The following is a 57,671-nucleotide window of genomic DNA, read 5'->3' on the forward strand; positions in this document are numbered from 1 at the left end:
TTATTAAAAAGAAAGAATTGGAGAAATACATGACGGAGCGATAAAATTTTTAATGTAATCGTATTCACAAAACGTAAAAGGAGCGCATCAGAATGAAGAAAAGTGAAGAAAATAAGCCGTTAGGATCCAGACAGCTATTTCATATGAAGAAAACTAGTTTAGAAGGCAAGGTCAACGATTATTATCAGAATACCCATGATGCTTCGAATGTCATAGAATACTTAGTGGCTATTCTAGTTCGCAATGCGCTGATTTACGAGGATTTTGTGGGAATTTGTCAATCATTGGTGGAGGAAATATTTTTAACAGCTGAGCCGACTGAGACATTGCGCCGTTACAGTTTACTATTTAAACCATATTTCAAAAAAAGTGGTGATTGGGATAGGGTCATAAATAGGCTATTTGCAAATACAAAAGAGTACTATCGTTTGACAGAAAAAATGCGTGTCAATGCGAAATATCTATATGCCGAATCAAAACCTCAAGCAGACAGCGCAGCGCCTAGCTTCAATCTTGTGTCTATTTTTAAAGATAGCAGTGGAAGGAAACATACATGGATCTTGAAGGACGCCAATCCTGACAGGACGGATGAAGAAGTACAAGGGTTACTAAAACTGTTAACGACCTTGACGATCTTCACGGGTAAAAAAGCGCGAAAATTTGCGGAATTTATGACCTTCGATTATTTTGAAAATGTTCGTCATTTTGAAGAGCCTCAAGAAGAACAGCAGGAAATTTCTAATAAAAAATTCGATGAGGCGGGCAAAGAAATAGTGGAGATCATGCTGCCGCATGGGGTTGATCCTAGAAATATGAGTGAAAATGAGATAGTTGTTTTAGTTAAGGCCTATTTACCTGAAGGAAAAACATTTAATGATATTCATGTGCTGTTTACTGAGCTTCCCGCTGATCCGGCGGAGGATAATAAAGAGCAACCAGAATCCTTATTAGCAGCTTCGGAACCGATTCTAAAAGAGGCTCCAATAGCCAATGCACAAACCGCTATTGCCGATCCGCCAAAAAACGAATCAGTAAAAAAACGCTCGAAGAATATTGGTCATTTCAGTGGAAGCCAATTATTGGCGATGGACTTGATTAATAAGCGGAAGGAAAAAATGGCACAAACTACAGGTTCCGCGACGAACAGCACGAAAAAGAAGAAAAAAGGAACCAATGGAGGCCGGCGAAGAAAGAAGAAGGGGAATAATAAGAAATAGTCTTTTTGTTTAGCATGGAAAGGTTTATTTGTTGTGCAATTTAACGCTTCAAAAAAAATGGTTCAACAAAGAATTGACCTATCTCTCGATCGTTTCATTAAGAATTTTGTCACTGTCTTCGTTGGTCCAAAATGCCATCAAGACTAATTCAACCAATGAGACAAACAGTCCAATTGGCGGATAGAAATAAATGCCGACTGCTGTAGCAAATACGACCAACGGGAAATAAAAACTTCCCATATAGCGATAAGGTCCCATCTTTCGAATTTTTCGACTGATTTCGGGGTCGTTTTCCTGATGAAAATGTTCAAAAGCTTTGCTTAACCACAAGTAGGAAAAACTCCATATCGTAAAAATCAGTAGATAAAAGTATTCTGGCGCATGATAAATCATGAATTCACCAGCCCAAGCAGTAGCGACCGGAATCAATGCCATGGTAAAAAGCCAAACATTATTTATCCAATATATTTTTTTCGTCACACATTTCGTCATGCTGAACATGTACTGTAGGTTGTGACAGGGTTGTTTGCTTTCCATCTGGTAAAGTGTCAATTATTTCTTCAACAAAATTATCCTTATAATAATAAATGGTGCCCTCAACATCGTTGTCTTTTTCCAAAAATTTTGCATAATCTGAAAACTCATAAAGCAGCACTTTCGGTTCTTCAGGTTTTTTGTTATTCGTTATAAGAAAAATGACGACGACTAGTGCAAGAATAATTTTCTTAAAGGCACTATTCTTTTTCGTCTCATTCGTCATCGTATCCACCAATTTATCATCTTCATTAATCAATTGATCAACTGTAATGTCGTACAGCTCGCTCAAAGATACGAGGATACTGAGATCTGGATAAGTCCGATTGATTTCCCAACTGGAGATCGTGGAACGAGAGACATTTAGAATAGCCGCTAATTCCTCCTACGTATAGCCATGGGCAGTCCGCAGATCTTTCAATTTATGTCCGATTTTCACAGAAACCTCCACCTTTCAAATCACAGCTCCTTGAGTACACTATCAGTCTATCTGATTTTTGATCTGGTATAAAGATACTTTTTGTAACAGCTGTCATTTAGCGGTTCGTGACAATATGTAGCAGTAATAATAACTAATTAAGAAGACTTTCGATCCTTGTGTTCAAGAGATCAAAGGTCTTATTTGCTTATCCAGTTTTTAATTATGAAGGATATAAAATTTACTGGCGTTGAAATCATAAGCTAATGCAGAAAAAAATTGAATTGGAGCGTTTGAAAAAAATCCTATCACTTTGAAGAGTAAAGAAAAGATCCGAAGCATTTTTCTAAAGCGATGCTGAAGGGATATACTGACTGATAAAACTGATTGGTGAAGTAACGGAAGACGGGCTTTCTTTTGATCGTTTAGTTTATGTAAATGCTAATGAAAATTTCTGGCAAGAATTCAAATTACAGTGTAATTAATTTAAAATTAGGCTTTTATCATTTAGCGACATCTGTTATAATTGTCATCACATCTTAAAGCATATTGCAACATTTCCTTTCTACTAATTGTAGGTAATGGTAAAAGTCTTGAAGGTGTGAAAACTAATTTTCATAAAAGGAAAAAGGAGAGAATAAGTATGACGATTTACAATTTTTCTGCAGGTCCCGCGGTACTACCAAAAGCTGTGTTGGAGATCGCACAGTCCGAAATGCTTGATTACAAAAACAGCGGCATGTCGGTGATGGAGCTGAGTCATCGTTCCTCCTTATTTGAAGAGATCATTCAAGATGCCGAAAGCTTATTAAGAGACCTAATGGCGATTCCAGACAACTACAAAGTCTTGTTCTTACAAGGTGGTGCGAGCTTGCAATTCACTATGCTGCCGTTGAATTTGGCACAAGGGAAAAAAGCGTTGTATGTTAATACGGGTTCGTGGTCGAAAAAAGCCATCGGCGCAGCGAAAGCACTCGATAATGTCGAAGTGGAAGTGATTGCTTCAAGTGAAGATCAGAACTTTACCTATATTCCAGAATTGCCAGAAACTGTTGATCAAGATGCCGCTTACGTGCATATTACAACGAACAATACGATAGAAGGAACAGCTTTTGCAAAGATTCCGACCTTTGGCAAAGTCCCAGTAGTTGCGGACATGTCATCGAATATTTTAGCCAACGATTATAAAGTAGAAGACTTTGGTGTGATTTATGCTGGAGCACAGAAAAACATTGGTCCGGCTGGACTTACGGTTGTGATCATTCGTGAAGACTTGCTCAATCAAGAAGCGATCTTTTCACCAATGCTGGATTACGCATTACAGGCGAAAAACAGCTCTCTTTATAATACCCCTCCGACTTATGCTATATATATTGCGAAGCTCGTTTTTGAATGGGTGAAGGAACAAGGGGGCGTTGCTGGAATTACTGAAAAGGATCAGCAAAAAGCGCAACTATTATATGACGCAATCGAAAAATCGGATCTATTTACAAGCCCAGTGGAGAAAGATAGCCGTTCTATTACCAATGTTCCGTTTGTTACAGGGGATGAGGATTTGGACAAAGCCTTCAATAAAGCCGCTTTAGCTCAAGGGTTTGAAAACTTAAAAGGTCATCGTTCTGTTGGCGGGATGCGGGCGAGTATCTACAATGCCTTCCCAGTCGAAGGAGTCGAAGCTTTAGTCGCATTTATGGCGCAGTTTGAAAAGGAAAATGGAGGGAAATAGATGTTTCAGATTAAGACATTCAACGCGATTGCTCCTGAAGGAATGGCGCGTTTTGATAAAAAGAACTACCGCATCAATGAAAGCGAAGAGCCAGACGGCATTATTTTGCGCAGTCAAAAGTTACATGACTATGATTTCCCCGAGTCAGTTTTAGGGGTTGCTCGCGCAGGTGCAGGAACGAATAATATTCCAGTTAAAGAGTGCACGGAAAAAGGAATCGTTGTTTTCAATACTCCCGGTGCCAATGCAAATGCCGTCAAGGAATTAGTCATCGCGAGTCTGTTATTAGCAGTTCGCCCAATGGTTCAAGGGATCAGCTGGGTTCAAACATTAAAAGGTGACAATGTTGATGAACAAGCGGAAGCCCAAAAAGCGCAATTTGCCGGAACAGAGTTAGAAGGCAAGAAGCTTGGAGTCATTGGTTTGGGATCAATCGGCGCGATGGTGGCGAATGACGCCTACCGTTTAGGCATGGAAGTTACCGGCTATGATCCGTATGTTTCAGTTGATACAGCTTGGAGTATCTCTCGTCGGGTAAAACGTGCGAAGGATTTGAAGGAAGTCTTGACAAATTGTGATTTCGTAACGATCCATGTACCGTTGACAGACAATACACGTTACTTGATCGGTGATGAAGAATTGATTTACATGAAGAATACTGCTCACCTGCTGAACTTCGCTCGCGGCGAGATCGTCGATACTGACGCAGTGGTGAAAGCAGTCAATGAAGAACGCATCGCTGGTTTTACAACGGATTTTGCGGAAGAAAAACTGCTCCACAATGATAAAATCACCGTATTGCCGCATTTAGGCGCATCAACAGAAGAGGCGGAAGTAAACTGTGCCAAGATGGCGGCTCGCGGCTTGAAGCGCTTCTTGGAAACAGGCGTTATCAAACGTTCGGTTAATTTCCCTAACGTGGAAATGGCTTTTGATTCTCCGTATCGTATTACGATCATCAATCGCAATGTACCGAACATGCTGGGATTGATCGCGTCTGAGATCGCATCATTAGACGTCAATATCGACAACATGGTGAATCGCGGGAAAGATGATCACGCCTATAATTTAGTAGATGTTTCTGAGACGGACCCTGAAAAAATTGCGGCAATCGTTGAAAAATTGGAACAAAATGAAGGCATCATCCGCGTCCGTGCGATCAAGCGGGATGAGGAGAGTGAATTTTAATGGTTCAAGTTCATCCATTCAAAGGAATTCGCCCGGCGGAAGAATTGGCCGATAAAGTTGCGGCACTGCCTTACGATGTCGTGAATTCACAGGAAGCAAAAGAGATGGCTGCTGATAATCCCTACAGCTATTTCCATATTGATAAAGCCGAAATTGATTTACCTGCTGATCTTTCACCTTATGATGAAAAGGTCTATCAAAAAGCTGCCGATAATCTAGCAGCGTTTCTAGAGAAAGGCTGGTTGTTCAAAGAATCGGATGCCTATTTCTACCTCTATGAATTGGTGATGGATGGCCGCAGTCAGACTGGTATCGTGGCTTGTACTTCGATTCAAGATTACATTGATGAAAAGATCAAGAAGCATGAATTTACTCGTCATGAAAAAGAGATCGACCGGATGAACCATATTCGTACTTGTGATGCGAATACTAGTCCGATTTTCTTGAGCTATCGTCCCCAGACTGAGATCCAAACGATCATCAAAAAATGGCAGAAAGAAAATAAACCGGTTTATGATTTCGACAGCTACCACGATGTGACGCATCGTGTTTGGGTGATTGATCAGGCCGACACGATCAAAAAATTAGCCGAATTATTTACAGAAGTAGACGCATTATATATCGCTGACGGCCATCATCGGACGGAATCGGCAGTGAAAATCGGTTTGGAAAAACGTCAATCAGGCGAGCAAAATCCTGAAACGGAACAGTTCTTATCAATCATCTTCCCAGAAGACGAATTAGCAATCTGGGAATACAATCGGGTGTTGAAAGAAACACCGCCAGCTGATTTTATGGAGCGTTTGGCAGAAAATTATCAAGTGACTAAAACAGGCGTTAAGAAACCTGAAAAAGCCGGTGAATGTCAACTTTACGACGGTGCAGCGTGGTATACATTAAGCGTCAAGCCTGAGAAGGTACCGAATGATCCTGTAGAAAAATTGGATGTTGCTCTGTTGCAAAAATATGTCTTGGAAGACATTTTCGGAATCAACGATATTCGGACAGACAAACGCATCGACTTTGTCGGCGGGATTCGCGGAACGGAAGAGTTGGAAAAACTTGTCGATTCTGGTGAGTGGAAATTGGCGTTTTCGATGTATCCAACGCAAATGACTGATTTGCTGGATGTGGCAGATGCCAAGAAGATTATGCCGCCGAAATCGACGTGGTTTGAACCGAAGCTGTTGAGCGGATTGTTCCTACATGATTTAGAAACGAAATAACCATCAAACTCTCGAAAACTATTTCGAGAGTTTTTTAATTTTATAATATTATTCTATTGACTATAATGTGTGACGCACAGTATAATAAGTGTGAAGAGGTGATCATATGCCAGATAAGGATATCGTTCAGAACTATGTGACGGAATTAAAAAGAGGAAATTTAGTTTTGGCTGTATTAGGCAGCTTGAGTACGCCTCATTATGGTTATGCGCTGCTGCAGACATTGCAGGATAAAGGGATGGAGATTGAGGCTAACACACTGTATCCTTTGCTCCGACGCTTAGAGAAGCAGGAGCTGCTGGAAAGTGACTGGGACACAACAGAAAGCAGGCCGCGAAAATACTATACAATCAGTAAAACAGGAACAAAGGTTAGGGAAAAGTTGTTTGAAGAATGGAAGGATATGCAGAAAAGCCTGATTGGCATCTATTCGGAGGGGTGAAAAATGGAAAATATAATCGAACGTTATATAGCAGCAGTTGTCCTGCAACTGCCGGAAAATGAAAGAGCGGAAGTCGCGAAAGAATTACGCAGCAACATTTATGATATGTTATCAGATCGACCGAGTGATGCTGAAATTGAAAATGTTCTGCGCTCAATGGGATCGCCAACAGAACTTGCGGAGCAGTATAGGCAGAATCCACGCTATCTTATTTCACCAAAGGTCTACGATGAGTATGTTCGCTTGTTGAAATTATTAGTACCGATAGTTGGGATTATTACAGTAATAGTGGGGGCTGTTTCTGGTGTTTTTGAGACTCTGCAACAGAGTGGACCACAAGTTGGTCGAGTGCTGCAAGTAATGTTCCAATCTGGGATACAGAGCGGTGTGTCTGGGGTCATGCAGACGCTGGTTTGGACGACGATCGGGTTTGTCATAGCAGAACGGACAGGTGCTTTTAATCGTAAGAAAAAAGAGGATTGGAAAGTAGAGGATTTGCCGCCGCTGACTACGGAAAAACTGATTCCAATTTCTGATCCAGTGGCAGAGATTATTGCGACAATGGTTTTTAGTGCTTTTCTAATTTTGGGATCTACGAATCAATTCGCAGCTGTTTTTACTAATACAGGAGCTGTGAACATTGCTGTTCCAATATTCAGTGAGGATTTTGTTGTATACCTAATTCCCGTTTTGATTATCGGAGTGGTTCTGACAGTTATAGCAAACGCAATGAAAGTCTTCGATCGCCGCTGGACGAATCGGGTGTGTTTATGGTCAATCATTGACAATGCAGTTTCAGCAATCATGTGGGTCTTTTTACTGATGCGAGAAAATATTTTCAGTACCGAGTTAGTGGAATTATTGCAGGAGAAAACCTGGTCCAGCGGCGATGTGCTGCACTATATCTCAACTGGCAACACCGCATCAATCCGCTTGATCATCAGCCTTGTGATTGTGGTGATTTCGACAATCCAAATTATTTCTGTGCTTTATAATCGCAGTAAACGTGATTTGCCTAACAGCTATATTAACCGGGAACAGGCTTAATTGAAAAGGGAATAGAAAAAGAATAATTATTTAAATACATGAATAGATATACAAAAAAAGCTGTGAAGACTGAGCGTCGCAGCTTTTTTTATTTGAAGAAATGAATGAGATAATTGGAAATTATTCGTTAAACTATGCTTTCACCTAATATAATTTTCGGCATCGTGGTCAAACAGCGGTTCCAGCGTTTGTAGAATTTTTCTAGGCCCAATTTAGATATTCTGGCATGGGCTGCCTCATCCTCCAACACCCAATGTAAGACATAGGTTACTTTGCCAACATTCCTTGTAAGTCGGATAGGTAGTTCTCCATCCCTAACAGCATTAAAATCCTTTTGTCGATGAGTGCGTTTAATGTAGTGGACATCAATAACCCCGTCTTGTTCTAAATAAAATGCCGCGACTTCCTTCATCAACGCCTCAATTTCTTCTAGCTTGTTCAGCTTTGCTTCATAGATACAGATTTCATTAAACATATAGCACCTCCTGAAAGATCCGTTTATCTAAGTATATCAAATTAACAATTGGAAAGAACGTTGTTTAATTATACGTTTTCAGGTTTTATACTATATTCCAGTAATGTGAGGTTTGAGTCAATTTTTTGCCGAAATTTTAGTTGGAGGAGTATTCTTAAAAAGAAGATTTTTTTTGAAGAAGGTGGGAGAAAATGGATCGAGTAAATAATTTTTTTAGAAATAATCGACTAATGAGTATTTCATTGGTTTTAGCACTCTTCAGTTGTTTGATTGGTCGTTTTTCGGTTGGTTTTATTGATTATAAAGTAATCTTCAGTTTGTTTGGTTTGATGTTGTTGATCCAAGGCTTTGAACAGGTCGGTCTTTTGCGATTCGTCGCGCAGAAATTGCTGCATTTTTCAAAGAATAGCCGTCAGCTTGTTCAGTTAATGATTATTTTGTCCTTGGTAGGATCGATGTTTTTAACCAATGATGTCGCGATTTTGACTTTGCTGCCGATCTATTTGAAGCTTTTGTCAATGCTGCCGAAATTTAAGGGGCGCTTTCTAGGAAGCGTGTTGATCATCGTAGCCGCGAATTTAGGCAGCAGTTTTTTCCCATTTGGGAATCCGCAAAATTTATACTTGTACGATTATTATTACGTACCACTTGGTCAGTTTTTGAGTTGGATGTCACTGGTTCTTTTGGTTAGTCTGATTTCGCTGGTATTTTTGACTATGCTGGTAGCGAAGGATTCTCTGAAAGAGATTGATTTGAAAGAGAATCAAGTTGATCGCAAAGAGACATTCTTACTAACTGCATTGATGCTGGTGATGATTTTAGTTGTGTTAGATGTTCTGCCTTATGAATGGGTTATTCCATTGGTTGCACTAGTTGTTCTATTTTATCGGCGTGAACTGTTTAAAGAGGTGGATTACGGCATATTGTTGACCTTTGTCTGCTTTTTTATCATTGTCGGGAATGTTGGTGAAGCGAACTTCATCAAGGAGTTTTTGAAGTCTTTGAGTGGAAAACAAATCTATTTAGCTGGTCTAGGGCTGAGCCAAGTCATTTCCAATGTTCCAGCTGCCTTCCTGATTGCTCCATTTACGACCAACCAACAGGCGGTCATTTTAGGTGTGAATATCGGTGGATTAGGAACACTACTGGCTTCTTTAGCCAATCTGATCGGCTATAACCTATTCCGTATTTATTTTCCAAATGACACCAAAAAATTCTTAGGCTTATTCAGTATTGTTAATTTTAGCTTGCTGTTTTTGCTGGGAGGCATCTTTTACTTCTTCATCCATTAAAAAGCTCAGAGAATTCCTAATAATCAGCTAAGTTTCTTATGGGAATTCATCCAAAAACCGTGAAAACGCTTTAAATAGTGTTAAGCTAACCTTGTGAGAAATGACTGAGGGGGATTTGCGATGAAAGATAAGACAAAATTCATTCATGGTTATGGGGCGTTTGATGAAGAAACCGGTGCTTCATCAATTCCAATTTATCAATGTTCGACGTTTAAACAGGCGTCCATCAAAGATGGACAGCCCTATACCTATTCACGTTTCGGGAATCCGACACGTACAGCGCTAGAAGAAGCGGTCGCTGCAATGGAGAGTGGAAAATACGCGACTGCCTTTGCATCTGGGATGAGCGCGATCTCAGCGGTTTTGTTAAGTTTTAATCAGGGCGACCATTTAGTAATGTGTAAGAGTATTTACGGCGGAACGTTCCAGTTAGTAAATGAAGTCATGAACCGATTCGGAATAGAAGTGACATTTGTGGACGAGACGAATCTGAAGGAATGGGAGCATGCGATTCGGCCAAATACTCGCGGGCTTTATTTAGAAACACCGTCGAATCCATTGCTGTCGGTGACGGATATCGCTGGAGTCGTGGCAATCGCTAAAGCGCATCATTTAGTGACAATGATCGATAATACCTTCATGACGCCTCAATTTCAGAAACCGCTGAAATTGGGTGTCGATGTGGTAATCCATAGTGCGACTAAGTTTATCAATGGTCATAGCGATGTTGTGGCGGGGTTAGTCGTAACCAATGATGAAGAATGGCATAATCAAATCAAGCTGCAGCAAAAGGTTCTTGGCGGGATCCTAGGCGTGGAGGACTGCTGGTTGACAATGCGGGGATTGAAGACGATGGGCTTACGGATGGAGCAAAGTGCCCGCAGCGCTGAGAAAATCAGTCAGATGCTGGAGAATCATCCAGTCGTTAAAAAGGTTCATTATCCTGGGCTGCCTAGCCATCCTGGCTACAAAGTCCACAAACGCCAGGCAACTTCTGGTGGAGCAGTGCTGTCGTTCGAACTAGATAATCAAAAAGCGGTTTATACTTTTGCGGATGCCTTGCAGCTACCAATAGCCGCTGTCAGTTTAGGTGGTGTGGAATCGATCTTGTCCTATCCTGTGACAATGAGCCATGCTTGCGTACCTAAAGAAGAACGAGAGAAGCAGGGAGTGACAGAAGGTCTACTGCGTCTGTCAGTCGGAATAGAGGATACAGAAGACCTGCTAGAGGATTTAGAGCACGCATTAGCTAAAGTTCGTGTAGCAGTTAAATAAGGGCAATAAGCACGTTGGAATACAACCCAAACGTGCTTTTTTGAATGACTAAAAATGATTTTCTTAATATGAAGTAGTTGCGAGTCCAACTTTTCGCAGTAAAAAGAAGTTTCAAGCTGTTTTAGTATTCAAAGACAGAATAATTGATGTGAAGTTTAGTAGGATCGTATACGCAGTGAAAATAAAACTCATTTATCTATGATTTTAGAAAAATGATTCCCTTAATATGAACTAGTTCGGTATAATGGTATCATCTCCTAGAGGAAGTGAAAATCATGATCGAAAATCTATTGCGCCCTGAGGTTCTGCTATCAAACGTAGTTGTTTGTTTGGCGACTTTTTTTATTACACGATGGGTGCTCACACGAAAACCAAAACCTGAACGACCAAAAGAAATCGTTCAAATCCCTGAAAAAACCAGTGATGGGATAACCATTCTTGAAATATCTTTAGCCACAATGCAATCATATAAAACAAATTTAAGTAAATTTGGCTATGTCTATTTTCAGGAAACAACACCGATCGTGGTTCAGCAATTGAAGGCTGAAACGGACAGTTTAGTCGTATCGGAAGCGAATCAGCCCATACATGAGCTATTGCAGAAAAACTATAAAAAGTTATCTGATTTTCAGGAGCAAGAGGCGACAGATACGAAGAAATTAGAGCTAGAAGTATTGAATCATGTTAATAAAACGATCATTACTTGGCGGAATTTCTTGAAAGAAAGCAGGTGACAGTATGTCAAAAGCGACAGATACGGAAGTCTATCAACTGCTGGGGGAATGGCATATCCCCTATGAACGTGTCGATCACAAAGCCGTGTTTACAGTGGCGGAGATTGATTTTGAGATTGACGGTACGGATGTGAAAAACTTGCTGATGAAAAGCAAGAAGACGAAAAATTACTATTTTATCATCTGCCCCGGTCAAAAAAAGCTGGATATCAAGGCACTGGCTAAAGTATTAGGTGAAAACCAGTTATCCTTTGCTTCAGAAACTGAACTTTTTGAGTTGTTGGGTCTCGAGAGAGGATCTGTGACACCGCTGGCTTTGCCTCATGATACTGAGCGACAGATAACCCTAGTCATTGATGAAGCGATTGATCAGACCGAAAAAATCGGATTTCATCCTAATACAAATACGGCGACACTCGTGATTGCTTTCAATGATTTCAAACGATTTTTAGCCAATTTAAACATCGAACCAAGATATTTGAATATTCCAGCAAAACACCCCGTGGATTGATTTCTCGGGTTGTTTTTTTGTTCAAACCTTTTTAGGACAAAAAAACACTCATTTATGAATAGTACTACATTGAAATTAGGATTACGATTATAATAGTAATTGTTGGTATATAAAGTTGAAAGGAGTACTGAGATGAAAAAGAGGCGAGGTTTGATTTATTTTTTTATTTTAATGGGAGCGATTTTCGTTTCCATTGGGTTTAGTTGCAAGGGAGTTGCAGCAAGCGCACCAAATGATGAACAAGCAATTGGTTCTTCAAAAGAGAGAGTTGAGCAGGTTTTCAATGAAGGGATGACAATAGAAGGTCCCACAGAAGTAGAAGTCGGAGACAAAGGGACGTTTGACATTCAGGTAGATTATGAGGGAGTTCCATTTGAAGGCAAATATGTGTTTAATTATGATGAATCAATGATCAAAGTCGACGAAAATGGAAATTGGGAAGCGCTGAAAGCTGGGGATGTCGATGTCATTTTCGGTTATATCCCAAGTGAAAAAATGCTGAATGATCTGAAAACACATTTTGGCGGAAAAATCCCTGAGCAGAAGGATATTGCTAAAGTACTCCAGATAAAAATATCCGAAATGGTGCTCAACTCTGGGATGTTACTGAAAGGTCCGACTGAAGTTGAGGTCGGAGACAAGGGAACCTTTGATATCAAAGTTGACTATGACGGGATTCCTTTTGACGGAAAGTATGTGTTTCACTATGACCAATCGCTGATCAAAATAGATGCGCAAGGAAATTGGGAAGCGCTGAAAGCAGGAAAAGTTGACATTGTATATGGCTATGTTCCAAGTGAAAAAATGCTGAATGATCTGAAGAACCATTTTGGCGGCGATATCCCATCACAAGAAGAGATAGCTAAAGCATTTCAACTAACAATTTCTAAAAAGCAAAAAAGTTCTGACATGGTTTTTAATGTAGGAATGGATTTGCGTGGTCCTTCTGTTGTGGCGGTCGGAGATAAAGGTAAGTTTGACATCAAAGTTTATTATGAAGGAATTCCTTTTGATGGGAAATATGTGTTCAACTATGATAAATCACTGATCAAGGTTGACGAACAAGGAAACTGGGAAGCGTTGAAGGCAGGGAAAGTGAATATAAATTTCGGGTACTTACCTAGTAAAAAAATGTTGGCGGAGATAGAAAAACATTTCGGTGGTGAAATACCGCCGCAAACCGCTATCGCTTTGATTCATCCGATGTATATAACCGATAATCAAATGATCTTCAATGAAGGGATGATTTTAAATGGGCCTACCAATGTAGAAGTTGGAGATAAAGGTAAGTTCGGCATCAAGATAGATTATGAAGGAATTCCTTTTGATGGAAACTATGTCTTTAACTATGATGAGTCACTGATCAAAATAGATGCGCAAGGAAATTGGGAAGCATTGAAGGCAGGGGAGGTTGAGATAACATTCGGCTACTTGCCAAGCATAAAAATGCTGGCGGACATAATGACTCATTTCGGTGGCGAGATTCCACCACAAAAGGAAATCGCTAAAATTCACAAAATGCTGATTTCTGAAAAAACGGTCCAACAGCCTGAACCGCCTCAAACGAGTGCCTCAACAACTAAGCAGTATCCTGGTACGACAAGTAAACAATTACCAAGAACTGGAGAGCGAAAAATGTCGATCTTCATTTATTTAGGAGCCTTTATTACAGTGTTTGCTTTGTGGTTAATCGCTCGTAATAGACGAGTATCAAAATAAAATTCTATCCAAGTAAAAAGCCCTGCAGTTTTCTGCAGGGCTTAGTCGCGTCTAACGCATCCGCAAGCGGCGGCGAATGCCGTCTACTCGAGGACCTAATAATTTATCGGCCATTCTGGTTTTCAAGGCTAAGATCATATAGGTCAATCCGCCAAAAGCAGCAACGATCAAAATAATGATCATAGACTGAACTTTTGAATCTGAGCTTAGTACTAATTCGCAGCCGAATTTTACTACAAATGCAACGACACCCATGATCAATGACATAACAGTTACTTTTGCTACTGAAGTGATCGTTTCTCTAAACGGAAATTGCGTGATGACGTGAATTCGATCTAATAAGAACATATTTGCCACCAGAAATCCTACGAAGGTTGCAATTAACGGACCATATGCTTCAAACAGATAGGTTAATGGGAACTGCGCAACGATTTTAACAAAAATCCCGATACCTAAGTACCATACAGCTTGCATATTACCATCTAACCCTTGCAGCATTGTCGAGCAGACCATGAAGAGTCCCATCATGATACCAACGACACAGGAAGCAGCGAGTAATTCGGAGCCGAGAGGATTTGGCCAGTAAAATAATGTATTCAATGGATAAGCCAAAACAATCATTCCAACAGTTGCCGGCATCATCACAAAGAATAATAATTGGATATTATTCGTCACTAGTTTTGCTAAACCTTGATGATCTTTTTTCGTGAAGCGCTCCGTAATCAAAGGCAGACCGGCAGTTGCCATTGCGGTTCCAAGGGCGATCACGACCATCGTTAGTTTATCCGGATTCGCTGAGATCAAGGCGAAGAGATCAGCGTTTGTTGCTGCTGAGTAATCTGTTACGATCGACATGATCTTCTCAAAAGAATACTGGTCAATCAGTTTAAAAATGCTGATGGCACTACCCACTATGATAAATGGAATCGCCTGCTGGATCATTTGAATAACTAATTGACCTCCGGAAAAGGTAATTTCATTATTGCTCTCTCGGATCAATTCACGAAAAGACGCGCGTTCCTTAAGTAATGAGAACAACAAAACACCCATTGCGAAGGCTACACCGATAAAAGCTGCAAAGGTCGAATGTACTACAGCGGTTTTATAGCTGCCATTGTTGACCTGCATAATAATGAAAGCGGAAGCCAACATATAGCAGACACGAGCGATTTGCTCGATGATTTGAGAGATCGCATAAGGCTTCATGTTGTTGTTTCCTTGGAAGAAGCCACGTATCACGCTCATGGCAGGGAAAATTAGCAAAACGACACTTAGTGACCGCATCACCGGCACTAGATCTGCATTTCCCTGTGACAGGTAAGGGGCGCCTAGGAACATGATCGCCGCACAAATCACGCCGCCGATAGTCATCAGCCGTATCGTGTAAAATAATAATTTTTTACTTAATCCGTACTCATTCATGGAATTGTAGCGGGCAGTTTGTTTCGCCACTGCCGCCGGGATTCCTGCAGTAGAGATCATTAAGAACAGTGCATAGACGTTATAGCCCTTAGTGTATAAGTAATTGGCTTCCAGTCCATGAGGCTGCATCCAGGCAATCCATGGAATCACATAGACTGCGCCGAGTAATCGGGAGAAGATATTTCCGACAGTTAACCAAGCAGTACTCTGAACCATCTTTTCTTGCGCACTGGCTTGCTTTTTCGGTTTAGCGGGAGCCATTTCGTCGGCTTTGATCGGTTCGTCGACCGGTCTTTGGGCAATTGTCTTTTTGCGTTCTTTAGGCGGGGCCGCCGCCTCTGTATGATAACGAGCCATCCGCGAAGGCGTTTCATGGAATTTGTTTTCGTAAGTGTTTTTATCAGTCATATAAACCAGCTTTCTGCAACAGTATCCTCCATATTCTATCTGTTCTTTCCCGCACTTACAATCCTGTCTGAGCATCTTTAAGATTTAGGTATAAAAGTATCGATATGATTGGCAAAACTTTCAAGATTTCGCGTTTGGATATAAACCGAACCATGTCCGTGAAACTCATTGACCACGCCTTCGCCAGTCTTGAAGCCAAAGGTGCCAGAAGCAACACGAATGTTGTAATCTAAAGAACTAGTCCAAGCAATGACATGTTGGTTGTCAATGATCACCGGATTGTGACCGTCCAGATCAATTTTCTCTACATCACCGAAAGCCGATACCAAGATTTGTCCGCTGCCAGTAGTTTCCATAACAAATAATCCGCCAGTTCCGCCCAATAAGGCACCGGAAAGCTTTTGCCGTTTCATTTGATAATTGACATTTTCTTCACTGGCAAGAAATGCTCCCGTGTTCAAGCGCCAGTGCTCAGCACCGACATCCAGTGAAAAAATTTTGCCCGGAACAGCAGGAGCAATGGCGATCATCGCATCGTTCGAATGCGCAGTAGCGGTGCTGATAAAGAAGCTTTCGCGGCTAGTTACAGAACGACCTAGAGCGCTCAACGCACCGCCAACTCCTTTCTTGCCATTGGTGTTCATTTGACCTTCTAATTCAATCTCGCCGATTTCATAGACCATCGCGCCGGGTTCGATGCGGATTTTTTCTCCTTTGCTTAACTGTACTTTCGCGATTGGAGCAAATGCGCTATCAGATAGTTCATAATTCATTGTAAAAACCCCTTTCATGATATTCGCTAAAATTATATCATTTTAAGTATCTTTTCAGTGAGATTTTGATAAGATTATCAAAAGGGAAAAGTATGGAGGAGAAAGTATGGAAATTTTATCTTTTGAACAAGTCCAGTTCATTCGCCAAAAGAACGCTTTGCTGCAGGATATCGATTGGCGTATCAATGCAGGAGAAGATTGGGCAGTCTTGGGATTGAATGGCGCCGGGAAGAGCTTAATGCTGAATATGATCTCAGGAAATTTATGGCCGACCAAAGGAAAGCTGACCGTATTGGGAGAAGTCTTCGGTCGAACCTCGATTCCTGATCTGACGAAACGGATCGGGTGGGTGAGTCAGTCGCTGCAGGAGCGGATTCATCGAGATGAACAAGCGGAGTACATCGTATTGTCAGGAAAATTCGCCAGTATCGGGATCTATCAGAATTTTTCAGATACGGATATGGAGGAAGCGAAACAGTTGTTGATCTCTCTTGGTGCGAAAAGGTTAATCGGTAAAGTCTATCAAGTCTTATCTCAAGGTGAAAAGCAGATCGTCTTGATTGCGAGAGCTTTGATGGCAAAACCCGAGCTCTTGATTCTTGACGAACCGTGTAATGGGCTCGATTTATTTGCTCGCGAAGATTTATTAGAACGAATCAAACAAATGAAGCAGGCTGCAGAGGCACCCAGATTGTTGTATGTTACTCATCACACGGAGGAAATCTTGCCGCTATTGAATCATGTTTTGATGATTCGCGATGGTAAAATCTTTAAGCAAGGTCAACGGGATGAACTATTAACAGAAAGCGTCTTGAATGACTTTTATCAACGTCCAATTGCAATTCATACCATGGGGGATGATCGTAAGATGGTTATTCCGAAATAGATCAAATCCTCATTTATGGGGATTTTTTTGTAAAGAAAAAGCTAAGCTGGTTCAATTAATAGAACAAAAACCTGTTTTTATCGCAACAAAACTTGCAGATAAAGTAGCAAAGCCGCAACCCGTTGCGGAAGCTAGACAGCTTGTTCAAGAAAAACAAGTAGCACTACCACAAACAAACGAAAAGAAGGCCTCCATTTTCACGACACTTGGTGGTGCGGGATTGGTTTTCCTATCTGGTTTATTTATAGTTAAAAAGACTAGTAGGACGACAATCCTTTTGAAACGAAATAAGAAACCGGCTCGTTCATGGCGCCAACATATGAGCGGGCTTTTTGGCGACTAAATAAGAATTATTAGGAAATCTGACAAAAAAGCAGTCAGATTAGAAATATTTCCTGTAGCTGGAGTGTTTATTTCTAAATAAATCCATTATTATTATTTTAATATACGTTATTTTAAGAATATCAATTTTCTTTAGTTTTTTAATTGTAATAATATTGAAATATTATAATAAAGGTGTTTTTCAGTTTGTTAGCCGATTATCGCTTGTAAGATTTACAGAACAAATTATCTATTTGTGTGTTATAATAAATGCTGGTATTAATTAAAAGGAGGACGTTTTATGTTTAGAAAAAGTGTCTATTTGTTTTCGGTAGCTCTCTTGGGATTAACAGTTGTACCTAGCAGCGCTTGGGCGGATGAAACTGCTGAGCCAATAACACCTGAGGTAACAACGGAATTAATTGAAAGCCCTACCGAGGTTTCGGAACGGCCAATTTTGGAATCACAAGAGCCTGAGGCAGAGAATAAGCCTGAATCGGGGGAAGCTGTCGAAGAAGAAGGATTTACCCCAGAGAATATTGAAAATAATCAAGAGGGAACAGAGCAAGCTGAAATGCCCGTGGCTGAGTCAGTTGAGGAAGCAACCTCAGATGAGGCTATAGAAAAAGTAACTCCTCAGCCAGTAGCAACAAAAGCAGCTGTTCCTGTACTGAAAGATGACAATGATGGGAAAATCATTGACCATGAAAAGGCCATCACCGATGAGCAGGCTAAAATACCTGCTGAGTATAATTTCATGCCGAACTTTGATCATCTGGAGGATATTGTGGTTACTTCTGCTGGCAGTTACCAGGACCGGACAAATTATTTTGCTTTTGATTTGAGTCAGGAGACGCCTAACTCGATTACTGTAGTCTATAAGAATGTCGGAACGTACAATGGCAAGGTGATCGATATGAAGGTGACCGTCAAAGAATGGACTGCTTTCTCAGGTAGTTTATATAATCAACTCCGCATTCATAAAAAGAATGGAATCACCATGAGTGGAATCAGCGACGTACGTTTGAGTTACTCATTTCTTGACAATCTAACCGCGTCTGCTGTGAACATTTCTGGTTTCTTTAATTTTACAGATATTGATTTGCTTCAAAGCATCGACCTGTTTGATCATAATAATGTTCAAAACTTTTATGTCACGAAGGGTAACCAATTATACTTTAAAACTCACAACGGTTATACCAAAGTTGGTGAGATCAATCGAAAAAGGACCGATAACCTAGACATGGATCATTGGTTAACGTATACCTATAAAAATGTGTCTAATTTTGATGTACGCTACAACCAAGACTATGATTCAGGAGCTATCTTTAACTATACCTATCAAGCACCAATCGTAATTGAAGAAACCCCAATCACCTCTGAACCAGAAAAACCAGAAGTTATTGAGGAACTACCTGTACAAGAAGAAACACCATCTGAAAATGTCCCTGTGACAACAATCAAAACCGAGGAACCTAGAAAAGTAAAAACCGAGATAATGATACAAAGGGATGTAGAAAAAGTACAACATCAAAAAATCACTCCAGCTGAAATAAAAGTAAAAGAAGCGGAACCTTTGAAGCAAGCAGTATTACCACAGACGAATGTACAAAACAATTCGCTTTTTGCATTACTAGGCAGTACCTGTATCTTACTTTTTATCGCGCTATTCAAGAATAAGAAAAAAGTATAGCTTAACGAGACTCTTTGGAATTATTTTCCAAGGAGTCTTTTTATCGTTAGTAGAAATAAATAAAACATCTAATTCTAATAATTTGTTGACATAAATCGCTAATATAAAAAAAATGATCTATAATCAACAATAAATGTTATAATTGTTTTTGACATTTATTAAAAAGGAGGTTGTTTTATGGTGAAAAAAGGTATTTATTTGTTTTCAGTGGCAATTTTAGGCTGTTCTTTGCTACCAAGCACTGCTTGGGCTGACGAAACGAAAGAGCAGGCAGTATCAAATATTTCAACGGAATTTGTTGAAAGTCCGAGCAATGATGAGATAGCACCTGCTGCTGTGGCAGCTGAGGCTACGCAATCAAACAAGCCGTTGATTGAATCTGAAGTTGTTGAAACGGAATCGATTTCATCAAGACCAACAGAATTGGCTGCGCCAGAAGTGACAGAAACAACGGAGTTAGAAGTACCAGCTAATCCAATAGAAGTAGATGACGTAGAAACACCAGAAGTGTCAACCGAAGATGTCGCTGAGGAAAAACAAGCGCCTGAAGAGTTGGAAGCCACTGTTCCCGATACGACAAAAACACCTGAATCAAATGGAGAAAAGGCAGCAGATTCGATAAATGAAGTGAAAACGACAAAGGTAGCTGCCCCAGTGTTGAAAGAGAATAATGATGGTAAAATCGTGGATCATGAAAAAGCCATCACCGATGAAAATGCGAAAGTTCCGACGGAATACGAATTTATGCCTAATTTTGCGAATGTGAAAGAGGTTCTCGTTGGCGGTACCGCAAATTATATTAGTGATGGGTACACGTTTACCTTCGATCTAGATAGCGAAAAAACTGGTACGATTACTGTTACCTATAGAAATGTCGGTACCTATAAGGGGAAGCTGATCGACATGAAGGTCACGGTTAATGGTTGGACGGCACTTGCTGGTAAACAGGTGCTCCACATCAACAAAGACAATGGGATCACCATGCGGGGAATTAGGGAGGTGCTGCTGAACTATTCCTTCTTTGATAACCTGACGGCAGCTCCGGTCAAACTATCTGGCTTCTTCAATTTTACGGATATTGATTTGGAGCAAAGTGTGGATCTTTTTAACAAAAATAATATCCAGCATTTCTATGTGACAAAAAACAATCAACTTTATTATAAGATCAATGGAGACCATATCAAAATCGGTGAGATCGACAACATCAATACCACAAATTTAGATATGAGTCATTGGCTAGCATTTACTTACAAAAATGTTTTTGGTTTTGACGTCCGCTATAATCAGGATTATGAAACGGATGCTGTGTTTAATTATTCCTTCAAGTTACCCTTTATCATGCGAGATACACCGGGATTTTATGATCCGTCTATCCCGAAGGATGTAGAAATGCCTGATGAGCCAAATCCGGCTGATAATGGTAGCCAAGGAACTGTAGGAACGATAAGTCCGGCAGTTAACACAAGTGAAACGAGTGGAGTTATTACGGGAACTCAAGCGATGGTTCAGTCAGCCGATCAAACAGCTCCGGTTGCGGCGATCCAAACAACACAAGCAGAGCTGCCGCAAACGAATGTCAAAAAAGGCTCTTTCTTGACTATTCTTGGCGGCGTATGTATCTTGCTATTTACAGCATTATTCTTAAAAAAGAATAATGTATAGCAAAAAAGTCCTACTGAAAAATAATTCAGTAGGATTTCTTTATTCGAGTAATTCTGCTTCTGAAATATCAGCCAGATAGTGATCAACAGCCGCTAATAAATCAGTCATTTTTTCGCGGTCAAAAGGGGAGGCAAGGTTGCCTAATTCTACTGTTTCTAAAAAGGTCTTACTTCCACCAATTCGACAGATCGCCAAATAATCATCCCAAGTCATCGGATCATTGTTAACAATTTTGCGTTGCCAGAATTGCAGAGCACAGACTTGGGCTAAGGTATAATCAATGTAATAGAAAGGGACTTCAAATATATGCCCTTGGCGATACCAGTAGATCCCACGTTCTAAAGCTTCGGATTCCTGATAGTTACGCTCAGGACAATAGCGCTGCTCCAGCTCGCGCCAGCAATGCTTTCGATCGGCAACAGTCCATTCTGGATGCAGATAGACTTCTTCTTGGAAATGATCGACTAAAGCACCATAAGGCAGAAATTGCAGGGCGCTGCTTAAATGAGCGAACTTATACTTCTCGCTGTCACTCCCGAAAAACTTATCCATCCATGGCCAAGTTAAAAATTCCATACTCATAGAATGGATTTCCGCTGTGTCAGAAGTCGGAAAAACAAGTTCAGGCTCCGTGATCCAGCGGGACAAATAACTCTGGAAGGCATGTCCTGTTTCGTGAGTCAGGACATCGACATCATCAGAAGTGCCGTTGAAATTCGCAAAGATGAAGGGCATCTGTACTTCATCAATGAATTCGCAATAACCGCCGCTTTGTTTCCCTGGGCGACTGGCTAGATCCATTAGTTCCTGCTGTATCATCAAATCGAAGAAGCTTCCGGTTTCGTTGGAAAGCTCATGGTACATCGCTTGAGCGCTTCGAACCAAAGTGTCGCGATTTCCCTGTGGACGAGGGTTGCCGTTTGGGTAAACCAATGGCAAGTCATAATGCAAAAGGGCATCGATACCAAGACGTTCTTTCTGGCGTTGATAAAGCTTTTGATTGATTGGAACGACTTTTTCGACAATGAATCGACGAAAATCATGAAGCTGCCTCCGGTCATAGCTCCAGCGATTCATCAATCGATCACCATATTCAACATAATTATTGAATCCTAATTTTTGTGCTTGTTGATGACGCACCTTCACCAGCTGATCATAGATATCATCAAATTCCTCTTCGTTTGCAACAAAAAAGCTTTCGTAGACTGCTTGAGCAGATTTACGGATCTTTCGATCTGGAGTAGTAAAAAAGGCGGACAACTCTGACAGTGTATGCTTTTTCCCGTTAAAATCCAATTCAGCAGAAGCAATTAATTGCGAATATCGGCTAACGGCTTCATTCTCCTGCTGCTTCAACTCGATAACAGAATCATCTAAAAGCCGGAGCTGATCTTCTGCGAAAAGAAAAAGAGTCGCAGGAAAATCCGTTTCTAACTGTTTGCGAAAAGGGGAGCTCAGCAAACTTTTGTAAAAATGATTATGAATTTGGTCGACTAGCGGCGCATGATGATCCCAAAAAACATTCTCATCACGATAAAAAGGGTCTTTAGTATCGATTGAATGACGGATATAAGCCAATTTCATATTTTTTGCCATCTCGCCACGCAGGCGATTAAGCTTTTCTAAAGCCGCTTTAGCAGCTGGATAATCATCCGCTTCAACAAACTGTTGAGTGGTTTTGGTAATCTTCTCTTTATAGTGAGTTAAATCAGGTCTTTGATATGAAATTTCTGAAAAAAGCATAATAAACCTCCTGTTATAATAGAATCTTTTCTATTATAACAGTTCCCACGATTTGTTTAATAGCTCGAAGTTCTGCCAGCGCATGAACATCAATATAAGCTGTTAAAAGTGGAACCAGCAAAAAAACCTGCCAGCATCATGCTGGCAGGTTCCTCTTGTTTTATGAATTCATCATTAATTTTTCGTTTAGCATACCATCGATTGGCGTATAATCCATGCACAAATCATTGGCTACAGCTTCAATTGTAAGTTTACCGTTGTAAGTATTCACACCGCGGCGAAGCGCTAGGTTGTTCTTCAAGATTTCTTCTAGCGAATTGTTTGCTAACAGATTAGCATAAGCCATCGTACTGTTGCTCAAAGCATATGTTGCTGTTTGCGGAACGGCACCTGGCATATTGGCAACGGCGTAGTGAACAACTCCTTCTGTCACATATGTTGGATCGTCGTGGGTTGTCACACGATCTTCCGTTTCGAAAATCCCCCCTTGATCGATCGCGACATCGACAATTACACCATGATCCGGCATTTGTGCCACCATTTCTTTTGTAACTAAAGTTGGTGCTTTATGACCAGGAATCAACACGGCACCAATCACTAAATCAGCAGTCTTCAAGCATTCTTGGATATTGTAGCTGTTTGACATCATGGTTTGTACACTGTTGCCGAAGATGATATCTAATTCTTTCAGACGAGGAACACTAACGTCTAACAGAGTTACGTTAGCCCCTAAGCCTAATGCTAGTTTTGCCGCATTCAAGCCAACGACACCGCCGCCGATCACGACAACATTGCCGCGGCGTACGCCGGGAACCCCGGATAATAGGATACCTTTTCCGCCGTTAACGCGTTCTAAATAGTTAGCTCCGATCTGAGCAGCCATTCGACCAGCGATTTCACTCATTGGAGCAAGCAATGGTAAGGTATTGTCTGCTGGTTGGACATTTTCATATGCGATGGCATTGACACCGCTGTTTACTAAAGCTTCAGTCAGTGGTTTATTTGCAGCTAGATGTAAATAGGTGAACAATAATAATCCTTTACGGAAATACTGATATTCTTCGGGAAGTGGTTCTTTTACTTTCATGACCATTTCAGCAGCCCAGACGTCAGCGGCCTTCTCGATGATTGTCGCACCAGCCGCAGCATATTCCTCGTCTGTAATAGCTGAACCTTTGCCAGCGTCCTTTTCGACTAATACTTGATGCCCACGGTTAGTTAGATCAAATACTCCAGATGGGGGAAGAGCTACTCGGTTTTCGTTGTTTTTGATTTCTTTGGGAATTCCAATAATCATTTGACACACTCCTTCTTAACAATTCGTATACGAAGTGGCTTCGCTTACAAAATAATTGTACAGGACTTCAGAACAATTTCAACTAAGAATTTGCAAAGTGTTTCACATCAATGAATGATTACGACCAAATGAAAACCTTTACAATTTTTAATGGTAGGTGCTATTTGCTTAGCAGGTTCTTATTGATGAGGTGCGCCTGATAAAAATTATTATTTCTATAATAAGACATAAAATATTTGCGAAAAAAGTGAATACTAGGGATAATAGGAATAAGATATTAAGGAGCGAAGTTACTATGCCGGATAAACAACGAATTGATCAATTAAAGGAGCAGGTCAGCTTTCTAGAAGCACGCTTGACTCGTTATGAAGAATTATTACACGGACCAATGCTGAGACGGATCATTTTTGGCGGAGGACGTAGAGCAAAGCTCAGTATTCTGGAAATTGTCGTTGGATTAATCGTGCTGTTCTATACATTATTTCGAATCGATTTAGGCGTAATTTTTGTTGTCATCGTCACTTTGTCGTTGATCGTTATTCTTTTTTGTGCGATTCAATTAAATGTGCTTCGTAAGAAGAACGGAAAAGAGAAGTACCAGCGGATGATTAACAGTTTAACAGCAGAGAAAGCTTCAATGGATAAAGAACTCGATCGTTTGATCGCAGAAAAAAATGGACTTGAGTAAATGATTCAAGTCCATTTTCAATTTGCCTGTTAGATTCTCATAGTATTAAAGCAGTTTAGGTTAGCTAAAAGAAAATCGGCTCTTTTTTCTGGAAAAGTAAGTACTATCTAGTGATGAAACTTAACTTCGCATAAGCTGATTATTTCGCTTGTTGGTTTGATCCACCAGATTTTGGATTTTGTTGAGTGAGTGGATGCTTGGACAAAGTTCAACAGCGATGATCGGTGTTTGACAATCCGGCACATCGAAGGTAGAAGTACTGATAACAATATCATATTCTTCAAAAACCTCTAAGTAGCTTTTACTATGTAATTGATCGACATTCATTTGGTGGATCACATAATTTCCTCGAAGCGAGAAGCGCAGCAGTTCTGTTAATAAACCTTCCTGCATTCTCGAATCGGTAGATACGACTAGCAGATTGACGGGCTTTTCTGACTGCTTCATCCCATTTAAACAACTAGGTACAGTAGCGATGATCTGATAAATATAGTTGTCAATAAACTCTGGTGTACCAAAAAGCTGATAGTTTTCTGTGAATTCAATTACTAAACTACGCAGCTGATGGACGCAATGCGCGTGGAAAATTTCTAATAACCGCAGACAATCCTTTTTTCGATCCTGCACTACGCTAATGAATTCCTTGGTTTTCGCATGGAAGAGGTGTTGATTAATCAAGATGGTAGCCATCTGATCCTTTTGCTGTTCGGTTAAGGGAGTGACCAACATGGTACTCAGTTTTTCCGCCAACTCATAATGTGTTTCGTAATGATAGGCCAATGAAAAATTTGTTTTGACAACCTTTTCTCTGTGCTTCTCACCGAGTATGAACAAATCGGAGTAAAGTAGCCAAAAACTATCCTTCATGATATCTTCAGAATAGAGAATCTGCAATTCTTTGTGCAGATAAGGGTCAAAATTGTTGATAGCTTTTTGATCTGGCGGCAGAATCGCATTAGATTTAAGTGTTTCTATTGCTATACAATGTCCTCTTGATATTCGTACAAGGCTAACGAAGAAGCACAGGCTCAAGCGATTGTATTGTGCGAGAGAGACTGTCAAATTGTTCTCCGCGATCATCGATCGAACAACTTCATCGCCAAAGCGGAAAAAATCCATGCTGAAATGAGTGTTTTCCCATTCAATCTTTTTTTCGGTGAAATATAAGAAAAACAAATGACGGATCGCTGTTTCATTTCCGGTCAAACGAAATGGACGACGCTGAATGCCCACCTTCCATTGTCCCAAAGCTTCCTGTAGATCCTTCATTGCGATTTGGACCGTGGTCATGCTGCAAAACAATTTTTGTGAAAGCTCCAATAGAGTGAAGTATTCCTCAAAGAAAATCATCTCTAGAATTCTAAAAGCCATCGAATTACCAAGTAATGTTGAGTAAAGGACATCAATCGTTGCATTGTCTTTAAGCTCTAATCGATAAAGACTGTTTTCTCGTATCACCTTGTAATAGTCACTCTGTGTATTGATCGAGCGAATGTCATTCAGCAACGCGGGAATCGTACAATCAGCAATTTCTGCTAATTCTTCGCTTGAGCGAGGATGCCGCGAGTAATAGAGTGTTTCCATTAAAAGTAATTGGCGTTGGCTATCTCGTTTAAGTAGATGACGTAAGTTCATTATGAAGTTCCTTTCGTGATGGAAGTGATTCAAAATCGTTAATAAATTGTTGAATTCGCTCAAAGTCTTTCGCTGTTGGAAAGGCGTTGACCGCGATCAATGGACAGGAGGAGACCAGACCTGTCATCGTTACGTTTGTAACAATCAAATCATATTGTTGCGTTAATGCAGTTAGTTGATCCTGTAAGATAAAAGGTGTTTCGAAATATTCATAATGGACGGATCCTTTGATGAAATCTGGAAAGACAGAATGCCAAAAACGTTCGTGAGTGGTCGAAGTGTCCGACAGTAGGAGCACCTTGATTGGTAGATCGGCATCAACTAAACGTTGGAGTAATTCATCTATTGATGTAACTAAACAACTTAGATAGATCGGTATAAAGCAGTCCCGCTTTTGCGGTTTTAAAAATTTACTTACAACTTTCTTAAGTTTTCTTATTTCTCGGCTGTATTTTTTATTAATCAGCCTCACCATTGTTTCATCAGTTTCATGTAAAATCTCGATTGAATGTTTATCCGGATAGTAGCAGAATAGCTCATTTCCCAGTATACGCAGAGTCTCAACGAATTCTGTTTGTGAAAGAGGTTTTGCCAGCAAGTCGCTGATTTCTTCTAATAAGAAATGATGGGCTTCATAGAAATTCGCTAATCGTTTATTTCTTTGATGAGCTAACGATTGCTGCTGACGATTCAGAATCAACTGATGAGAAAATAATGGCCATAAACACTCTCTCAATTGAAGATTGGTAAATTCCATTGACGTTTCTCGGCTAATCAAAACACCTAATTGCTTTAGATCCTCTGTATCAGGAATAATCAAGCCGCTCTCAAATGCGAGATTTTTCATCGCATGACCTTGTTTTTGTCGCTGTAATCCAATTAAGAAGCTATGCATTAGTTGAAAATGAACATTCATGTTGTTTGTGATTCGATTTTCTTCAAAAATACGACGAATCAATTGGTCAACAGAATCGATCAATCTCTGAGAAAAGCCATAATCAGCAAAGGGCATCCGTGATTCTTTAAAGAATAGGTAATAGAGATGCCGAATCGCCGCTTCATCACCAGTGACCTGTAACGGGCGATGTTCCACGGTGATGTCCCAGTAAACCGTTTCATCCTTGACCGCTTTTAAATAGCGTTGCATATTTGAAAAGCTGCAGTTTAAACGATCGGCAGCGGGTTGAATGCAGCGACTTTTTTCAAAAAAAAGACTCTGAAGAACTTGGAATTCTAAGTGACCACGCAAAATATATGAGTACAAAACATCTATCGTGGCGTGAAAATCAAATTCAATTGAATAAAGACCTTTCGTTTTTAAAATATTTAATGGTAATTTCTCCTCATTAAGGAAACGGATATCACTAATTAATACCGGAAGTGAGCAATCCAAGATGTCCATCAAATACTCTGAAGGAAGCATGTCTTTTGCATAATAAAGCTCTTCAATCAGACGTAACCGTCGTGCAGTTTCCTTTTTCATCAACCCTCTAAGATTCATAAATAAAACTCCTTGAATATTTTTTTATTTAATATAATCTCAAACGATTGATAAAACAAGCTTGAATACCTTAATTGTTTGTTATATATGTTATTTAACTAATTATGAATATAAATTATTATAAAATAGGATACCATTTTAATAAGGAAAAATACAAATTATTTTTAAAATCTTCGAATGATTTTTTTATTTTTTAATTTCTAATAAATAAAAAATAAAAAAATGAAAAAAAGAGAAAAAGAGTGCAAACTGTTGCCTTTCGGCGCAATAACGAATAGAATTGTCTTTGGAATACATTAAAAAAGATAGTGGAGGCTATACATTATGATCAATAAACAAAGTTTAGTTGAACAAGTAGCAGAAAAAACTGGATTGACAAAGAAAGACGCAACAGCGGCTGTAGATGCTTTATTTGACGGAATTCAATCATCATTGAAAGATGGCGAAAAAGTACAAGTGATCGGCTTTGGTAACTTTGAAGTACGCGAACGTGCAGCTCGTAAAGGTCGTAACCCTCAAACAGGTGAAGAAATCACCATCGCAGCAAGTAAATCACCTGCATTTAAAGCTGGTAAACAATTAAAAGACGCTGTAAAATAATCAGTCACTGCCTGCTCCTCGTGAGCAGGCTTTTTTTGTATATCAGGGTTATAAACTCTAAAAAAAGTGTAAAAAAAAGTTTGTGAATAGAAATTATCTTGTGTCTTTTGAAGAAAAAGAGTATATCTTAAAACAGTGAAAAATTTGGAGGAGTCACATGTTTAATTTTCTACCACATTCGGTATTGCAGATGGGGACGATCTTCTTGTCGATTGTCATCGAAGCGATTCCTTTTGTTTTATTAGGTTGTATCATTTCTGGTGCCTTACAAGTATTTCTAACGCCAGAACGAGTACAAAAAATCCTACCTAAAAATAAATTTTTAGCAATTCTCGTTGGCTCTTTTCTGGGCTTCTTTTTCCCTTCTTGTGAATGCGGTATTGTACCGATTGTTACTCAATTTATGCGCAAGGGAGTGCCTGAACATACAGCGTTTGCGTTTATGGTGACTGCACCGATTATCAATCCGATTGTACTATTCTCAACCTATATTGCTTTTGGAAACAGTACAAGATTTGCCTTCTTGAGAGCTTTAGGTAGCTTTATCGTGGCATTGATCATTGGAGCATGGATCGCGTATTTCAATCGTTCACCGATTTTAAAGGCAGAATTACCGAATCATTCGGCTCACGTACACAATGAAGGGTCAAGAAAATCCTTCGGTCAGAATATCTGGTCAGTTTTAGTACACGGGATTGATGAGTTTTTCGATACCGGTCGCTATTTAATTATCGGAGCATTGATAGCCAGCGGAATGCAAGTTTTTTTACCAACGCAATTCATGCTGCAGCTAACTTCCTCGAAAATCATCGGAATCGTAGTCATGCTGGTATTGGCGTTCACCATGTCTCTTTGTTCTGAAGCAGATGCCTTTGTCGGCTCATCATTACTAAGTTTGTTCGGAACGAATGCGATCGTGGCGTTTCTCGTTTTTGGTCCGATGGTCGACATCAAAAATCTGATGATGATGGGACGTAGTTTTCATGGGAAATTTATCTTGCAGCTGATCGCATTGATCAGTGTGGTCGTAACGATCTATGCACTGATGATATAAGGGGAGAGACAAATGATACGCTTTTTGATTTTATCTGGCTATTTCGAGTTAATGATGTATCTGCAGGTTTCCGGTAAATTGGATCAATATATCAATGTCCATTACCGTTATCTAGTCTTCTTGACGATGGCCTTATCGTTAGTATTGGCATTGGTTCAGCTGAAAATTTGGGCTGGCGGAGAAAAGAGTGAAATCCACGAGCATCACGATGGACATGATCATGGGTTGACAAAGTCATATCAACGCGGAATCGCCTACATATTATTATTCTTACCGCTAGTAGTGGGCACGCTATTTCCAACGATCAGTCTGGACACCACGATTGTTGAAGCGAAGGGCTTTAGTTTCCCTGTCAGCAAAGAATCGGTGGGCGATCCCGAGATGACAACGCAATATTTGAAGCCTGATACAAGCATTTATTACAATAAGAGTGATTACACAGATCAAATGACCAAATTAATGACGAAATATGAGACGGATCAAGAATTAGAGATTACCGATGAGAATTATTTGGAAGTGATGGAATTGATCTATAATTACCCGAATTCTTTTGTCGGGAAAAAGATCGCCTTTAATGGCTTTGTATATGAAGCAAATAAAAATAATCAAAAATATGATTTTTTGTTCCGTTTTGGCATCATACACTGTGTAGCCGATTCGGGTGTGTTTGGTTTGATGACCAAATTGCCCTCCAATGTTGCAGTAAAAAATAATCAATGGTTGCACATTGAAGGGACGATCACTTTGGATTTCTTCGAACCCTTTGATCGTCAAATACCTTCAGTTGCAGTCAGCAGCGCTCAATCCGTGAGTGCTCCTAAAAATCAATATGTGTACCGCGCTTTTTAACAAAGGGAGTCTTCTGTAAATCAGAAGGCTCTTTTTTCATTAAATGGCAGCCAGTTGCGAAAATCTTTTATTTTTTTCAAGATAGCTTCTGAAATACTGTGAACTTCTAGTATAATAAAAAGAAAAAGTAGAAGGAACTATTAATGACCAATAAAATTTTTCTTGTAGAAGATGACACCACGATCGTTTCAGTGATTCAACAGCATCTTACTCAGTGGGGACTGACTTGTGATGTTGCAGCCGATTTTCAACATGTTTTTGAAGAATACCAGAATGCTCAACCGGATTTAGTGATTTTAGATATCTCTTTGCCATATTTCAACGGGTTCTATTGGTGTCAGGAAATTCGCAAGGTTTCGGAAGTACCGATCATCTTCTTATCCTCAGCGAAGGACCAAATGAATCAAGTAATGGCTTTGAATATGGGAGCCGACGAATTTATTGAAAAGCCCTTTGAACTGACAATTCTGCTAGCAAAAATCCAAGCATTGTTGCGTCGCAGCTATAAATATGGACAGCAATTGACTTATTCTTTCGGAGACTATCAATTCGTTCCAGCGATTAACCAGATTCAGTCAATGAAAGATCATTTACCATTGACTCCTAATGAATCCCGCATTTTAAGTGTTCTGTTCGCTACACGCGGACAAATCGTACCACGAGAACAAATTATTGAGACTTTGTGGCAAAGCGATGATTTTATTGATAACAACACCTTGGCCGTCAACCTAACTCGTTTACGAAAAAAATTGAAGGACTTCGGCATCGAGAGCCTGATTCAAACAGTGAAGAACAAAGGGTATTTGATTGAGGAAAAAGGATGAGAGTATTAATGAGCTTTCTCTATGAGCGGCGAGTCATCTATGGAATGTATGTCATTTTCTGGGGATTGATCGCCTTAACTTTTTATCTGTATGAATTACAGTTTGCACCTTTTTGGGACGGTTTTCTATTTACAGTTTTCACCTTAGTGGTCTATTCTTTCGTTTCATACTATCGCTATTTCCGAAAGCAAAAACAATTAGCACTTTTAGCAACGAAGGACCTGCAGCTTAGTAGCCTTATTTTTCTTCCTAGAGCTGAAACAATGACTGAAAAAACGTATCAAGAGGTTTTACGGTTAGTCTTAGAAAACAAGAACCAGCAGCAAGAAGTGCTCCAGCAGAAGCAAAAAGAGATCTTAGATGATTTCGGATTGTGGCTGCATCAAATCAAGACACCTGTGGCAGCGTTGGATCTGCTGATCCAATCAGGACAACTAGATCCTCGAACAATGAAAAATGAAGTATTTAAAATTAATGACTATCTGCAAATGATCCTGAACTATATGCGTCAAAATTTGGATCAGGCAGATTTAGTCTTTCAACAGCTGGCGATCGATAAGGTTATCAAATCCGTCGTAAAGAAATACGCGACATTTTTCTCTCAAAAAAATCTTAGCCTGCAGCTTGAGAACCTGACTGGTGTGGTCTATTCAGATCAGAAATGGCTGGTCTTTATTTTAGAGCAGATCATTTTTAACGCGATCAAATACACCGAAAATGGTGTGATCCGGATTTTCTTTACAGAAAACCAGTTAACGATTGAAGACAGTGGAATGGGGATTCGTGCGGAGGATCTGCCGCGGGTTTTTGAAAAGGGCTACACCGGAATGAACGGTCGTGAGCAGCAAAGAGCTAGTGGACTTGGACTCTATCTCAGTCAACAAGCTGCAGAAAAATTAGGCTGCCGCATATATATAGAATCAGAGGTAAGAAAGGGAACGAAGGTTACCATTGTCTTCCCAACCGAGATTTCCGCATTTGAATAAATCCAAACTTTCATGATTGTAAGTTTGGATTTATTTTCGTAAGTAGAGTTTTTGCAGGCAGAAACCTATGATTTAGTAGAGGGCTAACCAGATACTACTGGTAGCGAAACTACTGAATATGAATTAGGAGGAATTTCACAATGAATGAGCTATTGAAGGTTGAGAAGATTAAAAAGGTCTATCAGACCCAGTTCAAGGGAATGCCTGTTGAAGCCTTGAGAAGTATCGATTTATCTGTCGACAAGGGCGATTATGTGGCGATCATGGGAGAGTCAGGATCAGGCAAGAGTACCTTATTAAATTTGATTGCAACTTTGGATAAACCATCTTCTGGAACGATTCTATTAGATGGGATGGATTTGAATACCATCAAGGAAAAAAATGCCGCGGCTTTCCGGCGAGACCATTTGGGCTTTGTATTTCAGGATTTCAATTTGTTGGATACATTCTCAGTGAAGGATAACATTTTACTGCCGTTAGTACTATCTCGCACACCAGTTAAGGAATTGATGAGTGAGTTGAAACCAGTCGTGAAGGCTTTAGGAATCGAAAAATTATTAGAGAAATATCCTTACGAATTGTCAGGCGGACAGAAACAACGGGTGGCCGTTGCGCGTGCGATCATTACCAATCCAGATTTATTGTTAGCGGATGAACCGACAGGAGCACTGGATTCAAAGACCTCAGAACAGCTGCTGCAAATTTTCCAGCGCTTGAATTACAATGGGCAAACAATTTTAATGGTGACTCACAGCTCGATCGCAGCCAGTCATGCCAATCGTGTTCTTTTTATCAAAGATGGACAAGTCTATCATCAGCTCTATCGCGGCAACAAGGACAACTACGCATTCCTTGAAACCATCAATGAGACCTTGACAGCCTTGTTATCGAAGGAGGCTTAAAAATGTTTTATTTAAAATTAGCCTCGACAAATTTAAAGAAAAATCATCGCGGATATCTGCCATTTCTTATTTCAATGCTGTTTTTAGTTGCTATCAATACAATGACACAGGTAATTGTAAATAATGAAGGCATGCGCTCTTTGCCTGGTGGTGGTTCAGCCAGTGCGATGTTTGGTTTAGGTCATATCGTTATTATGATTTTTACTGTGATCTTTTCATTTTATACGAATAGTTTTTTACTCAAGCAGCGAAAAAAAGAACTAGGCCTCTACAATATTCTGGGTTTAGGAAAACGTGAGCTGTATCAATTAATGATCTGGGAAACCTTTCTCAGCTTTTTGATCGTCCTGATCATAGGGTTGATTACGGGAGTCGTTTTATCAAAATTAGCTTTCTTAATCCTGCATCGGTTAATTAGTGTTGGGAATGCGTTTGTTTTCCAACTCTTTCCTGAGAGTCTTGGATTTGTAGCCATGCTATTTCTAGGAATATTCTTCTTGCTGCTGCTAATCAATTGCTGGCAAATCAAAAGGACCAACCCCATCTCGCTCCTCCATGGAAGTAAGAAGGGAGAGCAGGAACCAAAGGCACGTTGGATCATTGCTATTTTGGGCCTAGCTTTTCTAGGGGCTGGCTATGGAATCGCTATTACGATCGATTCTCCGTTGAATGCCTTAACGCTGTTCTTCGTCGCGATTATTTTAGTCATTCTCGGAACCTATTGCTTGTTTATTGCTGGGAGCATTGCGTTGCTGAAGCTTTTAAAAAGAAATGAACGGTTCTATTATATGACCAATCATTTTATTTCAATCTCAAGCATGATGCATCGAATGAAGCAAAATGCGGCAGGCTTGGCTAGTATCTGTATTCTTTCAACGATGGTTTTAGTAACGGTGGCGACTACAGGCAGCCTGTTCTTTGGTCAAAAGGATGTTGAAAAAACACGCTACCCACGGGATGTAATGATTTCGACTGCTCAGCAACCAGAGAAGGTAAAGGATGCAATCGAGACAGTTAGTGCAAAGAACCAAGCACCAATCACGAATCAGGTTTACCTGACGTCAACTAAAAGCATCATGTTTCAACCAAAAAACGGCAACTATCAGTTGACCAGCAAAGAAGATTATTACAACTCAAAATCAGCAACAGTCACCTTAATAAACTTTATGACTGCGCAAGAGTATAAAAAGCATACAGATGAAGCAATAAAACTGAAGGACAATGAAATTTACTTCTATCCAGTTAGTGGAGACATCAAAGAGGATTTTCTAAAAATTGAAAATCAGAAATTTAACATTAAGAAGCGGATTAATCAGTTTCCAGGGATCAATCAGCAGGTTGAACTGACGGATTCTTTCGTAGTTGTTTTGGCAAATCAAGCCGTCCTCGAACAGTGTCTGACAAATTGGTTTCCGAAAAAGGCCGAGACAGCAGCGAATTATCCAGAGTACAACTTCATGTTCAATACAGATCTGAAGAGCAAAGAACATCAAATTGAGTTTGCTCAAACCTTGCGCAATCAACTGAGCCAGCAAGTAGGAAACGGGCAGTTTACTTTCAATGATAAATACACCTTCGTGTCTGAGAATAAAGTGTTTACCGGCGGCTTCTTCTTTTTGGGAATCATTTTCGGAGCAACCTTTATCTTGGCAACGGCTCTAATCATCTACTACAAACATATCTCTGAGGGAATCGATGATCGAGAACGCTTTGAAATATTGCAAAAAGTAGGGATGAGTCATCAGGAGGTTAAAAAGGTGATTCGCAGTCAGGTTCTGATGGTCTTCTCTTTCCCATTAGTAGTAGCCGTTATCCATCTAGGATTTGCATTTCCATTGATTCGAAAATTACTCATTCTGTTCGGTTTAGTAAACTGGAAGCTGTTTCTGCTTGTTTGTGTGATTGTTACAATCATTTTCGCAATCCTATATTTTGTCGTTTATCGCTTAACCGCCCGCAGCTATTACCAATTAGTCGAACGGAAAAGCTAAAAGAAGCATTGGTCATTGACCAATGCTTCTTCGTTTACAATAAATAGGTTCGATCAAAGGTAATCGTTAGTTTTGCGGGTTCTTTTTGCGTAATAAATCGCGAGCTGATTTGATCCTGTAGTTGCGAGTTTGAGATTTTCTTTAGTTCCTCCGGTACGACCAGATCAAAATAAATGGTCTCTGGAGTTGTTGTTTTATCGACTCGTAAATCATGAAAACGCAGATGCGGGTGAATATCCTTTAGTATCTTCTTTAGCTCGGGAGCGATGCGCTTGAAATCAGGATCATCGATCGGATAGGGGTCCAAGTGGCAGACTAAATCGACACCAAGGTTCTCCTTCACATCGAATTCGATGGCATCGATCACTTCATGTGCATGAGACAAAGTCCAATCTTGATTGACTTCTATATGGACAGAGGCAAAAACGCTGTTTGGACCGTAACTGTGGATCAGCAAATCATGGTAGCCGATAATATCCGGATAATTATCTAAATGTTTGCGAATAGCTAGAACCTCTTCTTCTCGTGGGCGAACCCCCATTAAATCATTGATGAATCCCATGATCATTTTGACACCTGAGTAAATAATATATAGGGCAATCAGAAATCCAATATATCCATCAATCCGCCAGCCGCTGAACCATTCGATAATAGCGGAGATTAGTACAGCGATTGTAGTATACACATCATTAATACTATCCTGAGCAGTAGCTTTTAACGTATCCGAATCAATTTCACGTCCCAATCTTCGATACATAAAGGATTGCCAAAACTTCATTAAGATAGACAAAATCAATACGATATAGACAATCGGTGAAAGCAGCACGCTACTTGGATGAAGAATTTTGACAAATGAGCTGTCCAAAAAGCGTATCCCTACATAAGTAACCAAAATAGAAATGACAAATCCGCTGATGTATTCGAACCGCTCATGGCCGTATGGGTGATCCTCATCAGCGGGTTTTCCAGCAATTTTGAAACCAGCTAAAGTGATAAAAGAAGAAGCTGTATCTGATAAGTTGTTCATGGCATCGGCCATGATCGAGACACTGCTTGAAAGGGACCCGATAAAAAACTTTGCGAGAAAAAGTAAGAGGTTTGAGATTAAACCTAAAATCCCAGCCAAAATCCCAACAGTGGTCCGTTTGTTTCCCTTCCACCGTGCCGTAATTTTATTTATTAAAAAAGTTAGCATAACAATCATCCTTATTAATCAATTACTACTAGTATAACTGAAAAATTCTCCATTAAGAAGTTAAATCCATTGGGGATATCAAAGGTAAACCTCAAATATTTAAAGTTTACCTTTATAGATTAGTCTTTTTTTGAAGTTTTTTAATAAGAAATTTGCAGATATCTCAGCTAATTAAAATGAAAACACTTTATAATAAATGATGTAAAGGGATTCAAAAATGGAGGAATGAGTATGGAGAATCAGGTAGACATAACATTATGGAAGATTCAAACAACCAATGTAGTCACTGCACTAGAGGATTTTATTGAAGACTGGAAAGCTTCAAGAAATAGTGATCTCGATGAGTATTTGCGGAGCTACCCAGGCTATTTCCAAAGTGACGAGCCCACCCGTGAAGCCATTCGTCTAGTATTAGGTTATGCAAAAGAACTAATGGATGGAGAACGTGATAGTGTTGGATTTTATGAAAATAAAATTTGGCGCACTGAAAGTGGCGAAAGCGTACGAATGACTCATTTCCACGAACGTTCAATATCTAAGTTGATGCAGAAAATTGTTAAGGACAAAGAAAAAGTAAAATAATAATAAAGAGGGAAGGGTTCGAACAATCTATTTTTCGAACCTTTTTGTTCAATACTTAACAATCATTTTTGTTAAGTATTGAACAAAAAAAGAAGTTTCTACTCATGAAATCGTATCGATGATTGATAGACAAACAAGTGAATGGCAAACGTCTGCTCGGATTTCTTTGCTAAAAAACGGAAGAATAATCAATGGTCAAAATATTTGTAGAATCATCTGCTTCTATTATAAGAAAAGATAAGTTGGATATGGTTCGTCCTTCGTCAGGTTTCTGATTTATACTATAAAAATTCTTGGATTATCACTTTTTTGTTGATGGTCCAAGATTTTTTATTTTTTTTGCGTACCTTTTATAAAGTAAAATATTATTTTGTATCATTAAAAACACTTCATTTATCAAATATTATATTAAATAAATAGATTAAGTGGTAAACTATATATATAGAATTTTACTCTTATTTGAAAATGAAAATTTGTTCTTTAAGGTCATAAAAGCTGATTTGACAAGGGTTGAAAAAATCGAATTGCTCAAGATATGATGGTATTTTCCTTGGATTTTGATGAATTTGAAGGTTTTGTGAACTATGGCCTAGTCTTTAGACAGACGATCAAATTAATGTTATTATAGTAAGTAATTAAGGAAAATAATTATATGTGAAAGTATATGTAAAATAGAAATGAGGTATAGATGTGAAGTACAATAAAATTGTAAGTTTATTTGCGCTGGGAACTTTATTTGGACCAACTCTTTTAGCTTCACAACAAGTTTTTGCGGAAGAGAGCAGTACTGTTGCCACTAATTCTGCTGTGACTTCAACAAACCAACAAACGACTGAAAACTCAAGTACAGAGAGCACGGAAAGTTCTGAGACGCCAAATCCTGGACCAACAGATCCTACCCCTGAACCTGAGAAACAATATAATCTGCTAGCAAACGGAAATCCAATCGCCAATAATGTTTATGCTGACGCGAATGGCAACCAAATTTCCTTCCAATATACATCGGAAAATGGTCTGACTGCCAACACAGCCGTTCATTATACCGTGTCAATCGCTAAGGGATTTGAATTAAAAGAAGTAAAGATTATGAATGCAACTACTCAAGCGGTAGTTTATTCAGCTAGCGACATTAATGGACAATTTTCAATGCCTGATTCTGATGTTTCTATTCAATTAGAAGTTACACCTGTGAAGGCTACAGAAAAACCGACACCAACACCAAAGCCGACGGAAAAACCGAGTGGTAATACTGGAAATAATGCTGGTAATCAAAATAACGACAGTAAAGATCAAACTGTAGGGACTACGACAAACCAACCGACTCAAAAACCTGCAGCCAATCAACCAACTACGAACGAAGAACAACAAGCAGCTCGTCAACCTGAAGAAAATACTTCTGCGACAGCTACTGATGTTCGTGTGCCCTCTAATCAAAACGCACCAACCTTTAGTAATGAAGTTCAAACGGCGATCGTTCAAGAAGCATATCGTCATTTGGGCAAACCATATGTTTGGGGTGCGAAAGGACCGAATGCCTTTGATTGCTCGGGTCTAGCATATGTAGTCTATGCGAATGCGACTGGACACAATATCGGCGGCTGGACAGGAGATCAGCAATATGCTGGAACACAAATCCCAATCAGTGAGGCTCAACCTGGTGATTTACTATTTTGGGGAGCACCAACTAGCGTGACAACTCACGTAGCAATTTATATCGGCAATGGTCAATACATTCATGCACCACAACCAGGCGATGTCGTAAAAATCGGTAATATCAGCGATTTTACACCAACATTTGCCCTTCGCGTAAATGTTGCCGGTTTGCCAAAAGCTACAGGGTCATTGTCAAATGCCTTTGGCGAATACAGTACCAATCAGCCATTTATTTTTAATAAAAATCAAACGACCGATCAATTCATCAAGAAAATCGGTGAAACTTCTCGTGAGATCGGGCAGAAGAACGGCATTTATTCATCTGTCATGATCGCTCAGGCCATTTTAGAAAGTGGTTCAGGAAATAGCTCGCTTGCAAGTGAGCCAAATTATAACTTGTTTGGAATAAAAGGTAAATTCAAGAATCAAGGCGTAACCTTCCAAACGTTGGAGCAGGATAGTGTAGGCGCAAGCTTCCAAATCACTTCTGAATTTAGAAAATATCCTTCATATAAAGAATCATTGGAAGACTATGCGAAGCTGATCAAAAAAGGCATCTCAGGCAATGCAGACTTCTACAAAGCTACTTGGAAAGATCAAACAGAGTCTTACAAAGACGCAACCGAACATCTACAAGGGCGATATGCAACGGATAAACAATATGCTGAAAAATTAAACGCGATTATTAAAGCGTATGATTTAACAGAATTTGATCACGCGAAAGAAAAGAAAGAGAAGACTGTTGGACCAGAAACTAAAACTACACAGACTGCTTTTGATGTGAATGATCAGATTCAATCGAAATTAATTGCTAGCATCGTTAATAGTCCGCGGATTCCGCAAGTCATGTCAACGAAGCATTTTGTCAATCTGTTCCGTGGAGAAAGCTTGATAGCTTTAGCTGCAACAGCGTTACCAACTAAGAAGGCTATGATTGATACAATACCAACGGCTTCTTCAATCTATATCACATTAAGCAACGGATTATTAGCGGTCATTCCACCAATGAAATAATTATTTTCCAATCAGAGGCTGCCAAGCGAGAAACTTGGCAGCTTTTTTTCTTTTAAAAGCAGTTAAATTATGTGAAAATGGAATCGTATTCTTATTATGTTTTTTAGAATTTAGAAAAGAATTATTTCACAAAGTGATAGAGATCGTGAAATTAATCAGCAGCTGTGAAAAAGTTCAAAATCATGCTGAATGGATAAAATTTTGTTTTTTTAAAACAGGAGAGATGACAATGAAACGGAAACAGGAGAGTCTACTAACAAAGCAGCGGTTGCTGGAAACCGCGTTTCAAAATTTCTATGAGGTTGGTTTTGAGAATACTTCTTTAGACAAAATATCAAAAGATGCCAATGTCAGTCGAGGAGCCGCCTATTGGCATTTTAAAAATAAGTCTGAGATTTTCAGTGAGGTCATCTTGATGATAATTGAAAAAATCAAGTCTGAAAAGCGGGAAATCATGTTGTCTGAGGATTTAAGTTTTCAAGAGAAAGTCGTAGAATTATTGATTGTTCCTTCAAAAAATCAAACTGGCTTTAAATTTATGCAACAATCGTTAAAGACGCTAGAAGTCTATCCAGAATTTGAGCAACTATTAGAAACTTTTCGCGAAACACGAGCGCGGCTTTACGAATTCTTTCTCACGGGATTGATAAAAAAAGGTCTAAATGAGAATGACGCTGCTGCCGTATCGAGTATGCTATACAATTATTTTGAGGGGATGTATGGTTCTGGCACACCTGATCAAGTAACAAAAAATTACACGCCGGAAGCTATCCGCCGCAGTATTTCGATTATTTTTACAAACGTTTAAAAAAAAGAAGAACTTGTTCGCATCAGCATTTAGCGAACAAGTTCTTTTTTTCACGTAATTGACAGCGCTTACACTTATTTGTATATTGAGGTTGTCAGAAACATACAACAGTGTATGTAAAAATGAAAGGGGCTTGAGAAAATGGCAATCGAGGAAATGGTACAACGGGCACGTAGCGCAATGGAGGAAATCAGCGGATATGATCAAGCACAAGTGGATAAGATGCTTTATGCAATTTCAAAAGCAGTTTTTGAACAAGCAGAACCATTAGCCAAGCTAGCAGTGGAAGAGACCAAATTGGGCCGTTTAGATCATAAAATTGGAAAAAACCAAGGGATGGCGACCAACATTTTTGCAAGTTTGAAGGATAAGGCTTCTGTTGGTGTGATTAGAGAGATTCCTGAAGAAGGTTTGGTAGAAATCGCTCATCCACGGGGCGTCATTGGTTCTGTCACGCCAACAACAAACCCAACGATCACACCATTGGGAAATGGACTAATGGCACTTAAAGGTAAGAACGCAATGATCGTTTCACCGCATCCACGTTCGAAAAAAACGACGAAGGAAACCATTGAACTGATGCGTGAGGCACTTGTTAGTGTAGGCGCGCCGCGAGATCTGCTGCAGGTGATCAAAGAACCGAGTATCGAATTGTCACAGGAATTAATGAAAGCTGTTGACTTGATTGTTGCTACTGGAGGACCAGGCTTGGTTAAATCAGCTTATTCCAGTGGACATCCGGCATATGGTGTAGGACCGGGAAATGTTCAAGCAATTTTGGATCGTGATTTTGACGTAGAGGCAGCTGCAGAACTCTCTGTGATTGGTCGTTCCTTTGATAATGGGATTGTCTGTGCCTGCCAGCAAAGTTTGTTTTATCCAGAAGAAAAAGAGAGCGAGGTATTGGAGGCTTTGCGAGGCAAACAGGCCGCAGTCATCACAGAAGAAGCAGAGTTGGCTAAACTACGCGATACTCTCTTTATTGATGGTAAAGCTAATCCAGAAATGATTGGACAAGATCCGCAAGTCATTGCAGATGCGGCTGGTGTCGAAATTGCAGCGGGTAGCCAGATCATCGCTGTGAAGGTCGATGCTGTTGGTAGGGCGGAGCTATTCTGCAAAGAAAAAATGGCGCCAGTACTAGCGTTAAAGAGCTACGATACTTTTGAGGAAGCCGTTGCTTTTGCCAGAGAAAATCTATTGCTAGAAGGCTCTGGACATTCAGCTGGTCTATTCAGTCATACAAAAGAACACCAATTATATGCAGGTGAAGTATTGCCGGTCAGCCGTTTAGTTGTAAATCAACCAACAATCGATGCAGGCGGTTCGCCAGCAAACGGACTGAACCCAACAGTATCGCTTGGCTGCGGATCATGGGGTAACAACATTATTTCAGAAAACTTGACTTACACTCATTTAATCAATATTTCTCGTATTGCGTCGCCGATTACGCCAAAACATGATGGCAATCCGTGGGGTTAGGTGAAAACTATGCAAAAATTTGATGAATTACTTGCCAATTTTAATTGTGATCAAAAGATTCGAATTGGTGTGGTTTGTGCTAATGATGAGGTAACGATTCAGTCAGTCTTCAATCAAAAAGTTCGTGATTATTTGGAGCCGGTTCTGATTGGTGATGAAGAGATAATTACAAAGATTCTCAAGAAACTTGATTTTTCTGCAAGAGTTGTTCCCGCTGGGACAGAAGAAGAGTGTGCGGCGCTCGGTGTGGAAATGGTCAAAAAAAATGATATCGATTTTCTAATGAAGGGCCATATTCAAACGAGAACGTTCTTAAAAGCGATCGTTGATCGAGAAAAGGGTATTGCCACCAGCGGGTTGTTGAGCCATGTAGCGATCAACGAAATTCCTGCCTACCATAAATTATTGCTGACGACTGACGGAGGAATGGTCACTGCACCCAGCAAGGAAGATAAGAAGATTCTGATCCAGCACGGGATCGAAGTCATGAACAAGATAGGTATAGTAAAACCAAAAGTCGGTATTCTGGCAGCAGCGGAGAAGGTCAATCCAAAGATTGCATCCAGTGTGGAAGCCGAAGAAATTATGCAGCAGCTCCAAGCAGATGCGCCGGACAGTTGTTGGATCGATGGACCGATTTCACTAGATCTTTCATTAAGCAAAGAGGTGGCAGACATCAAGCATTACGATAGTCCAGTCGCTGGCGATGCTGATATCGTTATTGGACCAGATATTACTACAATGAATGTTCTAGGCAAGAGTTTGACAATTTTAGCAGGAGCAAAGATGGCTGGATTAATCATGGGCGCCAGCGTACCGATCGTCATGGTTTCTCGAGGTTCCACAGAAGAGGAAAAAGCATACTCGATTCTAATTGCCATGTATTGCAGTAAGAGGTGGTAGCAGATGAAAATTTTAGCAATTAATCCTGGCTCAACTTCGACAAAAGTTTCTTATTACGTGAATGGTGAGATCGTCAAAGAACAGGGAATTTCTCATTCAACAGAAGAATTAAGGAAATTTCACAATGTCATAGATCAAATGGAATTTCGGCGAGATATCTTATTAGCATTCATGGAAGAAGAAGGAATTGATCCAAAAGAATTGGATGCCGTAGCTGGTCGTGGCGGCAGCTTGCCACCAGTCTCATCAGGAGCGTATGAAGTTAATGATGCCATGATCGATTATTTGAGAAACATCACACAGATTGAGCATCCATCAAATTTAGGTGCGATCCTAGCCAATGAAATCAAAGAACAAGGTAGCGAAAAAACGGTCGCTTTGATCTACGATCCGGTTTCGGTCGATGAGTTTGAAGAAGTTGCCCGCATTTCAGGTCTGAAGGGGATCGAACGAAAGAGCATTGGTCACGCCCTGAATATGCGAGCAGTCGCTATGAAAGTTTCAAAGGATGAAGGACTGGAGTATCAACATTCAACTTTAATCGTTGCGCATTTAGGCGGGGGAAATACTATCAGTATTCATCGCAATGGCAAAATGATCGACTTGATCTCTGATGATGAAGGACCATTCTCAACAGAACGGACTGGCGGATTGCCGTTGAAATATCTAATGCCCTTGTGCTATGAACATTCGTTAAAGGACATGTTGAGACTTTACAAACGAGAGGGCGGCCTAAAATCCTATGCCGGTACTAGTAACGCGAAAGAGATCGAGGAACGCGTCCTTGCTGGCGATAAAGAGTTGAAAATAGTTTATGACGGCTACATTTATCAAATTGCAAAAGGAATCGGAAGCCTAGCGACTGTCACTAGCGGAGCTGTTGATCGAATCGCTTTGACTGGTGGTGTTGCTTATTCCCAAATGGTCGTATCCGAACTTAGAAAAAAAGTCGGTTTTATTGCACCAGTCATCGCGGTTCCAGGAGAACATGAAATGATTGCACTGTCAAAAGGAGCAGAGCGTGTAGTACTTGGTGAAGAAGAGCTGAAGGAGTTTATCATTCCAAATCCATGAGTCAAACCATCAAACTTGTTAAATAAGAAAGGGGAAACATGATGAAAATCAAAGCGGCATTAGTAAAGGAAAAAGGGGCGCCATACGAAATCACTGAGTTGGAGCTAGCAGAAGTTGGATCAAAGGATGTTCTGGTGAAGATCGTAGCGTCAGGATTGTGTCGTTCAGATTATGGAGAAAGAAATGGCAATAGTATTAATTTTCCTAATGTCTTAGGACATGAAGGGGCGGGGATCGTTGAAAAAGTCGGAAATGCAGTAACTTCGGTTGAACCGGGGGACCATGTCATTTTATCCTACGCTTATTGTGGCGAATGTAAGCATTGTGTTGAAGGACATCCATCTTCCTGCGAAAAATGGTTCACAGTAAATAATCTCGGAAAAAATCCACGAGGAGAGTTTGTTCTGCATACAGAGGATGGTACTGATGTTAACAACTTCTTCAATCAATCTTCGTTCTCAACATACAGTTTGACCGAAGAATCAAATGTTGTAAAAGTAGATAAGAATGTTGATTTGAGATTGCTTGGGCCTTTAGGATGCGGGCTTGGAACCGGGAGTGGCACAGTTTTGAGTGTCCTACAGCCCAAAGTGGGGGAAGGCATCGCTGTTTTCGGTACTGGTGCGGTGGGATTTGCTGCGGTGATGGCAGCAAAAATCGCAGGCTGCTATCCAATCGTAGCCATCGATATCAATGATCAGCGTTTGGAAAAAGCGAAAGAGCTTGGTGCCAGCCACGTCTTTAACAGTAAAGAAGCAGACCCAGAAAAATACATTAAAGATTTAACTGATGGACGCGGCTTGGACTATGTGATTGACTCTACTGGAGTTGGTCCAGTTATGACAAAGGCTTTGCACTCTGTCAGCAATTCAGGAACCTTCGTGCCATTGGCAGTAACCCAGAAAAATTTTGAAGTGAATACCTTCTTTGATTTAGTTTTCGGTAATAAAAAAGTCCGAGGTGTACTAATTGGTGACACTATCGCGAAGTATCACTTGCCAAATTTGATCGAGTTTTATAAACGTGGTGAATTTCCTTTTGACCAATTTATCAAATACTATGATTTCGAAAATATCAATCAAGCGGAAGCAGATTCTATTAGCGGGGAAGTGATTAAAGCGGTCGTTGTGATGGATAAAGAGTATCAGCCGCCCAAATGATAGGAGGAGGATGAAATGAAGAAAGGGGATATCGTTTGGGGCGTTTTGTTAGCAAGTCTGCTGGCCTTGTTCCTCATCCCAGCTACAAGAGATCCGATTTTAACTGCCAGTGAGACGCATCCTTACATCGGCGGCTTTATCAAGTTTGCGATTTTGGCGACGATGGGGGATATTCTAGGTAAGCGGATTGCTTCTGGAGAGTATCAATTATCCGTACAGGTTATCATGCGTGCCGTTGTTTGGGGGATCATCGGTTGTATGGTCACACTTGTTTTTCCAGTTTTCATGGGAGGTGCCGGTGCCGCACAGGCAGGTGGATTGCTTCCGTTTACGGGAATTTCTTTTGTTCAGGCGTTTTGTGGAAGTAGTATCATGAACTTAACATTTGCACCTGCTATGAATACATTCCATCGGGTGATGGACATGTGGATTGAAGCTGCGGCGGCAAAAGAACCTGTGACGCTGAAAAAGATTCTGGAAAAAATCGACTGGGTGAGTTTTGTAACCTTTAATTGGCTGAAAGTCGGGATCTTTTTCTGGATTCCAGTCCATACGATTGTCTTTTTACTGCCGGAAAATATCCGGGTGATCGTCGCTGCTTTCTGCTCAATCGCGTTGGGAATCATTTTATCCTTTGCGTCGAAAAAGAGCAGCACACCAGCGGGAATGACTGAGAAAGAAGCTGTTTGATTCAATCTTTCGGATGGTAAGAACCTTCTCATTTATTCTTATGTAAAGCGATTACATGTTATGATGACAGTAGTTGAAAAGAAGCAAAATAGTTGAGTGAAATGCTCGACTATTTTTGCGTACTGAAAGGGGTTATGAGATGTACGAAGTCAAAGATTTGTCAGAAGTGCCATTTTCTGATATTGCCGTATGTATGCGGAAAGCATTCTCCGATTATTATGTGAAAATGGAATTAGGAGATGAAGCGCTCAACCATCGTTTTACAGGTGAGAATGTTCGCTATGATTTGTCTTGCGGAGTTTTTGTTGAAGAAGAACTAGTGGCTCTTCTATTGAACGCGGTTGGCGAATACAATGGGGAAAAAGTCGCCTTTGATGCCGCGACAGGAGTTGTGCCGGAGCACCGCCGCAAGGGGCTCTACACCAAAATGATGGATTTTTGTATGGTCTTGTTGAAGCAACATGATTTCGCCTATTATGGGTTAGAGGTAATCCAGACCAATGACCCAGCCGTTGCCACGTATCGGAAAATGGGATTGGAGGTCGTCAAAGAATATGCATGCTTTCGCGGAAACGCAAGAATTTCAGCGCAGGGAGCAAGCAGTTTTCGTGAACAAGCCATTCTTGACTTTCCTCTAGAAAAGTTGGAATCACTGATGTATGATACTCCTTCATTTGAAAATCGAAGCGAGGTCATCCAAGCATTTCCTGAAGATTATCTCGTAATGTATACTGGTACACCTGAAAATTGTGATGCTTTTATCCTTTATCAAAAGAATAATGGTCATATCAAACAATGGGGCAGAAAGGAAGGCGAGTTGACTAGATTAGGGCAATTAATAGTCAATCTCAGCCGACGTTTCCAAGATATCCGCTTGCATAATATCACCTTTGCCGACCAAGCGTTGATCGAGCATTTGGAGGAACTAGGACTTAATCATTTTTGTGATCAATATGAAATGAAAATGGATTGTTAAAAGCCGAGCACCGATTTACTTTCATTAATAAATCGGTGCTCGGCTTTACGTTAGGTTTGTTGATTACGGATTGATATGCAACTCCATTTCGGGAGCATTGGCGATCGTATCTTTAACTGGACACGTTTTTTCAATGAAGGCCACGAGGTCTTGAATCTCTTCCTCCGTATTGTCTGCTTCTATATAATAATTTGTAATGATTTTGGAAAAGCCTACCTTGACGTCAGGCTTGCCTTTTAACCGATCAGAGTCGATTTCACCTAGTATTTCCACACGCATCGATTTGAGCTTGATCTGTTTGGCTTGATAAAAGAACCGAACCACCATCATTTTGCAAGCACCTAATGAACAGAGCAGGGCTTCTAAGGGATTCATCGCTTCATTTGTTCCACCAACGTTTTCCGGTTCATCGATCATAAATTCAAAACCGCGGGCGGTGCATTTCAACTGTAAACCGCCTATGGACTCCACTTCGGCTTTTAAAATTTGTTTTGACATTGAACATTCCCCCTAATCATTTACCCAATCATACGATTTTTAGTCAAAAAATTAAATAACTTGTGCAATTTTTCTCAATATTTCATTTTTTTCCAGATTTTCATTGAAAATAGTATGGAAATCTTGTATGATACCAATACATTATGGGCTTGGCCCGAGAAGGAAGGAACCTTATGAAATCGGATTTATTTATGGAAATTGAAGAAACACCTGCGACTGAAAACGAAAAGCATGTGAAATCTAATTCAAGTTTAATGTCTCAGCTGGAGTATTCGATCAGTAAAAAAATTGATTTGTTTAATTCGAGTTTGCCTCGTTATGCAGTACGTTCAATGTTCGCGTGTTTATTTTTAGCGTTAGGAACGGCTATTGCTTTTTATATTGCCATTCGTATGCAAGAAGCGATTCCAGGTTTGGAAAAAATGGCATATGCTTTTATGTTTAGTTGGTCATTAGTGATGATCCTATTCATGAATGCAGAATTAGGAACATCAAATATGTTGTATACCACGATCGGTGTATATAAGAAAAAAATGTCCGTATCTTTTGCTCTCAAGTTATTATTTACTTGTATTTTATTCAATCTGATTGGTGGCGTACTTTGCGGGTATTTATTATCTTTAACCGCTCCATTCGGACACTTAGAACCGGATAATTACATGTTCACTGGGATTGCATCAAAGCTAACGAAATCAACCAGTCAGATTTTAGTAGAAGGCATGTTCGCCAATATTGTAGTAAACACAGCTGTATTGGTCAGCTTGCGTATGAAAGATGATGCAGCGAAGGTAATGGCAATCATCTTTATCATTTTCATCTTTGCTTTCTTAGGCTTTGAACACGTAATTGCCAATTTCCCAGCCTTTTCTCTAGCGTACTTCGCTTCTCATGGAACAATCGCTGAAATGACTGCGGGGAATGTCGCTCATAATTTATTTTTCACCTTGATTGGAAACTTTATTGGCGGGGGATTGGTCATGGGGTTAGGCTACGCATGGTTGAATAAAACTGATTCAAAATACGTTGACTAATAAACGCGGAGGAACTTTTCCTCGGCGTTTTTTTAATTTATCAGTATCGGCCGTAACGTTTATAAAAGAGATGTTATTGATCCTTTAAGCTGTCTTTATTGCGGATATACAATTATAGACATATAGTTAAATAAACAATAAAAGGTGGGAGGTTTTTTTAGTATGGACTTATTTTCTAGTATTTTTACCAGAAAGTCGACCCGAAATTTTAAGTCGACACCATTGTCTGAAAGCACACTCAAAGAAATTGAATCCTTTATAAAGTCAGTTCGCCCGCTCTTGCCTGATGCTCGAGTTACGTATAAAATCGTCGGACCAGATGGAATAAAGGGGATGGGCGCACCCAAAGCTCCGCATTATCTGCTGATTTATGCGGAAGAGCAGCCATTACGCGACACCTGTGCCGGATTCTTGTTTCAACATGTAGATTTATTTCTGTATTCAGAAGGCTACGCAGCTCGTTGGGTGGGCATGATGAAACCGGCTGAACCTGATCCCAACTATATTATTGGGATGGCCTTCGGAGAACCATTAGAACATGAAGAGCGAACACCAGCGGATTTTGATCGGAAGCCTTTAAATGAGATATCAGAGGGAAAAGATCCACGGCTCGAAGCTGCACGCTTAGCGCCATCAGGTTTAAATGGACAGCCGTGGTACTTTATCGCGAACAATGGCGCAATCTATGTTTATCGCAAGAAGAAAATAAATGGATTGCCTGGTATGATGTATAAGCTGACGGAATTGGATGTTGGGATCGCTCTTTGTCATTTAGCAGTAGCCACTGTACATAGTGGAAAGACCTTTGAATTCGTGAACAGTAAGGGAGCGCCAGGAGCACCAGAGGGTCATCTCTATATAGGAACAGTGAAGTAACAAAAATCCTCAAACAAACGTTTGAGGATTTTTGTTAGGCACTTTTTGATTGGAGAAACGTTTCATTAGTAGTTTCATTTAGCAGTTTTTTTAAATCTGCTTGTAAGACATTTTTCACGACATAAGGCGTTTTTTTGCGATAGGCAGATGCTCCACTTTCGAATAAGGCGTATAGCTGATCGCCGTCGACATATATCTGCTCCAAGTATGGCGGTGTTTCAATGATTTTTAATGCCTCATCTAGATTGGAAAAATCAGCTGTTTTGTTGATATCAAACACAAAGATTTTCCCTGGCTGTTTCCCCCAGGACTGAGAAAGTAGGAGCAAATTTTTGTAAATAGTCACACCTTGAATTTTTTGCGGGATATTCAAGGTGTCAAAAGGTGATTTCACCAAGGAGTCATCCATGATCGTTTCCAGATTTCCCTGCTCATCAATTGGATAGCAGCAGAATTTCCCATGTTCATTTAAGGTAAAAAGAGCAACGTAAAGATAGCCTTGATCATAAGTCAAAGCGGAAGCTCGAGGAAGTTCCTTTAGAACGATCTTTTGTTGATAGGCGATCGTTATTAGATCTTTGTCATATTTCTCGATATCAGAAAGAGCAATAGTCGCTACGGCAGCGTGTTTTCCTGATGTGTTACTGATCCAAATTTTTTTATGCATCGGATCATAGGCTAGTCCGCCAGCATGAGGTAGATCGGGCAAAATAACTGTTTTTTTCCGAACACCTGTGACGCGATCCAAAACATAAATGATTGAGCGGTGTTGGTGATCATGGCAATAAGCAGATATCAGCAAGTAGTCCTCTGTCAATGTCAATCCTTGAGGAGTCATAGCGTTACAGCGCTGTCTTTCATTTCTATCAGTGAGGGAGATGATTTTTTTTAGACCGGGAACGGGAAAGTTCATCTCCAATGTCGCATCGAAAAACTCAGGAAAAGCTTGCCAGACATTTTTATGGTTGTAAAAGCTCCCTGTTAAAAATTGGCGTAACCAAATAATTAATTTATAAAAAAAGTTCTTCATCGATTTCGCCTCCAATATCTCTATTTTAGCAATTTATTGCCAATGCGAACAGTCATAGGAATTTAGAAAAATCGATTTATTTACCAAAAATTGTTGACAAGATGAAAAAAAACGAGTAATATTCAAAAAAATAAGAGTCTTACAAAAGAGAAGTAACATAAATGAACCTTTTCAGAGAGCTGATGGCGCTGCGAATCAGCAGGGATTATTATGCGAATGGACTTTTGGACGAAGTTTTGAACTGTCAGTAGGAACTTCCGGGAACTCCCGATACAGAGTAAGGTCGTTGTTGGACGACTGAGTGAGAAATGCCTTTTTCGGCATACCATTGAGGTGGCACCGTGGATTATCCGCCCTCAAACCAAGTTTATTTGGTTTGAGGGCTTTTCTTATGCTCTCAAAAAAGTATATAAGTCTTCGATAGAAATAATTTTACTCAAAAAATTCAATCAATCATAAAATCATAAACAAGAGAAGTAGTTAGGATAGAAAAAATCACAGAAAGTTTCGGCTGATGAGAAGAAACATTTTTTCCCTAGTGAATGGACTTGTTGGAGCGTTCTTGAATTATAGTAGGGAACGACGGGAGCTCCCGTTATAGAGTACGATCGTTGATGGACGATTAGAGTTGCTGTTTGCGAACAGTAAAAAAAGAGGTGGTACCGTGCTACTTGCGCCCTCAGACCAAAGTTTATTTTGGTTTGAGGGCTTTTGTGCGTTTTACAGATAATAATATTTTGGAAATGAGGTCATATGATGAAGAAAACAAAAGAGCTATCCAATAATAAGTTAAATCCATTAACAATCTATTACAGCTTAAGAGATCATGGAACCTGCTTATTCGAGCGAAAATCGGAAACGCAGGATTATGCGATCATCACTTTTGATCCGATTAGACATCTGACTTTTAAAAATGGGGAGTTTCAAATCAATGGTGACGGATATCCTTGTACTGATCCATTAAAAGAGTTAGAGAAATATGTACTGATAGATGATGAGGATCAGGAAGAGTTGATTTTTCAAGGTGGGGCGCTTGGTTATGTCGGTTATGACGTCGCAGCATGTTACGAAAACATCGGTGAGATTCCTAAAGATGAACTGGATGTGCCAGATATGCAATTTTATTTATATGAGTCTTACGTGATCTATGATAGACAGAAGCAAACCTGCACGCTAATCGTTGGTAACAGCTATAGCAAGGACTCAGAGGAGCAATTGGACAGGCGGATGAAAGATTTAGAGCAAAAGCTCCAACAGGAAATCAAGCTGTCGGATTTGGAAATGAAACCTTTAAAATTTACAAGTAATTTTTCTCAAACAGAATTTGAAGCAGTAGTAACAAAGGCAAAAGAACGAATTGTTGAGGGAGATTTATTCCAAGTCGTGCCATCCCAACGGTTGTCCGCTGAATTTTTGATTGATCCTTTTGATTACTTTCGTTTGTTGAGGCAAAGCAACCTATCAGCGTATCTCTATTATCTTGATTTTCCAGATGTGCAGGTTATCGGCAGTTCGCCGGAAAGCTTAGTCACAGTGGAAGGTGATTTGGTTACAACCAATCCAATCGCAGGAACTAGAAAACGTGGGGCGGATAAACATGAAGATGAAGCGTTGGCTAACGAGTTAAAAAATGATCCGAAAGAGATCGCTGAACACAGGATGTTAGTCGACCTTGGCAGAAATGATCTGGGCAAAGTTGCTGTTCGCGGTTCTGTAAAGGTACCGACGTATTTAACAATTGAACGCTACCGATACGTAATGCATCTCGTATCAGTGGTGACTGGCAAGTTAAAACCAGAGTTGACCGCGATGGACGCACTAAAGGCGACATTACCAGCCGGAACGGTCAGCGGAGCACCAAAGATTCGAGCGATGACCCGCATTTATCAATGGGAAACGGTCAAACGTTCGATCTACGCTGGAGCGGTTGGATTTCTAGGACAAAACGATCAAGCTGATTTCGCAATCGCGATTCGCACGATGGTGATCAAAGACAAACAAGCACATGTACAAGCAGGTGCCGGAATCGTTTATGATTCTGAACCTACCAGTGAATATTTTGAGACGCTACAGAAAGCCAAAGCACTGATGGAGGTGGGACAATGATTTTACTTGTCGATAATTACGATTCATTTACCTATAATCTGGTCCAGCTTTTGCCAGACAATCTAAGGATATTACGAAACGATGATCCAGAGTTGTTTACCATTGCAGAAGAAGCATCGGCAATCGTTCTCTCCCCAGGACCAGGAAGACCGGCTGAAGCAGGAATGATCGAAATGCTGATTCGACGCTTTTATCGTAGCAAACCAATTTTAGGGATCTGTCTTGGACATCAAGCAATCGGTGAAGTTTTCGGCGGCAAGATTATCAGTGCCCCGACAATCATGCACGGCAAACAATCATGCTTGCAAGGTGAGACAGAAAGACAAGTCATGCGTTACCATTCGCTGATGATTGATCCAGAGGATGTTCCGCAAGATTTAGAAGTTACCGACGAAGCAGAAGGCTGCATTATGTCGATCCGTCACAAACGTTATCCGGTCTTCGGAATGCAATTTCATCCAGAATCGATCGGAACAACAGACGGTGCAAGTTATCTTAGTCAATTTTTACAGAAAGCAGGGGTTTAAATGCAAGAATTATTTGAAAAAGTGTATCGTGGGAACGATTTGTCTGTTAATGAAATGCAACAGGTTGGAAAGGCGATCTTTGAGCAGCAGTTAACGGACAGCCAAATCAGCGGATTACTAGTAGGGTTGAAAGTAAAAGGTGTCGCAGCTGCGGAACTAACCGGATTAGCACAAGTCATGCAAGGAAAAGGAACACCGATGTTAGCGGCCCCAGCTGGAGTGATGGATAATTGCGGAACCGGTGGTGATCATTCTCATAGTTTTAATATCAGCACAACGGCGGCCTTTGTTTTAGCTGGCGGCGGAATTCCGATGGCAAAACATGGCAATCGTAGTATCTCCAGTAAATCCGGAAGCGCCGATGTATTAGAAGCACTAGGAATTTCACTGACCGTGAGTCCTGAGAAAATTGATTACTTATTGAAAGAGGCAGGAATCGCTTTTCTGTTCGCCCCAACTTTGCATCCAGCGATGGGAGCAGTGATGCATATTCGTAAAGAGTTAGCGACACCAACGATTTTCAATTTGCTTGGACCAATCATTAATCCTTACCCATTAGAACATCAATTGATGGGGACATATGCAGGTGATTCGATTGTGGAGACTGCAAAAACATTAGGGCAATTGGGCCGAGAACGAGCGATTGTCTTGCATGGACATGGTGGAATGGATGAAGCCAACTTGGCTGGAACGACTCATTGTGCAATGTATCGAGACGGAGAGGTCAAAGAATTTTCCTTTAATCCCGAAGAAGTCGGCTTCAAACGAGTGCCGTTAGCAGGCATCATCGGTGGTTCGGTCGAGAAAAACAAAGATATTTTACTTTCTGTCCTTCACGGTGTGCCCTCTGCTTATTACGAGACTGTTCTATTGAACGCGGGCTTGGGGTTCTTGGCCAGTGGTCGGGTCAACTCGTTGAATGATGGGATTGCAGAAGCAGAACAATCAATCCTTTCCGGAGCGGCCTATGATCGGCTGCAGCAATTGATCACCAAGCAACAGGAGGTGGCATAGTTGGATTTTTTAACTAGAATCTTACTGGAAAAGGAACGCGAGGTCGAGCATTTAACCGCTGTTCAAGCCGTTCAGACGAAACAACGCCCCTCTTTTTATCAAATAGTTAAAGAGCATCCTGAAAAAATGCATGTGATCGGTGAGATCAAGCGAGCTTCTCCTTCGAAAGGGGTCATCAACGAGGACGTCGATATCCTTCAGCAAGCAAAGAGTTATGAAGAAGCCGGAGTAAGTGCCATTTCTGTTTTGACTGATCCCGTATTCTTCAAGGGGCGAATCAACGATCTGGCGGCGGTCTCTCAAGTCGTAGACGTTCCTGTTCTATGTAAAGATTTTATTATTGATGAACGTCAGCTGGATCGAGCCAAGCAAGCGGGGGCAAGCATCGTTCTTCTGATCGTCGCGGCGCTTTCAGTTGCCAGATTGTCAGAACTCTATCAAGGAGCAAAAGATCGCGGCTTAGAAGTTCTGGTAGAAGTACATGATGAAGATGAATTGAGACAGGCGCAGGCAATTGGAGCTAAGATTATCGGCATCAACAATCGCAACTTGAAAACCTTCAATGTTTCATTGCAGACTAGTCTGAATTTGGCTCAACCAGCAGGTGAAACAATCTATATTAGCGAATCAGGATTCAAAACTGCTGAGGATGTTGAAAAGGTCAAACAATCCTATCACGGTGTTTTAGTAGGAGAAACCTTGATGAGAGCAGCGAATCCGGCGGAAAAAATCTCTGAATTGCGGGTGAGAAGAGAATGACTCAAATAAAAATATGTGGACTGAAAAATCGTTCGGCGATTGAAGTGGCAGTAACGTCTGGTGCAAACTATCTTGGTTTTGTTTTTGCGGAAAGCCCTCGTCAGGTAAATCCAGAAGAGGTTCGAAATTTGACGCAGGGTCTTCCGCAAAATGTTAAGAAGATTGGTGTTTTTGTTTCACCGCTACAGGAAGAAGTCGAGGAAACAGCTCAGATTGCTGGTTTAGATCTGATTCAAATTCACGGCAATACCAAACTAACCGAGCTTTCACGTCCGATCATCCGGGCTTTCAGTATCAAGGATCGCGATTCCTTTTATTTTTTTCAGTATCCGCATCTTTTGCTGGACGCACCGCCTGCTAAGCTGATGGGCGGAAATGGACGTACCTTCGACTGGCATTTAGTGGATCAGCGCCATCTGCCTAAAGAAAAACTTTGGCTTGCGGGCGGATTAAATGCAGAAAATGTTAGTGAAGCTATCCATTATTTTCAACCTCGTGTAGTAGATGTTTCAAGCGGAGTTGAAACAAATGGCGAAAAAGATCTAGTGAAAATTCAAGCTTTTTGCCAAGCAGTTAAATTTACAGATAGTCAAGCAGATTTCCATGTTTAAGTGAATAGGAATGAATACCATAATATGAATGAGGAGCGATTACATGTATCAAGAACCCAATAAAGCAGGTTTTTACGGAGAATACGGCGGGAAGTTTGTCCCTGAGACTTTGATGTACGCCGTTCAAGAATTAGAAAAAACGTATGAGGAATCGAAAAAAGACCCGGAATTTCAAGAAGAACTGAACTATTATTTGAAGCAATATGTAGGCAGAGAAAATCCTCTTTACTTCGCGGAACGCTTAACCACCGATTTGGGTGGGGCCAAGATTTACCTGAAACGAGAGGATTTGAATCATACAGGGGCTCACAAGATTAATAACGCTTTAGGGCAAGTACTCTTGGCTAAAAAAATGGGCAAACGCAAAGTTGTGGCAGAAACAGGAGCTGGGCAACACGGCGTAGCAACAGCAACAGCGGCTGCACTATTCGGCATGGAGTGTACCATTTTCATGGGGGAGATTGATGTGAAGCGGCAAGCTCTGAATGTTTTCCGAATGGAGCTGTTAGGAGCAAAGGTGGAAAGCGTGACCTCTGGGAGTAGAACACTGAAGGATGCAGTGAATGAAGCACTGCGTTATTGGGTTGCAACGGTGGAGGATACTCATTATGTGATGGGCTCTGTGTTAGGTCCGCATCCGTTTCCTGAGATCGTTCGCGATTATCAAAGCGTGATCGGTATTGAAACTCGCAGACAGATTTCGGAAGCAGAAGGTCGATTACCTGACTTAGTGATGGCCTGTGTCGGCGGCGGCAGTAATGCAATGGGGATGTTTTATCCTTTTATTGAAGATGACGAGGTCCGTTTGATGGGCGTGGAGGCTTCGGGTCATGGCTTAGACACAGAGGAACATGCGGCATCTATCAACAAGGGCAGTATTGGGATTTTACATGGTGCCAAAATGCATTTACTACAGGATGATGATGGTCAGGTCTTAGAGGCATTCTCAATTTCGGCTGGTTTAGATTATCCGGGAATAGGTCCAGAGCATTCTTTCTTACATGATATCGGTCGGGCTGAATATGCCGCAATCAATGACGAGGAAGCGGTGGAAGCCTTCCATTATTTATCACGCTTAGAAGGCATTATTCCAGCCTTGGAAAGTTCACACGCCTTGGCTCAAGTGATGAAAGTGGCACCGACAATGAATAAAGATCAAATAATTGTCATGAACCTTTCCGGCCGTGGTGACAAGGATGTTCAACAAATCAAAGAACGAATGGAGGCAGTAAAATGAAGCCATTGACAGAGACTTTAAAAAGCAGAGCAGAGACCGAAAAATTATTTGTCCCTTATATCATGGCCGGGGCTCAAGGCTTAGATAAATTAGAGGAAGAAATTGCGATGTTGGTTGATCAAGGTGCAGCGGCAATCGAATTGGGGGTCCCTTTTTCAGATCCGGTTGCGGATGGTCCAACGATTCAAGCGGCAGGATTACGGGCATTTGCTCAACAGGTGACGTTGAAGAAGCTGGTGGAAAAACTGCATGAAATTCGCTCAGGAGCTCCATTGATTTTGATGGGCTATAGTAATTCCTTTTTCCACTATGGGCTCAAGGAATTAGTTGAAGATTTAGAGGGCACGGATGTTCAAGGTTTTATTATTCCTGATCTGCCATACGAACATCGTGATTTGGTGCTGCCGGATCTAGGGAATATGGCTTTACTGACCTTGGTCTCCTTGACTAGTCCGACTGAACGTATCGAAGATTTGGTTGCTGATGCTGAAGGCTTTATCTATGCTGTCACAGTCAATGGAATCACTGGAACAGATCAAAATTTCCGCAATGACTTAATGGAACATTTGGCAAAGGTCAAAGCGATTAGTAAGATTCCTGTATTAGCTGGCTTTGGTATTTCAACCAGTGAACACGTAAAAAAATTCCAGCAAGTTTGCGATGGTGTGGTGATTGGTTCTAAAATCGTCAGTTCTTTGGAAGAACAGGGCACTGAAAAAACTGGAGAACTGTTAGCGGAAATCTTTCAATAGGATTTCGTTTGGTGTTTATTTTTATTAGCGTTATACTTGAATTACCATGAAAAGGGAGAGTGTTTCAAGTATGACAAAAAGAGTAAAAGGTTCATGTACCACTGTACTAGTCGGAAAGAATGCATCAATTGATGGCTCAACTATTATTTCAAGGAACGATGATGGGCATGAAGCTTTAGACCCACAACGTTTTGTGGTAGTTCAACCAGAAGATCAACCAAAACACTATCAAGCAGTCATTAGCGGCGTGAAAGTTGATCTGCCTGACAATCCAATGCGCTATACCTCAATGCCAAACTCGATTTTAACCAATGGTATTTGGCCAGCAGCGGGAATCAATAGTGAAAATGTTGCGATGTCTGCGACAGAAACGATCACGACAAATCCACGTATTCAAGGACTTGATCCTTATGTTGAAGGCGGCATCGGCGAAGAAGATATCGTTACATTGGTTTTACCTTACATTCATAGCGCCAAAGAAGGCGTCGAACGTCTAGGTGCATTATTGGAAGAATACGGAACATATGAACCAAACGGTATTGCTTTTTCTGACAAGGATGAAGTTTGGTGGTTGGAAACCATCGGTGGACATCATTGGGCAGCGGTCCGCATTCCAGACGATGCTTATGTGGTTGCGCCAAACCGTATGAATAT

At 40.5% G+C, this 57,671-nt stretch carries 53 protein-coding genes, 1 pseudogene and 2 other annotated features (1 of these 56 running past the window's edge); of the genes and pseudogenes, 42 read left to right on the forward strand and 12 right to left on the reverse strand.

The genetic code is table 11. The features are described from left to right. The first annotated feature begins 92 nt into the window (after positions 1-92). Positions 93-1,217: a DUF2922 family protein gene (locus tag AC4J95_RS04340; protein ID WP_494548745.1), complete on the forward strand. Its 1,125-nt coding sequence runs from the start codon at positions 93-95 to the stop codon at positions 1,215-1,217. Positions 1,218-1,295: 78 nt separating this feature from the next. Here the strand turns inward: AC4J95_RS04340 and AC4J95_RS04345 are convergent, their stop codons facing one another. Next, positions 1,296-1,697: a TMEM175 family protein gene (locus AC4J95_RS04345; protein WP_494548746.1), complete on the reverse strand. Its 402-nt coding sequence runs from the start codon at positions 1,695-1,697 to the stop codon at positions 1,296-1,298. After that, positions 1,669-2,124: pseudogene (locus AC4J95_RS04350) on the reverse strand (helix-turn-helix domain-containing protein); the annotation flags it as partial. The pseudogene AC4J95_RS04350 and the gene AC4J95_RS04345, both read right to left, overlap by 29 nt. A gap of 688 nt (positions 2,125-2,812) precedes the next feature. Between AC4J95_RS04350 and serC the strand changes: the two are divergent. From serC to AC4J95_RS04375, 5 genes are all read left to right on the forward strand, one after another. Beyond that, positions 2,813-3,895: a 3-phosphoserine/phosphohydroxythreonine transaminase gene (serC, locus tag AC4J95_RS04355; protein WP_494548747.1), complete on the forward strand. Its 1,083-nt coding sequence runs from the start codon at positions 2,813-2,815 to the stop codon at positions 3,893-3,895. Next, positions 3,896-5,083 (forward strand): 3-phosphoglycerate dehydrogenase family protein, encoded by a 1,188-nt coding sequence (locus AC4J95_RS04360; protein ID WP_494548748.1) that lies wholly within the window; start codon positions 3,896-3,898, stop codon positions 5,081-5,083. Continuing rightward, a complete protein-coding gene (locus tag AC4J95_RS04365; RefSeq protein WP_494548749.1) occupies positions 5,083-6,309 on the forward strand; it encodes a DUF1015 domain-containing protein in 1,227 nt (408 codons plus the stop codon). Before AC4J95_RS04360 ends, AC4J95_RS04365 begins: the two co-directional genes overlap by 1 nt. Before the next feature lie 106 nt (positions 6,310-6,415). Further along, positions 6,416-6,751, forward strand: a complete 336-nt coding sequence (locus AC4J95_RS04370) for a PadR family transcriptional regulator (protein WP_316403308.1) — start codon at positions 6,416-6,418, stop codon at positions 6,749-6,751. 3 nt (positions 6,752-6,754) lie between these two features. After that, a complete protein-coding gene (locus AC4J95_RS04375) occupies positions 6,755-7,798 on the forward strand; it encodes an HAAS signaling domain-containing protein (RefSeq protein WP_494548750.1) in 1,044 nt (347 codons plus the stop codon). Between the two features lie 127 nt (positions 7,799-7,925). On the opposite strand, the gene AC4J95_RS04380 is transcribed toward AC4J95_RS04375, so the two are convergent. Beyond that, entirely contained in the window at positions 7,926-8,273 is a 348-nt protein-coding gene (locus AC4J95_RS04380) for a hypothetical protein (RefSeq protein ID WP_494548751.1), read from the reverse strand. Between the two features lie 191 nt (positions 8,274-8,464). On the opposite strand from AC4J95_RS04380, the gene AC4J95_RS04385 reads away from it, so the two are divergent. The 5 genes from AC4J95_RS04385 to AC4J95_RS04405 all read left to right on the forward strand — a co-directional run bounded on the left by AC4J95_RS04385 (position 8,465) and on the right by AC4J95_RS04405 (position 13,804). Further along, entirely contained in the window at positions 8,465-9,565 is a 1,101-nt protein-coding gene (locus AC4J95_RS04385) for an SLC13 family permease (RefSeq protein ID WP_494548752.1), read from the forward strand. 120 nt (positions 9,566-9,685) lie between these two features. After that, on the forward strand, positions 9,686-10,840 hold the full coding sequence (locus tag AC4J95_RS04390; protein ID WP_494548753.1) for a trans-sulfuration enzyme family protein: 1,155 nt from the start codon (positions 9,686-9,688) through the stop codon (positions 10,838-10,840). A gap of 275 nt (positions 10,841-11,115) precedes the next feature. Beyond that, on the forward strand, positions 11,116-11,574 hold the full coding sequence (locus AC4J95_RS04395; RefSeq protein WP_494548754.1) for a hypothetical protein: 459 nt from the start codon (positions 11,116-11,118) through the stop codon (positions 11,572-11,574). 4 nt (positions 11,575-11,578) lie between these two features. Then, on the forward strand, positions 11,579-12,085 hold the full coding sequence (locus tag AC4J95_RS04400) for a prolyl-tRNA synthetase associated domain-containing protein (RefSeq protein ID WP_494548755.1): 507 nt from the start codon (positions 11,579-11,581) through the stop codon (positions 12,083-12,085). Positions 12,086-12,217: 132 nt separating this feature from the next. Then, positions 12,218-13,804: an LPXTG cell wall anchor domain-containing protein gene (locus AC4J95_RS04405; RefSeq protein WP_494548756.1), complete on the forward strand. Its 1,587-nt coding sequence runs from the start codon at positions 12,218-12,220 to the stop codon at positions 13,802-13,804. A 51-nt stretch (positions 13,805-13,855) separates the two neighbouring features. Here AC4J95_RS04405 and AC4J95_RS04410 read toward each other — a convergent pair whose 3' ends face one another. Beyond that, complete coding sequence (locus tag AC4J95_RS04410; RefSeq protein WP_494548757.1) at positions 13,856-15,634, reverse strand: putative polysaccharide biosynthesis protein; 1,779 nt, start codon at positions 15,632-15,634, stop codon at positions 13,856-13,858. A gap of 77 nt (positions 15,635-15,711) precedes the next feature. Continuing rightward, positions 15,712-16,407, reverse strand: coding sequence for a TIGR00266 family protein (locus tag AC4J95_RS04415; RefSeq protein ID WP_494548758.1), 696 nt, complete (start codon positions 16,405-16,407; stop codon positions 15,712-15,714). A gap of 106 nt (positions 16,408-16,513) precedes the next feature. On the opposite strand from AC4J95_RS04415, the gene AC4J95_RS04420 reads away from it, so the two are divergent. From AC4J95_RS04420 to AC4J95_RS04435, 4 genes are all read left to right on the forward strand, one after another. After that, positions 16,514-17,293, forward strand: coding sequence for an ABC transporter ATP-binding protein (locus AC4J95_RS04420; RefSeq protein WP_494548759.1), 780 nt, complete (start codon positions 16,514-16,516; stop codon positions 17,291-17,293). Next, on the forward strand, positions 17,265-17,636 hold the full coding sequence (locus tag AC4J95_RS04425) for an LPXTG cell wall anchor domain-containing protein (protein WP_494548760.1): 372 nt from the start codon (positions 17,265-17,267) through the stop codon (positions 17,634-17,636). Before AC4J95_RS04420 ends, AC4J95_RS04425 begins: the two co-directional genes overlap by 29 nt. A gap of 279 nt (positions 17,637-17,915) precedes the next feature. Then, a complete protein-coding gene (locus tag AC4J95_RS04430; RefSeq protein ID WP_494548761.1) occupies positions 17,916-19,307 on the forward strand; it encodes an LPXTG cell wall anchor domain-containing protein in 1,392 nt (463 codons plus the stop codon). Positions 19,308-19,484: 177 nt separating this feature from the next. Continuing rightward, complete coding sequence (locus tag AC4J95_RS04435) at positions 19,485-20,969, forward strand: LPXTG cell wall anchor domain-containing protein (RefSeq protein WP_494548762.1); 1,485 nt, start codon at positions 19,485-19,487, stop codon at positions 20,967-20,969. A gap of 39 nt (positions 20,970-21,008) precedes the next feature. Here the strand turns inward: AC4J95_RS04435 and AC4J95_RS04440 are convergent, their stop codons facing one another. Both AC4J95_RS04440 and ald read right to left on the reverse strand, forming a co-directional pair. Next, positions 21,009-22,712: a M3 family oligoendopeptidase gene (locus tag AC4J95_RS04440; RefSeq protein WP_494548763.1), complete on the reverse strand. Its 1,704-nt coding sequence runs from the start codon at positions 22,710-22,712 to the stop codon at positions 21,009-21,011. Between the two features lie 160 nt (positions 22,713-22,872). Further along, complete coding sequence (ald, locus tag AC4J95_RS04445; RefSeq protein WP_494548764.1) at positions 22,873-24,009, reverse strand: alanine dehydrogenase; 1,137 nt, start codon at positions 24,007-24,009, stop codon at positions 22,873-22,875. A gap of 295 nt (positions 24,010-24,304) precedes the next feature. Between ald and AC4J95_RS04450 the strand changes: the two genes are divergently transcribed. After that, on the forward strand, positions 24,305-24,697 hold the full coding sequence (locus AC4J95_RS04450) for a hypothetical protein (protein ID WP_494548765.1): 393 nt from the start codon (positions 24,305-24,307) through the stop codon (positions 24,695-24,697). Between the two features lie 120 nt (positions 24,698-24,817). Here the strand turns inward: AC4J95_RS04450 and AC4J95_RS04455 are convergent, their stop codons facing one another. Beyond that, positions 24,818-26,332 carry an AcpB/EbpR/MafR family transcriptional regulator gene (locus AC4J95_RS04455; RefSeq protein ID WP_494548766.1) on the reverse strand — a complete coding sequence of 505 codons (1,515 nt, stop codon included), beginning with the start codon at positions 26,330-26,332 and terminating at the stop codon, positions 24,818-24,820. Next, positions 26,310-27,833 carry an AcpB/EbpR/MafR family transcriptional regulator gene (locus AC4J95_RS04460; protein WP_494548767.1) on the reverse strand — a complete coding sequence of 508 codons (1,524 nt, stop codon included), beginning with the start codon at positions 27,831-27,833 and terminating at the stop codon, positions 26,310-26,312. Before AC4J95_RS04460 ends, AC4J95_RS04455 begins: the two co-directional genes overlap by 23 nt. Positions 27,834-28,157: 324 nt before the next feature. Here AC4J95_RS04460 and AC4J95_RS04465 point away from each other — a divergent pair, with 324 nt between their 5' ends. From AC4J95_RS04465 to AC4J95_RS04495, 7 genes are all read left to right on the forward strand, one after another. Then, positions 28,158-28,433, forward strand: a complete 276-nt coding sequence (locus AC4J95_RS04465) for an HU family DNA-binding protein (RefSeq protein ID WP_316401541.1) — start codon at positions 28,158-28,160, stop codon at positions 28,431-28,433. Positions 28,434-28,590: 157 nt separating this feature from the next. Next, entirely contained in the window at positions 28,591-29,487 is an 897-nt protein-coding gene (locus AC4J95_RS04470) for a permease (RefSeq protein ID WP_494548768.1), read from the forward strand. 12 nt (positions 29,488-29,499) lie between these two features. Then, positions 29,500-30,336, forward strand: coding sequence for a TIGR03943 family putative permease subunit (locus AC4J95_RS04475; protein WP_494548769.1), 837 nt, complete (start codon positions 29,500-29,502; stop codon positions 30,334-30,336). A 143-nt stretch (positions 30,337-30,479) separates the two neighbouring features. Further along, the gene (locus AC4J95_RS04480) at positions 30,480-31,160 is read left to right on the forward strand and encodes a response regulator transcription factor (protein WP_494548770.1); all 681 of its coding nucleotides are present in this window, start codon (positions 30,480-30,482) and stop codon (positions 31,158-31,160) included. Beyond that, entirely contained in the window at positions 31,157-32,146 is a 990-nt protein-coding gene (locus AC4J95_RS04485; RefSeq protein ID WP_494548771.1) for an ATP-binding protein, read from the forward strand. Before AC4J95_RS04480 ends, AC4J95_RS04485 begins: the two co-directional genes overlap by 4 nt. A gap of 140 nt (positions 32,147-32,286) precedes the next feature. Next, positions 32,287-33,048 (forward strand): ABC transporter ATP-binding protein, encoded by a 762-nt coding sequence (locus AC4J95_RS04490; protein WP_494548772.1) that lies wholly within the window; start codon positions 32,287-32,289, stop codon positions 33,046-33,048. A gap of 2 nt (positions 33,049-33,050) precedes the next feature. Then, a complete protein-coding gene (locus AC4J95_RS04495; RefSeq protein ID WP_494548773.1) occupies positions 33,051-35,039 on the forward strand; it encodes an FtsX-like permease family protein in 1,989 nt (662 codons plus the stop codon). A 34-nt stretch (positions 35,040-35,073) separates the two neighbouring features. Here the strand turns inward: AC4J95_RS04495 and AC4J95_RS04500 are convergent, their stop codons facing one another. After that, positions 35,074-36,234 (reverse strand): cation diffusion facilitator family transporter, encoded by a 1,161-nt coding sequence (locus AC4J95_RS04500; RefSeq protein WP_494548774.1) that lies wholly within the window; start codon positions 36,232-36,234, stop codon positions 35,074-35,076. A gap of 231 nt (positions 36,235-36,465) precedes the next feature. Between AC4J95_RS04500 and AC4J95_RS04505 the strand changes: the two genes are divergently transcribed. The 9 genes from AC4J95_RS04505 (at position 36,466) to AC4J95_RS04545 (ending at position 46,576) form a co-directional block, all read left to right on the forward strand. Continuing rightward, a complete protein-coding gene (locus AC4J95_RS04505) occupies positions 36,466-36,816 on the forward strand; it encodes a hypothetical protein (RefSeq protein WP_494548775.1) in 351 nt (116 codons plus the stop codon). Positions 36,817-37,506: 690 nt separating this feature from the next. After that, complete coding sequence (locus tag AC4J95_RS04510) at positions 37,507-39,483, forward strand: C40 family peptidase (protein ID WP_494548776.1); 1,977 nt, start codon at positions 37,507-37,509, stop codon at positions 39,481-39,483. Positions 39,484-39,712: 229 nt separating this feature from the next. Then, on the forward strand, positions 39,713-40,291 hold the full coding sequence (locus AC4J95_RS04515; protein WP_494548777.1) for a TetR/AcrR family transcriptional regulator: 579 nt from the start codon (positions 39,713-39,715) through the stop codon (positions 40,289-40,291). Positions 40,292-40,432: 141 nt separating this feature from the next. Further along, the gene (locus AC4J95_RS04520; RefSeq protein ID WP_494548778.1) at positions 40,433-41,773 is read left to right on the forward strand and encodes an aldehyde dehydrogenase family protein; all 1,341 of its coding nucleotides are present in this window, start codon (positions 40,433-40,435) and stop codon (positions 41,771-41,773) included. Positions 41,774-41,782: 9 nt separating this feature from the next. Then, on the forward strand, positions 41,783-42,676 hold the full coding sequence (locus tag AC4J95_RS04525; RefSeq protein ID WP_494548779.1) for a phosphate acyltransferase: 894 nt from the start codon (positions 41,783-41,785) through the stop codon (positions 42,674-42,676). Positions 42,677-42,679: 3 nt separating this feature from the next. After that, positions 42,680-43,750 carry a butyrate kinase gene (gene buk, locus AC4J95_RS04530; protein WP_494548780.1) on the forward strand — a complete coding sequence of 357 codons (1,071 nt, stop codon included), beginning with the start codon at positions 42,680-42,682 and terminating at the stop codon, positions 43,748-43,750. Between the two features lie 41 nt (positions 43,751-43,791). After that, positions 43,792-44,910, forward strand: coding sequence for an NAD(P)-dependent alcohol dehydrogenase (locus AC4J95_RS04535; protein ID WP_494548870.1), 1,119 nt, complete (start codon positions 43,792-43,794; stop codon positions 44,908-44,910). Positions 44,911-44,925: 15 nt separating this feature from the next. Next, on the forward strand, positions 44,926-45,600 hold the full coding sequence (locus AC4J95_RS04540) for a hypothetical protein (protein WP_494548781.1): 675 nt from the start codon (positions 44,926-44,928) through the stop codon (positions 45,598-45,600). A gap of 139 nt (positions 45,601-45,739) precedes the next feature. Then, positions 45,740-46,576, forward strand: coding sequence for a GNAT family N-acetyltransferase (locus tag AC4J95_RS04545; protein ID WP_494548782.1), 837 nt, complete (start codon positions 45,740-45,742; stop codon positions 46,574-46,576). Positions 46,577-46,639: 63 nt separating this feature from the next. On the opposite strand, the gene AC4J95_RS04550 is transcribed toward AC4J95_RS04545, so the two are convergent. Further along, positions 46,640-47,074, reverse strand: coding sequence for an OsmC family protein (locus AC4J95_RS04550; protein ID WP_494548783.1), 435 nt, complete (start codon positions 47,072-47,074; stop codon positions 46,640-46,642). A gap of 173 nt (positions 47,075-47,247) precedes the next feature. Here AC4J95_RS04550 and AC4J95_RS04555 point away from each other — a divergent pair, with 173 nt between their 5' ends. Continuing rightward, complete coding sequence (locus tag AC4J95_RS04555) at positions 47,248-48,105, forward strand: formate/nitrite transporter family protein (RefSeq protein WP_316401524.1); 858 nt, start codon at positions 47,248-47,250, stop codon at positions 48,103-48,105. A 162-nt stretch (positions 48,106-48,267) separates the two neighbouring features. Then, complete coding sequence (locus AC4J95_RS04560; RefSeq protein ID WP_494548784.1) at positions 48,268-48,981, forward strand: nitroreductase family protein; 714 nt, start codon at positions 48,268-48,270, stop codon at positions 48,979-48,981. A gap of 34 nt (positions 48,982-49,015) precedes the next feature. Here the strand turns inward: AC4J95_RS04560 and AC4J95_RS04565 are convergent, their stop codons facing one another. Beyond that, positions 49,016-50,011 carry a YncE family protein gene (locus AC4J95_RS04565; protein ID WP_494548785.1) on the reverse strand — a complete coding sequence of 332 codons (996 nt, stop codon included), beginning with the start codon at positions 50,009-50,011 and terminating at the stop codon, positions 49,016-49,018. Between the two features lie 130 nt (positions 50,012-50,141). After that, positions 50,142-50,372: a binding site (T-box leader), on the forward strand. A 94-nt stretch (positions 50,373-50,466) separates the two neighbouring features. Then, positions 50,467-50,695: a binding site (T-box leader), on the forward strand. A gap of 72 nt (positions 50,696-50,767) precedes the next feature. Between AC4J95_RS04565 and trpE the strand changes: the two genes are divergently transcribed. The 8 genes from trpE to AC4J95_RS04605 all read left to right on the forward strand — a co-directional run. Beyond that, positions 50,768-52,117: an anthranilate synthase component I gene (trpE, locus tag AC4J95_RS04570; RefSeq protein WP_494548786.1), complete on the forward strand. Its 1,350-nt coding sequence runs from the start codon at positions 50,768-50,770 to the stop codon at positions 52,115-52,117. Then, positions 52,114-52,644, forward strand: a complete 531-nt coding sequence (locus AC4J95_RS04575; RefSeq protein WP_494548787.1) for an anthranilate synthase component II — start codon at positions 52,114-52,116, stop codon at positions 52,642-52,644. Before trpE ends, AC4J95_RS04575 begins: the two co-directional genes overlap by 4 nt. Further along, the gene (gene trpD / locus AC4J95_RS04580) at positions 52,645-53,658 is read left to right on the forward strand and encodes an anthranilate phosphoribosyltransferase (RefSeq protein ID WP_494548788.1); all 1,014 of its coding nucleotides are present in this window, start codon (positions 52,645-52,647) and stop codon (positions 53,656-53,658) included. Further along, complete coding sequence (gene trpC, locus AC4J95_RS04585; RefSeq protein ID WP_494548789.1) at positions 53,659-54,417, forward strand: indole-3-glycerol phosphate synthase TrpC; 759 nt, start codon at positions 53,659-53,661, stop codon at positions 54,415-54,417. Beyond that, a complete protein-coding gene (locus AC4J95_RS04590) occupies positions 54,414-55,028 on the forward strand; it encodes a phosphoribosylanthranilate isomerase (RefSeq protein ID WP_494548790.1) in 615 nt (204 codons plus the stop codon). Before trpC ends, AC4J95_RS04590 begins: the two co-directional genes overlap by 4 nt. 43 nt (positions 55,029-55,071) lie before the next feature. Next, positions 55,072-56,265 (forward strand): tryptophan synthase subunit beta, encoded by a 1,194-nt coding sequence (trpB, locus tag AC4J95_RS04595; RefSeq protein WP_494548791.1) that lies wholly within the window; start codon positions 55,072-55,074, stop codon positions 56,263-56,265. Further along, entirely contained in the window at positions 56,262-57,017 is a 756-nt protein-coding gene (gene trpA, locus AC4J95_RS04600) for a tryptophan synthase subunit alpha (RefSeq protein ID WP_494548792.1), read from the forward strand. Before trpB ends, trpA begins: the two co-directional genes overlap by 4 nt. Before the next feature lie 70 nt (positions 57,018-57,087). Beyond that, positions 57,088-57,671, forward strand: partial view of a C69 family dipeptidase gene (locus tag AC4J95_RS04605; RefSeq protein WP_494548793.1) — the beginning only. Its footprint extends 823 nt past the window's final position; only the first 584 of its 1,407 coding nucleotides appear in the window; its start codon is at positions 57,088-57,090; its stop codon lies off the right edge, out of view.

This window comes from Enterococcus sp. GPZ-007 (assembly GCF_059374735.1).

Coding starts and splice junctions, on each gene's coding strand:
- AC4J95_RS04340 (WP_494548745.1), top strand. CDS start 93: ATGAAGAAAAGTGAAGAAAATAAGCCGTTAGGATCCAGACAGCTATTT.
- serC (WP_494548747.1), top strand. CDS start 2,813: ATGACGATTTACAATTTTTCTGCAGGTCCCGCGGTACTACCAAAAGCT.
- AC4J95_RS04360 (WP_494548748.1), top strand. CDS start 3,896: ATGTTTCAGATTAAGACATTCAACGCGATTGCTCCTGAAGGAATGGCG.
- AC4J95_RS04365 (WP_494548749.1), top strand. CDS start 5,083: ATGGTTCAAGTTCATCCATTCAAAGGAATTCGCCCGGCGGAAGAATTG.
- AC4J95_RS04370 (WP_316403308.1), top strand. CDS start 6,416: ATGCCAGATAAGGATATCGTTCAGAACTATGTGACGGAATTAAAAAGA.
- AC4J95_RS04375 (WP_494548750.1), top strand. CDS start 6,755: ATGGAAAATATAATCGAACGTTATATAGCAGCAGTTGTCCTGCAACTG.
- AC4J95_RS04380 (WP_494548751.1), bottom strand. CDS start 8,273: ATGTTTAATGAAATCTGTATCTATGAAGCAAAGCTGAACAAGCTAGAA.
- AC4J95_RS04385 (WP_494548752.1), top strand. CDS start 8,465: ATGGATCGAGTAAATAATTTTTTTAGAAATAATCGACTAATGAGTATT.
- AC4J95_RS04390 (WP_494548753.1), top strand. CDS start 9,686: ATGAAAGATAAGACAAAATTCATTCATGGTTATGGGGCGTTTGATGAA.
- AC4J95_RS04395 (WP_494548754.1), top strand. CDS start 11,116: ATGATCGAAAATCTATTGCGCCCTGAGGTTCTGCTATCAAACGTAGTT.
- AC4J95_RS04400 (WP_494548755.1), top strand. CDS start 11,579: ATGTCAAAAGCGACAGATACGGAAGTCTATCAACTGCTGGGGGAATGG.
- AC4J95_RS04405 (WP_494548756.1), top strand. CDS start 12,218: ATGAAAAAGAGGCGAGGTTTGATTTATTTTTTTATTTTAATGGGAGCG.
- AC4J95_RS04410 (WP_494548757.1), bottom strand. CDS start 15,634: ATGACTGATAAAAACACTTACGAAAACAAATTCCATGAAACGCCTTCG.
- AC4J95_RS04415 (WP_494548758.1), bottom strand. CDS start 16,407: ATGAATTATGAACTATCTGATAGCGCATTTGCTCCAATCGCGAAAGTA.
- AC4J95_RS04420 (WP_494548759.1), top strand. CDS start 16,514: ATGGAAATTTTATCTTTTGAACAAGTCCAGTTCATTCGCCAAAAGAAC.
- AC4J95_RS04425 (WP_494548760.1), top strand. CDS start 17,265: ATGATCGTAAGATGGTTATTCCGAAATAGATCAAATCCTCATTTATGG.
- AC4J95_RS04430 (WP_494548761.1), top strand. CDS start 17,916: ATGTTTAGAAAAAGTGTCTATTTGTTTTCGGTAGCTCTCTTGGGATTA.
- AC4J95_RS04435 (WP_494548762.1), top strand. CDS start 19,485: ATGGTGAAAAAAGGTATTTATTTGTTTTCAGTGGCAATTTTAGGCTGT.
- AC4J95_RS04440 (WP_494548763.1), bottom strand. CDS start 22,712: ATGCTTTTTTCAGAAATTTCATATCAAAGACCTGATTTAACTCACTAT.
- ald (WP_494548764.1), bottom strand. CDS start 24,009: ATGATTATTGGAATTCCCAAAGAAATCAAAAACAACGAAAACCGAGTA.
- AC4J95_RS04450 (WP_494548765.1), top strand. CDS start 24,305: ATGCCGGATAAACAACGAATTGATCAATTAAAGGAGCAGGTCAGCTTT.
- AC4J95_RS04455 (WP_494548766.1), bottom strand. CDS start 26,332: ATGAACTTACGTCATCTACTTAAACGAGATAGCCAACGCCAATTACTT.
- AC4J95_RS04460 (WP_494548767.1), bottom strand. CDS start 27,833: ATGAATCTTAGAGGGTTGATGAAAAAGGAAACTGCACGACGGTTACGT.
- AC4J95_RS04465 (WP_316401541.1), top strand. CDS start 28,158: ATGATCAATAAACAAAGTTTAGTTGAACAAGTAGCAGAAAAAACTGGA.
- AC4J95_RS04470 (WP_494548768.1), top strand. CDS start 28,591: ATGTTTAATTTTCTACCACATTCGGTATTGCAGATGGGGACGATCTTC.
- AC4J95_RS04475 (WP_494548769.1), top strand. CDS start 29,500: ATGATACGCTTTTTGATTTTATCTGGCTATTTCGAGTTAATGATGTAT.
- AC4J95_RS04480 (WP_494548770.1), top strand. CDS start 30,480: ATGACCAATAAAATTTTTCTTGTAGAAGATGACACCACGATCGTTTCA.
- AC4J95_RS04485 (WP_494548771.1), top strand. CDS start 31,157: ATGAGAGTATTAATGAGCTTTCTCTATGAGCGGCGAGTCATCTATGGA.
- AC4J95_RS04490 (WP_494548772.1), top strand. CDS start 32,287: ATGAATGAGCTATTGAAGGTTGAGAAGATTAAAAAGGTCTATCAGACC.
- AC4J95_RS04495 (WP_494548773.1), top strand. CDS start 33,051: ATGTTTTATTTAAAATTAGCCTCGACAAATTTAAAGAAAAATCATCGC.
- AC4J95_RS04500 (WP_494548774.1), bottom strand. CDS start 36,234: ATGCTAACTTTTTTAATAAATAAAATTACGGCACGGTGGAAGGGAAAC.
- AC4J95_RS04505 (WP_494548775.1), top strand. CDS start 36,466: ATGGAGAATCAGGTAGACATAACATTATGGAAGATTCAAACAACCAAT.
- AC4J95_RS04515 (WP_494548777.1), top strand. CDS start 39,713: ATGAAACGGAAACAGGAGAGTCTACTAACAAAGCAGCGGTTGCTGGAA.
- AC4J95_RS04520 (WP_494548778.1), top strand. CDS start 40,433: ATGGCAATCGAGGAAATGGTACAACGGGCACGTAGCGCAATGGAGGAA.
- AC4J95_RS04525 (WP_494548779.1), top strand. CDS start 41,783: ATGCAAAAATTTGATGAATTACTTGCCAATTTTAATTGTGATCAAAAG.
- buk (WP_494548780.1), top strand. CDS start 42,680: ATGAAAATTTTAGCAATTAATCCTGGCTCAACTTCGACAAAAGTTTCT.
- AC4J95_RS04535 (WP_494548870.1), top strand. CDS start 43,792: ATGAAAATCAAAGCGGCATTAGTAAAGGAAAAAGGGGCGCCATACGAA.
- AC4J95_RS04540 (WP_494548781.1), top strand. CDS start 44,926: ATGAAGAAAGGGGATATCGTTTGGGGCGTTTTGTTAGCAAGTCTGCTG.
- AC4J95_RS04545 (WP_494548782.1), top strand. CDS start 45,740: ATGTACGAAGTCAAAGATTTGTCAGAAGTGCCATTTTCTGATATTGCC.
- AC4J95_RS04550 (WP_494548783.1), bottom strand. CDS start 47,074: ATGTCAAAACAAATTTTAAAAGCCGAAGTGGAGTCCATAGGCGGTTTA.
- AC4J95_RS04555 (WP_316401524.1), top strand. CDS start 47,248: ATGAAATCGGATTTATTTATGGAAATTGAAGAAACACCTGCGACTGAA.
- AC4J95_RS04560 (WP_494548784.1), top strand. CDS start 48,268: ATGGACTTATTTTCTAGTATTTTTACCAGAAAGTCGACCCGAAATTTT.
- AC4J95_RS04565 (WP_494548785.1), bottom strand. CDS start 50,011: ATGAAGAACTTTTTTTATAAATTAATTATTTGGTTACGCCAATTTTTA.
- trpE (WP_494548786.1), top strand. CDS start 50,768: ATGAAGAAAACAAAAGAGCTATCCAATAATAAGTTAAATCCATTAACA.
- AC4J95_RS04575 (WP_494548787.1), top strand. CDS start 52,114: ATGATTTTACTTGTCGATAATTACGATTCATTTACCTATAATCTGGTC.
- trpD (WP_494548788.1), top strand. CDS start 52,645: ATGCAAGAATTATTTGAAAAAGTGTATCGTGGGAACGATTTGTCTGTT.
- AC4J95_RS04590 (WP_494548790.1), top strand. CDS start 54,414: ATGACTCAAATAAAAATATGTGGACTGAAAAATCGTTCGGCGATTGAA.
- trpB (WP_494548791.1), top strand. CDS start 55,072: ATGTATCAAGAACCCAATAAAGCAGGTTTTTACGGAGAATACGGCGGG.
- trpA (WP_494548792.1), top strand. CDS start 56,262: ATGAAGCCATTGACAGAGACTTTAAAAAGCAGAGCAGAGACCGAAAAA.